Genomic DNA, 56,101 nt, shown 5'->3' with positions numbered 1-56,101 from the left:
GCAGTTTTGGCCAACGGATGTGCCGGAGGCCGACGACGACTCTGACGAGGGGGATCGGTCGGGTTCGAGCAAGATCCTGAGACTGTTCGAGAACCCGCTTTCCGGCTCACCGGCGCTGTCGGATTACTTCCGCAAACTGTTCGGCCGTTCGCGCTCGGCGGGGCAGGGCGCCGCGGGTGCGGAATTGCGGAGCCGGGCGGTCCGCCGGGCCGGCGCGGCCGGTCCCGAGGCCCGGCCGGTGCCCACCCGGATCCACTTCACCGACGACGGCAAGCCCGGTGCTGCCGTCGGCGTGGGCGGCGCCTGGCATCCGGAATGGGACGTGCACCGCCGGCGGTACCGGGACCAGTGGTGTCGGGTCATCGCCTTCCCGCTCACGGCGGCGGCTGACCTCGCGGAGGCTGGAATCATCCACGACGACGTGCTCCGACGGCGCTTGTCCCGGATCGGTCTGGGCCCCAAGTTATTGCGCGCCCGACCCGACGGCGACGAGCTCGACGTCGAAGCCCTCACAGACCTGTTCGTGGACTTGCGCTCCGGCTATTCACCGCCCGAACACGTATACCTGGATCGCCGCAAGCTCGAGCGCAACCTCGGCGTCCTGATCCTGCTCGATGCTTCGGGTTCTGCCACCGACACCGATTCGGAGGGTCTGGCCGTCCACGATCACCAACGCAGGGCGGCCGCCACGATGGCCGCTACGCTCGAAGAGCTCGGGGATCGCGTGGCTGTCTACGCCTTTCGGTCCCATGGCAGGCACGCCGTTCACCTGCCCGCGATCAAGACCTTCGGACAACGATTCGGCGCGGTGGGACGGGCCCGGCTCAATCAGCTTGAGCCATCCGGCTATACGCGACTGGGGGCGGGGATCCGGGGTGCGGGGGAGATCCTCAAGACCGAGGCCGGCACCCCGAACCGGCTGCTCATCGTGCTTTCTGATGGGTACCCGTACGACGACGGTTACGAAGGCCGCTACGCCGAAGCCGACGCCGCCAAGGCGCTGGCGGAGCTGCGCACCGACGGCATCGCCTGCCTGTGTCTCTCCATCGGTCCTACCGCCGACACATGCTCGTTGCAAAGGGTTTTCGGTTCGGTCGGCTATGCCACCGCCCCAACCCTGGCCGACCTGAGTCCGCGGATGGATGAGCTGTTCCTGGGTTCGCTGCGCGAACTCGCCGCACCGACACCGATTCGAGGCTGAAGCATGAGAGTGCTGTTGACGGGTGCGCTGGGCAATATCGGCCTCTCGACGCTCGAAGCCCTGCTGCGGGAAGGCCACGACGTGGTCGCGTTCGATCTTCCGTCGCGTCGAGCCCGAAAACTGGCATCCTCCTTCGCCCCCCGAGTGGACTTCTTCTGGGGCGACATCACGTCTGACGACTCTGTGCGGCAGGCGTTGCAGGACGTGGACGCAGTGATCCACCTGGCCGCCGTCATTCCGCCCGCCTCGGAACGGTCGCCCGCTTTGGCGCAGAAGGTTAACCTCGACGCGACCCGGAACCTGATCGCGCGCATGGAAGAGTCACCCGCTGCCAAACGTCTGGTCTTCGCGTCGTCCATCGGGGTGTGCGGCGAGATTCAAGACCGTGAGCCGCCGCTGCGGGTGGACATGCCGGTCTCACCGACCGACGAGTACGGCCGGCAGAAGGCGGCCTGCGAGCAGGCAATTCGGCAATCGGGTCTGCAGTGGAGCATCCTGCGACTCGCGGCGGCCTCGCCTATCCACCTGCAGAGCCAGGATCCGAGCATCATGTTCGAGTTCAGTCCCGACGCGCGATTCGAGTTCCTCCATCCCGCCGACGCGGGAACGGCATTCGCGCGTGCGGTGGGATGTGCGGAAGCGATCGGGAAGACCCTGTACATCGCCGGCGGGAAGAGTTGCCGGACCACTTATTACGAATTCACCAACACGCTGATGGGTGCGATCGGAATCGGCCCCGTCCCCGCTGACGCCTACGTGCAGACAACCCCGCCCCGGTTCTTCGGCGACTGGGTGGACACCGAAGAAAGCCAGCGTCTGCTGCAGTACCAGACGCGCGGTCTTGATGACCAATTGCGGGATATGCGGCGGGAATTCGGCCTGCTGGTGCCGCTGATCCGTCTGGTGCGCCCGCTGGCCACCTGGTTCGTGGTCCGGAGCTCGGCCTACCGCAAGGAGAACCGGGCAGCCGTCGGCCCCGTTCGAAAGGCTAGATGAAGTCGGACCCGCCGTCGACGTTCACTGTCGCGCCGGTCACATATCCGTTGCGGCGGGAAGCCAGATACGTTGTCACCGAGGCGATCTCCTCCGGCAGTCCGGCCCGGCCGAGATCGCAGGGGTGATGGAAGGTCTTCTCCACCCAGCGCATCACATCGTGCGGGTCGGACGAATCCAGGCCGTCGAGCGCCAGCGTATCCTTGAGCACCTCGGTGAAGCTGGCCGTCACGATCGTACCGGGGCATACGCAGTTCACCAGAATACCCTCGGGGCCAAGGCTTTTGGATAGGTTCTTGGTGACGCTGGACAGGGCCGACTTGGCCGCGGTGTAGGCCACCAGGTGCGGACTCTGCCGCTGGATGGAATGGGCGGACAGCGTCACGATGCGCGCCCAATCGGCCGCGCGCAGTTGGGGGAGGGCGGCCCGGATCGACCGCACCGCCGACATCGCGCCCAGCTCGAACGCCGCATGCCAACCCGCGTCGTCGAGATCGTCGAACGATCCGGCACTCGGTCCGACGGTGTGGACCAGCGCATTGAGCGAAGGCCACCGGTCGGCCACCGCGCCGAAACCGGCGATGATCGATTGCGCGTCGGACATGTCCACCTCGACGGCCAGCACCTCGGGGGCGCCGGCCGAGCGAATCTTTGCGGCGGCAGCGTCGAGTGCGATCCGGCCACGGGCCATGATGGCGACCGACGCGCCCTCGGCGCCCAGGCTCTCGGCAATGGCCAGTCCCATGCCCTTGCTGCCTCCGGTGACCACCGCTGTCGCACCGGCAAAACCAAGATCCATTGCAATACCTGCCTCGATCCGGGGGCGCAGCACCGTCGCCGCTCCCTGCACGATAGCGGTAAGAGCGTTCTCGACCGATACTCTCGACCCATGACGGATCGTCCGAAACTCTCGCTGTATCTGCGCACTTTCAGTGACGACCCGGAGCCGGACTGGCAAGCGACCCTTGATACCGCGCGTGCCATGGATGCGGCCGGTGTTGACCGGGTGGTGGTGTCCGACCACGTGGTATTCGGTGAGAACCTGGCCGCCTACAGCGACCCGGCATTGGGTGGAACCGCGGGAGGACGCCAGCCGACCGGCCCGGACGGGCACTGGCTGGAACCCGTGGTGCTCCTGACCGCGGTGGCTGCCACCACCGAACGCATCCGGCTCGGCACCGGGGTGTTATTGGCCGCCCTGCGGCGCCCGGCGGTGCTGGCCAAGCAACTGGCCACCTTAGATGCCTTGTCGGGCGGTCGGGTGGACCTGGGTGTGGGCATCGGCTGGCAACGCGAGGAGTACGAGGCGGCTGGTCTGGCGTTCGAGCGGCGCGGGCGTCTGCTCGACCACACCCTTGAGGTGTGCGAGACGTTGTGGACCCAACAGCGCGCGACCTACGAATCCCCGGAATTGTCCTTCGACGGCATTCACCAAATGCCAAAACCGGTGCAGGCCGGGGGTATCCCGATCTGGGTCAGCGGAACGGTCAATCCGGCGGTGGCACGACGACTGAGCAGATTCGGAAAACGTTGGATCCCATGGGGACCCGCCATCAGCGACCTCAAAGGCGCCGTGCCGGCCATGAAAAAGGCGATCACCGACGCCGGCGGCGACCCGAGCGGTCTGCAGGTGCAGGGGTCCGCGGCGTTGGTGAAAGCCTCCGACCGCTCCATCGACGTCGCCGCCTGCATCGATGCTGCGACACAGCTCGTCGCCGACGGAGCGACCGACATCCGGTTCAGCGGCGGGCTGCCGCGCGACCCCGAGCACGCGACCGGGGCGCTTGCCGAACTGGTCAGCGCCTTCCGGCGGGCCACCGACTGATCAGAAGGCGGCGACCAACTTGCTGTACTGCGTGCAGTAGGCGCGGACGGACACCGCGACGAAATCGTTGGCGTTAGCAGCGAAATCGGGGCTGTCCTGCTGAAACTGCGCCGTTATCTGCTGCACGGTCATGCCGGCATCGAGGTTCTGGCACACCGTTTTCCCGTTGTGTACGGCCACGTCGGGATTCGCGAATTCGATGCCCTTTTCGTTGAGCGCTGCGATGTAGCGGTTGTCCTGGTCCGGCGTCGAGGAGACGGTGGTGGTCGTGGTTGCCGAGGCACGGCTCGACGCGGCGGTGGTGCCGGCCGGTTGTGAGGCGTTGTTCGATTTGTTGTCGGTGGCCATCACCCAGCCGACCACCACGATCACGATGGCGAGCGCCAGGCACGTCAACAGCAGCGCGGCGGCGCGGCTCCAGGCGGTGAGCCAGGTTTGGTCGATGTCGGCCGGCGCGCCGGCGGCCTGCTGGCGGTCGTCGGCCTCGGCCGGCATGTTCGTGACGGCCGGCACGTCGTTACCGCGCGACCACGCCAGGTTCCCCGATTCCTCCGGGTCGGACATGTGGGTCATCGTAGTCTGCGGTCGCCGGTCAGGTCAGGCGACGGCCGCGCCAGCGGGCGAAGCGGCTGTTGGGCGCCTGGATCGCGGCCATCACCGAACTCATCGACGAGGCCACCGACTTCGCGCGTTCCTGGGGCTCCGTGCTGGGTGCCGCGGGGGCGTCACCTTCCCACCACGTGGGCTGCAACAGTGCCGACGTCACCGGGATGGCCTTGTCGACGCTGTTCCGTCCCCAGCGGCACGCGCGGTCGATCGCGGCGGCCGACGGTGCCAGGTTGATCGGCGACAGGGTCCGATCGAATCGGACCAGATGGTCGGCGTAGGGCAGGTTGCGCAGCATCTGCAGCTGAATTGCCTGCAGGATCGGGGCCAGCCAGAGATGTCGCGAATCCCATTGTGGGTGAAAGCAATCGAACGCCAGGTAGCAGGCATTTCGGGTACCGAGCTTGCCGTCGCGGACCCGTTTCCAGGCCAGTTCGACCGGGACATTGCTGGCCGCACCGCCATCCACGAGCGCCGCGATGTCCCGCTCCGCGCACAGGTCGTCGAGCAGTGGCAGCATGCGCGGGTCGCGGGTCTCGTGGTGCAGCACGCCGGGGATCGCCGACGAGAACGATGCCGCGTCCAGGACGTCGAAGTCGAGCGCGGGATCGTCGCCGGTGACGACGACCGGCTTGACCACGCGTAGGTCGATGAACGCCGAGACCTGCCACATGCGCGCCGCGACCAGCGGGCCAATCCCGATGGGGCGGAACGGAACTGACCGGCCCTGCAACGCAGCGAGTTCGGGACGGCGGAACCGGGAGGGCAGCGCTGCGTACGGTTGCCGGCGCACGCCGGCGATGACGACGTCGAACGGGATCGCCAGGTCCGACATCCGCAGCCGTTCACCGTCCTCGCGGCTGAGCAGCGCGTGGGCGAATTCGTCGAACCGTAACGTGAACAGGCCGGCCATGCCGTGGCGGCGGCGCAGCCGCTCCGGCCCCAGGATGGCCCGATAGGACACCGTTTTGGCCCAGTCGACGTACTCCTCGATCGGTATCGGCAGTTCCCGTGCCACCAGGCTGCCCAAGATCGAGCCGAACGAGGAGCCGATCAGATAGTCGGGTAGCTGGCCGGCCTCCAACAGGCGTTGCACACCGCCGATATAAACGAAACCGGCGCCGCCGCCCCCGCCCAGGATCGTCACCAGTTTCTTGTAGCCGACCTCGGCGTCGAGCTCGGCGGCGCTGAAATCGTTGGGGTGGCGTTCGATAAGGACGGATCGTTGATCGTCCTGCTCGTCGGTCAGGGTCCTCAGCACCTCGCGCGCGGCTGTCAGCGCCTTGACCGGATCCGTTTCCTCGCGCAGCGGCCCGTAGAGCGCGTCGACGACGCGGGACCGCCACGGCCCGACCTCCGCGCCCACCGAGATGTCCCCGCGGCCACGGCGGCCGCCGGGACCCGCCGCCCCGGGTTCGAAGTCGGCGAGCCGGGCGAAGTTGAGGATGTAGCGCAGTCTGCGCAGGTCCTCGGGGGCCAGCACGTCGGGATGGGCCAGCTGGTTGCGGACGAGCCGGTTCTCCATCTTCTGCAGCAGCACGGCCGGATCGGCGGCCGGTAGGTCGACGGTGTCCAGGGCCGCTTCGGTCGCCTCGGTCTCGAGGTCTTCGATTTCCTCGAGCAGATCCAGGCTGGGCCTGCGTCCGCCCCAGCGGCCGCGCAGCGCGTCGGCGAACGGGAGCGGCATGCCTAACGCCCGGGCACCGGCACGGTGGGCACCGCCGCGGTGCCCGGCCAGCAGCCCAACGGGCTGATTCCCTTGTTGATCGCAGCGGTGATGCAGTTCTGCACCACCACATTGGGGTCGTTGCTGATCGAGCGGGACAGGATCTCGTTCGCTTTGGCCTGCGCCTCGGCGGTGCGCTGGGACTCCACCGCGATCGAGGTCTGGGCGCGCTGCTGGTTGAGCTGGTTGATCTTGTCCTCGGTGCCCTGGTCGTACTGGATGGTCGGCACGTTGACGTCGAAGATGTCGACCTGCCCACCGACGTCCTGGCGCAGGATGTCGGCGGCCCGCTTGGCCAGCGCCGGCAACGGCGACACCTCCAAGTTGCGTGGGTCCAGCGGGTTGAACGCGGCGAACACCTCGTTGAGCGCCACCGACAGGTTGCGCTCGATCAGGTTGACCCGCACGTTGTCGAACGTCTTGTAGCTCTGGAAAAGCTCCGGGGCGGCGTGCTGCTTGAGCTGCCAACGGATGCTGACGTCGGCCCATGCGGTGGATTGATTGCCCAGCCGCACCATGATGCGTTCATCGTGGCTGCCGTTCTTGACGTACTTGTCGATCTGCACGGCGCCATCCATCTGGTGCGCCATCTGCCAGGGCCACTTGCCGTGGAAGCCGTTGTTCAGGCTGACGCCGGTGGGCCGGCCGAAGGTGGTGAGGATCGCGATCTGGCGGGTGCCCACTATCGTGAAACAGCCGAAGAGGAAAAACAGCACCGCGGCGGCAAGCGCGCCCAGTGCCACGCGCCTGCCGCGGGCACGGCCGTTGTCGCTGCCGGCGAACCGCCACGACACCGCCGCGACGCCGGCAACGATCAAACCCAGCACAAACAGCACGATCTGCCACGTCATCCCTGGACTCCTTTTACTCGTGTGTCGCGGGAATCCTATCGACCGGCCGCTCAGCGGAGGGACGGGATAAATCGCTTTCGCAACAAGCTCATTGAGATCGGAGTGCTCGGTACTAAGCTGCCGACCATGTCGATTGATCGTGCGGCGCTCATTGCCGGCAGCATCCGGCTTGCCTCCGGTATTTCCTTCCTGGTGGATCCCATCAAGGCAAACAAGTTGTGGGGTGATCCCGACGATCAGACCGCGACAGCGCAATTGCTTTTGCGCTCAATGGGTTACCGCGACGCGCTGATCGGCGGCCTGCTCGCCGTCTCGGGTCTGCGGGGCAAGAACACCCGCGGCTGGTTCCTGGCCTCGGGCGGCGCCGACGCGGCCGACCTGCTCGGCGGACTCAGCGTGCATGACCAGCTGAAGCCCGCCCAGCGCGCCATCGGGCTGGGCGGTGCCGCGGTGGGCATCGGTGTCGGATTGTGGGGCGCGGTGCGGCGCAGGCCGGCAGCGGTTGAAGGGCCGCAAGACTGACGGCTAGGCCCAGGGCCCGATGCCGCCGACCTTGTCGATGCGGATGCGGGTGAGGAAACCGGGCGGCGCGCCGGCCGGGGGGAATACGTTCGGGTCGGACAGGGTCTGCGCGAGTTCCTTGAGCAACTCGGGCGCCCCGCCCTCGACGATTCGAGCGGTGCCGTTGATGGCCAGGTAGGGGCGCATCGCTTTGCCCGGGTCTTCGGTGGACACGATGGTCACCGCCACCCGCGGATCGTTGCGGACGTTGCGCACCTTCTTGTGTTCGCCCAGGTGCGCGGTGACGAGTTCGTCACCTTCCGGCGTCGACTGCAGCGCGACCCAGACCAGGCTGACCTGGGGACTGCCGTCGGGATTGAGGGTGACCAGGGTGGCGTCGGCACCTGCTCCGATGAGCTGACGCGCCGCATCGTTGAGTTTCATGCGTTGTTATACCGCCGCGGCGGGTGATTAATTCCCGTCCCGGTCACACCACGATGCGTAGCCGCTCCCAGCCCCGGACCGTCGAGGTGGGCGCCAGTTTGAGGCTGTCGTAGTCGATTTCCCATTCCGGCCACCGGTTGAGCAGCTCGTCGAGTGCCACCCTGCCTTCCAGCCGGGCCAGGTTCGCGCCCAGGCAGTAGTGCACGCCTTTGCCGAAGGTGAGATGCGAGATGTTGTCGCGATGGATGTTGAAGGTGTCAGGATCCTTGTAGCGCAACGGATCCCGGTTAGCCGCCCCGAAGAGCAGCAGCACCGCGCTGCCGGCCGGCACCGTGGTCCCGTAGGCCTCGAAGTCGCGAATCGTGTAGCGCCCGACGTGCGGACCTGTCGGCTCGAAGCGCAGCGTTTCGTCGACCGCGCGCGTCACCAGCGACCGATCCTGCACGATCTCCCGGCGCTGATCGGGGTGCTCGGCCAGCACCTTGGCCAGCCAGCCGATCAGCCGTCCCGTCGTCTCGTTGCCCGCCCCGGCGACCACCTGCGTGTAGTGCAGCACCTCTTTGCGGGTGAGCTTGCGCGTCACTCCGTCGGCGTCCTCGAACTCGACGTTGAGCAGCGAGGTCATCAGGTCGTCGGAGGGGTTCTTGGCCCGCCAGTCGACGTACTCGGCGTAGATGCGGCCATCGGCGATGGCTTCTGGATCGGCGACTTTCATCGGTGTGCCGGGCCTGGTGCGCAGGTTGGCGTCATTGGCGTCGCGCACGCCGATCTGCTCTTCCTCCGGGATGCCCAGCAGCATGCCGATCACGCGCATCGGCATCATCGAGGCGAGTTCGGCGATGATGTCGAATCCGTCCGAGCCGACGAGCGGATCCAGACAACGCACGCAGTAGGCGCGGATCTGATCCTCGATGGCCGCCATCCGCCGCGGGGTGAAGACGCGCGACATGACGCCGCGCAGCATGGTGTGGGTCGGGGGGTCCTCGAACATCATCACGCCGGGCGGCATCGGGAACTTGGATTGGATCAGCTCGAGGATGTCACTTCGGCTGTTGGAGAACGTTTCCCAGTCCGAGAGCGCCTTCTCCACATCAGCGTGCCGGGAGATCGCCCAGAAGTTGTAGCGCTCGTTGTAATAGAGCGGAGCCTCGTCGCGGAGGCGGGCGTAAATGGGGTAGGGGTCCGCGGTGATGTTGACGTCGTAGGGGTCGTAGTAGACGTCCGTCTCGGGGGCGATGGTCATGCGGGGACGTTTCCTTACTTCAGGCAGCTGCCCGCGTCCACGGGAAGCGTGACTCCGGTGATGTAGCGCGCCTCGTCGGAGGCCAGGAACAATACGGCGTTGCTGATGTCTTCTACGTTCACCCAGGGGATCGGCAACGTGTGGAAGGTCTGACAGATGGGTGCCAGGTCGTCTGGTCCGGGATTCTCCAGGTCGGGGCGGAACAGCCGAAAAGTCATGTCGTTGATCAACAATGGTGTGTTCACGTGGGTCGGGTGCACGGTGTTGACCCGGATGTTCTTCGGCCCCAGCTCGACGGCGAACGACCGCATCAGCCCCACCACGCCGTGCTTGGCGGCGTTGTAGTGCCCCGTATGCGTGTAGGCCTTCAGGCCGGCCACCGAGCTGGTCAGCACGATGGAACCGCCACCACCCGAAAGCAGATGGGGGACAGCGGCTTTCACCGACTTCCACACCCCGCTCAGGTTGACGTCGAGCATCTCCTGCCACAGGTCTTCGTCCATCCGGTCCAGGCGTGGAGCGATGGTGCCGATGCCGGCGTTGGCCACCACGATGTCGAGCCGGCCGAGTTGCTCGACACCGCTGTCGACCGCGGCCTTGAGCGCGTCGTAGTCGCGGACGTCGACCTCGGCGGTGACCACGCGGCGATCCAGACCCTTGATGAGGTCGGCCGTCTCGGCCAGGTCTTCGGGCGAGGACGCCGGCGCGGGGGAGTTGTCGAAGCCCCGGCAGACATCGACGGCGATGATGTCGGCGCCCTCTTGCGCCAGTCGCACCGCGTGACTGCGGCCCTGCCCGCGCGCCGCGCCGGTGACGAATGCGACCTTGCCCGCTACCCGGCCTGCCATGGCCCTCCTCGTCGAGTAACCTTGTTACAGAAGGTACGGTAACTGGGTTACCCGGCGAGGGCAAGGGGTTCGTCACGTGGTCGGCACCGAAGCGGCGATCGGCGATCAGGATCGTCGAGTCGGTGACCCCATCCTTGATGTCGTGGTTGGCATCCTGGAGTCCGACGGCTACGACGCGGTGCAGTTGCGTGAGGTGGCCAAGCGCTCACGGATGTCGTTGGCCACCATCTACAAGCGCTTTCCGACCCGGGATGCGCTGATCCTGGCCGCGCTGGAGAGCTGGATGGACGCGCACCGGTACGCCGGTTTGGCGACGCAGACGCATGATCCCGACGAGTCCGTCTACGACGGGCTCATGCGGGTCTTCCGCACCATTTTCGAGCCGTGGGAACGTCACCCGGACATGCTTCGGGCGTACTTCCGGGCCCGCTCGGCTCCCGGGGGCCGGCGGCTGGTCGACCGTGGCCTTGACGTGGTCATCCCGGCCACCATGGCGGTGTTGCGCGACGCCGACGCCGAGCTGGTCGAGGATCTGCCGCCGATCGTGTCGAACCTCGCCTATGGCCTGGTGGCGCGGTTCGCCGCCGGCGAGATCGCCATCACCGAGATCCTGCCGACCCTGCAGCGCGCGCTGTTCCGGTTGACGGTCAACGTGGGGAAAGGATGACCACGGGGATCTGCCGCTCTGTCCAGCTTTGATACTTGGCGAAGTCGGCGTACAGATCGACCAAGCGCGGCCACAGCTCGGCCCGCTCTTCGGCTGTGGCGACGCGGGCCGAGACCTCGAGATTGCGTCGGCCTTTCACGTGGATCCGGGTGTCGGGGTTGGCGACCAGGTTGTGGTACCACTGCGGGTTCTTGGGCATACCGCCCTGCGACGCCACGATCACGAAGTCGTCGCCGTCGTCGAGATACAGCAGCGGCGTGGTGAATTCGCGGCCCGACTTGCGGCCCCGATGTTCGAGCAGCAGCGTCGGCACGGGCTTGCGGAGGCCGGCGCCGATGCGCCATTTGTTGCCGACGTGCCCATTGGTGAGTTTGAAGACCGCAACGTGCCCCTTGGACGCGTACTTCATGACTTTGGCGGTCACCGGGGACGTCAGCCCGGATGGCGCGTCGTCGGGCAGCGAGAATTTCGGCATCGTGTCGGCGCCTACACCATCAGGATGCTTTGGCGAACCTGCGCACCAAATCGTTCTCGCCGAACGTGCTGGCGTAGTCCTGTCCCCGGTCGTCGCGACCGAAGAACGTCCAGCGCTTGCGGCCCGATTGGGGGCCGCTGATCATTTTGACGATGTAGCGGGAATGCTCGGCGTCCACCGTACCGATGGCGTCACCTACCCGGATCTCCGACGGATGGATCTCGGGTGCGTCCCGCCAGTCCTGTATGGCCATGCCACCTATCCTCGCTCATATTGCGGATTTGCGTGCCGAACCGGCATTAATTCCACAGTACGCATAGTTCGGTGGCATCGAGCCCACGACCACCTCGCCGTTGGGGCCGGGCGACCGGTGGCGTAGCTTTGCCGGTGAGCCGTTCGGTTGTCGGCGGTGGGAAGGAACGATCCTGATGCGCCCCACCTGTTCGACCGCGCCGTGACATATCCTCTGGTGGCCCGCCGACGAGCCACCCCTATCCGACTCAGCCTGGCATCTGACCTGGGCCAGGAGATCGACGGTGCGTGGTGGCCGCGTACCGATCGGATCAGTGGTGAGCTGCCGGACCTGGTGCTGGCGCTCAGTAACCGGCTGGGCGAGATCACCGGGATCAACGTCAACTGGCCGTCGCTGCAACGCCCACCCGATCTGAACTGGCGAGGGTGGCAGCTCAAGCATCAGCACGTCATCAGCGCCAAGAGCTGCGACGCGTGCGCGAACGTGCTGATAATTCCGTATGCCACCAACAGCACCCTGGCGACGATGATGCTGCGGCGTGCGGCCAATCTGCCGATCGATCCCGCGTATTGCGAGACCACGTCCTTTCACACCGCCGGCTCTATTCTCTATGCCGCCAGGCAGCAATTCGCCGCGAGTCGCGCGGAGGAGTAAGCGATGGATTTCGGTGTTCTGGCGTTCATCACTGACGAGAGCATCGGGCCGGCGGAACTGGGACGTGCCCTCGAAGAGCGCGGGTTCGAGTCATTGTTCGTGGCCGAACACACCCATATCCCGGTCAACCACGACAGCCCCTACCCCGGCGGCGGTGAGCTGCCGCGGAAGTACTACCGGCCGCTGGATCCGTTTGTGGCGTTGACCGCGGCGGGGGTGGCCACCCAAAGGCTGGTGCTGGGCACCGGGATCGCGCTGATTCCCGAACGCGATCCCATCGTCACGGCCAAAGAGGTCGCGTCGCTGGATCTGGTGTCGCAGGGTCGTTTCCGCTTCGGAGTGGGTGTGGGTTGGCTGCGCGAGGAAGTCGCCAACCACGGTGTCGACCCCGCGGTGCGTGGCCGGGTGGCCGAAGAGAGGTTGCTCGCCATGATCGAGATCTGGACCAAGGAGCAAGCCGAATTCCACGGCAAGCACGTCGATTTCGATCCGATCTACTGCTGGCCCAAGCCGGTAACCAAGCCGTATCCGCCGCTGTACGTCGGTGGCGGCCCGGCCAGTTTCAAGCGGATCGCCCGCCTGGGAGCCGGCTGGATCGCGATCTGCCCGTCCCCGGAGTTGCTGTCGTGGCCACTCGACGAGTTACGCAAGACGGCCGGCCCCGATGTCCCGGTGACGGTGTGTCAGTGGGGTGAGGCGAGCCCCGATGTCCTGGCCGGCTATGCGCCGCTGGGCGTCGAGCGGGTTTTGGTGGAGTTGCCGAGCGAGCCACGCGATGAGACGCTGCGCAGGCTCGACGAGCTGGCGGCTCAGCTGGCGCCGCTGGCCTGACGCTCGGGTCTAGCCGAACCGCCCGAACACCCGCTGCAGTACCCCTTGCGACTTGCCTTCGGGTGGTTGCCGAGTGGCGTAGGGCCACGGCCGGTTGCGTTCGGGCACCGACGACGCCCGCGCTTGCTTGAGCTGCATCCGCAGATACGTTCGCAATTCATGCAATTCGGGGTCGGCCCACCTGTTGTCCGCCTCTACGGCATCGGTGGTGAGGTCATACAGTTCCCACTGGTCGTCGATCGGATCGGTGCGGTAGGCCTCGCCGCCGATGCCGTTCGCGGCCAGGTGCCGTACGCCGGGCTCCGTCCAGGTGGCCGGGTCGTCGAACGTGCGCACCAGCTTCCACAGGTGCCCGGCGCCGCCGTCGCTCTCGTCGACGCGCGCCACCAGTCCCTCAAAGTTTGAGGCTACGTGTGCCGGCAGCTTGATGCGAAGCGGCGCAGGAGGATTCACGTCACGTCCGAGCTGACGCGACAGCGCCGAGGCCCCGGTGTCACCCTCGAGCACGTTGTCGCGCGTCATCAGATACACAGCGCGGGTCTCGTCGGCGGGTGCCCCGTCCACCACGGGCATCAGGTCACGCCCGGGAAGCGGATGCACCTCGGAGAACGACTCGGCGAGGTCGGTGGCCGCGGCCTCCACGTCGATGCCGGCCGCGCTGAGCAGGGTCGGCACCAGATCGACATGCGAAGTCGGCGCGGTCACGGCGCGTGGCTGTGTCGCTTGCTGGCCGATGCGGGCGATGACGAACGGCACCCGGGTCGCCTCGTCGTACATGTTGAACCACTTCTGGTGCAAGCCGCCGTGCGCTCCGAGGAGCTCACCGTGGTCGGAGGTGCGCACCAGGACGGCGTTGTCCGATCCGCCTTCGGTGACGGCGCGCCGCACCCGGTCGATCGGAGCGTCGACTTCGGCGTGCAAGCGGTAGTACAGGTCTCGATAGCGCTGCGCGTTCCGCTTGTAGGTGCGGCTGATGGCCGGCGTCGGACCGTATCCCGAGTAGTAGGCCTCGCGGAAGGCGATCTGCGCGGCTGGCTTGGTCGACAGGTCCTCTTCGGCGGTGGGGGCCGGCGGCACCGGCGGCGGATCCAGCGGCGACGGCTGCACCGGGCTGCGCCGCGCCCAGGCCGGGAACAGCACGATGTCATGCGGGTTGACGAAGCTGGCCACCAGCAGGAACGGGCGCAGTGCGGCGGCGTCACCGGCGCGGCGCCGCGCGTAGCGGTCCTCGAGCCACGCCACCACCCGGTCGGCGATCAGCGGGTCGCGTCGGTAGCCGCTGTTGGCGTTGCCGGCGCCATGGGGTTCGGGTCCCACCCACCCGGAGAAGCCGTAGGGGGCGAGGCGATCGGCGTCCAGATAGCGCTGCACAGCCGCCGGGTCGACGACACCGTCGTCGTCGTTGGTGGCCAGCGCGCCGCCGGTCGCCGGATCCTCGAGGTCGGCGTGCGAGATGTGCCATTTGCCGTCGTAGTGGGTGTCGTACCCGGCCACCCGGAACCAGTTGCCCAGCGTGGGTACCTCGCCGGCGCGCAGCCAGCGCAACCGGGAGTCGTCGTAGCGTTTGCCGATGCCGTCGGTCTGGGTAACGCCGTGCAGGTCGGGGTACTGGCCGGTGAAGATTGTGGGTCGGCTCGGCACGCAGGCCAGCGAACCGGTGTAGTGCCGGGTGAAACTCACGCCGTGTTCGTCGAACCACCGGCGGCCGGGGAGGGCCCGCTGCCGCCAGGCGAGGACATCGGCCGATTCGTAGGGCGGCACCGCGCGCTCCTCGTCGGTCATGATGATGACGATGTCGGGGCGGTCAGACATGCGTGGTCTCCAATCGATGGGCGAGTCCGGCCAGCAGCGCGTCGGACTGCCTGGCCATGAAGCGCAGCAACACCCGTTCGGCCAGGTGGGCCGGCGGGCGGTTACCGATCTTGAGCGTGCTCGTCAGGGTCACCACGGTTGCTGCGCCCGCGGGTTGCAGCGTCCAGCGATTGGCCATCTTCCCCAACCGGGTCGGCAACCCCTCGATGTCATAGGCCAGCGTGGTGGGCGGCTCGAATTCGGTGATGGTCTCCACCAGCACGTTGCCGCCCATCTGCACGCGTCGGGTGGTGCCGACGGGATCGCCGTCGGGGCCGGGGCGCAACACGCACGAATGGTCGACGCTGTCCATCCAAGAACTGAGGCCGCCGAAGTCGGCCAGGATGTCCCAGATCGCCTGCTGTGGGGCCGTCACCGTCCGACTTCGGGTGATGTTTGCCACGCGGCCATCCAACCACCTTCGCCCACACCTCGTGGGCGATTCACGACATTCGTCGTACAGTTTGCATAGTCAACTGTTTCTATTGGTAAGCTGCGGCATGCCTTTACATCTTCAAGCTGACCTGCACGCCCGTTACCAGCGCTTTGTGGCTCGCGTGCGAGCCGAAAACGAGGTATGGCTGCTGGTCGATCCCGACCTGCGTGGCGCCTGGGTGGAGTCGAACGACTACTTGACGCACGATGGTGAACCGGTCATCGTGCACCTGATCTTCTCGGCCGCGGCCTATGCGGGGCGGCACGCCACCGGGCCGTGGGAGGACATGACGCCCGTGTCGATGGACCTCGCGACGTTCACCAGCGGACCGCTGCTCCAGATGCACGAGGCCGGGCACCTGCTGGGGCCGGACTTCAACGCGGATCTGGCGGGTGTCGAGGTGGAACCGCTGGATCTGGCCGGTGCCCTGGTCGGTTGACCTGCCGCTACGGTTAGTGACGACACGCTCGACACGACCGGAATGCAGAGGCGGCCGACCACGCAATGTATGACCACGCCAACTACGACGCGACGGATCCCGCCGACATCGGCTCACGCCTCGATCCGGTCTTGGCCCGGAGCTGGCTGCTGGTCAATGGCGCCCATGCCGACCGGTTCGAGGCCGCGTCCCAGTCTCGCGCCGACATCGTCGTCTTCGACATCGAGGACGCGGTGGCCCCGAAAGACAAAGTGACCGCCCGCGACAACGTGGTGCGCTGGCTCTCCGCGGACAACAACGACTGGGTGCGGGTCAACGGCTTCGGGACGCCGTGGTGGGCCGAGGACCTCGCGAAGCTGGCCGACACACCGGTGGGCGGGGTCATGCTGGCGATGGTCGAATCCGTCGATCACGTCACCGAGACCGCCAAGCGGCTACCCAACGTGCCGATCGTGGCGCTGGTCGAAACCGCCCGCGGGCTGGAGCGCATCACCGAGATCGCGGCGGCCAAGGGCACCTTCCGGCTGGCGTTCGGCATCGGCGACTTCCGCCGCGACACCGGGTTCGGTGAAGACCCGACCACCCTGGCGTATGCGCGGTCCCGGTTCACCATCGCCGCCAAGGCCGCGGGCCTGGCCAGTGCCATCGACGGGCCGACCATCGGTTCAAACCCGCTGAAGCTCATCGAGGCGACGGCGGTGTCCGTGGAGTTCGGCATGACCGGCAAGATCTGTCTGTCGCCGGATCAGTGCGCGGTGGTCAACGAGGGCCTGTCGCCGTCCCAGGAAGAGATCGGTTGGGCCAAAGAGTTTTTCGCCGAGTTCGAGCGGGACGGCGGCGAGATCCGCAACGGGTCGGACCTGCCGCGCATCGCCCGTGCCACCAAAATCCTGGATCTGGCACGCGCGTACGGCATCGAGGCCTCGGAGTTCGAAGACGAGCAGGTGCACTCGCCGGCCCCGTCGGACACCTACCACTACTGATAAACCCGGCGTAACGTCTGCTGGCAGGAATGTCGTCGAGGAGGCGGACGATGAAGCCCAGAGTTACTGTGCTGCAATGAGTTCCAAGCGTGAAGTTCGGCTGGCTCGAATCTACGACGAGCCGGATCCCGACGAGGGGCAGCGGGTGCTGGTGGACCGCATCTGGCCACGCGGGGTCCGCAAGGACGATCCGCGAGTGGGCATCTGGTGTAAGGACGTGGCACCGTCGAAGGAGCTGCGGGACTGGTACCACCACCAGCCTGAGCTGTTCGACGAGTTCGCGGCGCGTTACGAGGCGGAGCTTGCTGACAGTCCGGCCCTGGACGAACTGCGGGACATGGCCAAGCGCGGTGCGGTCACACTGGTCACCTCGACCCGTGAGGTCGACATCAGTCATGCGGCCGTGTTGGCGAAACTGCTCGGGCGTCGCTGACTCGCCCGCTCGTCGCGTTACGTCCCCGCAAGCCCGCGGGTCGAACCTGGCTGCGAAACCCCGAGCCGAAAAACGCATCCAGGTTCGGCTCGCGCTGCTTCAGGCCGCGGTCTTTGGACCAGGTAAGCAGTTCAGTAATCGTATTCGGCAAGCGGTGTTTCGGCGCTGCGTTGGGCGCCGTCCAGCGATATGGCGGCGGGAACCATTTCGCTGGTGACCAATCCGTGGTGGGCCGTCAGCTCGTCGACCACGGTGAAACTGCGGGCGACGGCCTGTGGTGTGTCGACGATGATGGTGGCCAGCGGTACCTTGCGGGTGAGCTGAAAAAGCTTGTCGCCGTGCGGTTCATGGTCACCGTGAAAACCCCAGATGCCGCGCAGCACGGTGGCGCCGCGAGCCGTCTGGGACTGCATCAGCCGGTGCACTATCGCGCGGTGGATCGGTTGGGTCTCCTCGTGACCGACTTCGGCGGTGTGCACCATCAGCTTCTGCCACAGCGTGCGGCCCTGGCTGTCGGCGGCCGGCAACTCCTGGGGGCGAGCGAACAACTCACCGTCGCGTTTGCACAGCCGCACCCGTTCGACGGTCAGCAACGGGTTCGGCAGCATCCGGGCCAGTTCGGCGGCCGCGGCCGACACCTGCGCAGGCAACCCGACGGCGATAATCATCTGGGGGACATTGACGTTGCGGCCGAAGAAGCGGGCCCGCTGGCGCTGACCGTATGCGGTGCCGTCGACCCCGAGAAGCACTGTGGCACCGGCGAATGAATGCCGATGCAGCAGTTCGCAGATCGTGTAGTGGGCGGGCTTGCCGGCGATGCGCACCTGGCGGCCGACGTAGATGGTGAGCTTGGCGGCGTCCCCGGTCCGGCTGTCGATCTCGCTGAGGGCGTCGGTACCGCTGTCGCGGGTGATCAATCGCGCTCGTTCCAGTGTCACCATGCCGCGACCGGTCATCGCCGCGACCTCGTCGACCAGGGGACGGATCTTGGATTCGACGTCGACCGCCGCGATGGTGACCGGCGGGTCTTCGGACAGGCTGAGCGACTGATCGGTGCGCAGATCGCCCTTGGGGCCGAAGCTGGCGATCCCGCGCAGCATGACGCTGGTGGCCACTCCGCGGGCACCGAACAGGTCCAGCATCCCGTCGGCCAGAAAACGCCTGGGTTCGCTGACGGCGCGTTGCCGCTCGCCAAAGTATGCGGTCAGCTTCAGGCTCTGTTCGCTCATATCAGCCCCGCGATCCGCTGACCCAGTACCGCCGCGGCCAGCCCGAGGACGACGCTGACGGCGATATTCGCGAACGCCACGAGCAGCTGCCGTTCCTCGCTGAGGCGTTGGGTTTCCAGCATCCAGGTCGAAAATGTGGTGTACGCGCCGACGAATGCGGTGCCGGCCAGCAAGGCCACGTCCTTCGGCAGCGCGAGGGTGGCGAGGAACCCGAGCAGGGCGGCACCGGTGATGTTGACCGTCAGCGTGCCGAACGGAAATCCGCGGCCGACCCGGCGGGCGACGGACCGGTCCACCAGAAACCGCGCCACCGATCCGACGCCGCCGATGACCATGACGCCCAGCCAGACCAGAACGGTCGTCATCGGATACGCACTCGGCGGACCAGGGCCGTGGCCAGGTACACCGCCAACAGGCCCAGCGCGATGCTGACGAGCGTGTAGCTGGTGGCCAGCACCCAATGGCCGTGCTCGATCATCCGGACCGTCTCGACCTGCATGGTGGAGAACGTGGTCAGCCCGCCGCACAACCCGGTGCCCAGCAGCGGACGGCGATAGCTGGACAGTGGCAAGCGTTCCAGCAGTCGGGTGGTGAAGTACCCGAGCAGGAAGGCGCCGACGATGTTGACGACGAACGTAGGCCAGGGCCAGCGTGCCGGATCGGGACCGGCGAGGGTGGCCAGCCCGGCTCTGGCCAACGAGCCCAGCGCGCCGCCGGCGAAAATCGCTGCAAGCTCTCGATAGTCCGGGCGCGCCACTGGTATTTCCCTCCCGTGTGCCAACCGTGCGCCTAGCAGCCTAAGACGGGGTCGGGGGATGTGGGCAGAATTGGTAACCATGGCCAACCCGCGCGCCGGTCAGCCGGCTCAGCCCGCAGACCTTGTCGACCTGCCCCACCTGGTGACGGCGTACTACACCGTTGAGCCAGACCCCGACGACGTGGCGCAGCAGGTCGTGTTCGGCACGTCGGGACATCGCGGTTCGGCGCTGAACGGGGCGTTCAACGAGGCGCACATCCTGGCGATCACCCAGGCGATCGTTGAATATCGAGCCGCCCAGGGCACTACCGGCCCGTTGTTCATCGGCCGTGACACGCACGGGCTTTCGGAGCCCGCATGGGTGTCGGCGCTGGAGGTACTGGCTGCCAACGACGTCGTTGCCTTCATCGACGCCGCCGATCGGTATACGCCGACGCCGGCGATCAGCCATGCGATCCTGACCTACAACCGCGGTCGCACCGAGGGCTTGGCCGACGGGATCGTGGTCACGCCGTCGCACAACCCGCCGCCCGACGGCGGCTTCAAGTACAACCCGCCGCACGGCGGTCCGGCCGACAGCGACGCCACAGGGGCAATTGCCAAGCGCGCCAACGAGATTCTGCATGATATGTCCGCGGTGCGCCGGGTTCCGTGGGCACGGGTACTGAGTTCCGTGCAGCGCCACGATTATCTAGGTGCCTACGTCGAGGACCTGCCTAACGTGGTGGACATCGCCGCGATACGCGAGGCGGGGGTGCGCATCGGCGCCGACCCGCTCGGCGGGGCCAGCGTGGATTACTGGGCGGAGATCGCCTCGCGGCACTTCCTGGATCTGACCGTCGTCAATCCGCTGGTGGACGCGACGTGGCGGTTCATGACGCTGGACCACGACGGCAAGATCCGGATGGACTGCAGCTCACCGGATGCCATGGCGTCGCTGATTGCTAACCGGGATCGCTACCAGATCGCCACCGGCAACGACGCCGACTCCGACCGGCACGGGATCGTCACGCCCGATGAGGGGCTGCTGAACCCGAACCACTATCTGGCGGTGGCGATCGACTACCTCTACACCCATCGGCCCGCGTGGCCGGACGGGATCGCCGTCGGCAAGACGGCGGTGAGTTCGTCGATCATCGACCGGGTGGTGGGCGGTATCGGCCGTCAGCTGATCGAGGTGCCGGTCGGATTCAAGTGGTTCGTCGAAGGGCTGATCGGCGGGACCATCGGGTTCGGCGGCGAGGAGTCCGCGGGCGCGTCGTTCCTGCGGCGGGACGGGTCGGTGTGGACCACCGACAAGGACGGCATCATCCTGGCACTGCTGGCATCGGAGATCTTGGCGGTGACCGGCCGCACGCCGTCGCAGCGGTACGCGGAACTGGCGGCCGAATACGGCGCCCCGGTGTATGCCCGGGTCGACGCGCCGGCCGACCGGGAGCAGAAGTCCCGGTTGGCTCGGCTCTCAGCCGAGCAGGTGACGGCCACCGAGCTGGCGGGGGAGCCGATCACGGCGAAGCTGACCAACGCGCCGGGTAACGGTGCCCCGCTGGGCGGGCTGAAGGTGACCACCGCCAACGCCTGGTTCGCGGCACGGCCGTCGGGCACCGAGGATGTGTACAAGATTTACGCCGAATCCTTCCTCGGGCCCGAGCATTTGACGGAGGTGCAGGAAACCGCTCGAGAGGTGGTCAATAAAGTCATTGGGTGACCGTTTCCCTGCGACTCCCGTGCGCCAGGGGTCCTGGGCCCGCCCGGTTGCCGCGCGAAGCCTGGATCCTCAGTTGGGCGAACGTCATTGTCGCGCTGGGCTACGGCGTCATTTCGCCGGTGATGCCTTCCCTTGCGCGAACTTTCGGAGTGAGCATTGACGCGGTGACGTTTCTGGTCACCGCGGTCTCACTGAGCCGGATGTGTTTCGCCCCGCCCAGCGGTGTATTGGTGCAGCGGCTGGGCGAGCGGCGGATCTACATCGCCGGCGTGCTGATCGTGGCGCTCTCCACCGCCGCGTGCCCGTTCGCCCACACCTACTGGCAATTGCTGGTGTTCCGGTTGATCAGCGGTATCGGCTCGACGATGTTCTTCATTTCGGCATTTGGATTGTTGATCCACATCAGCCCGCCCGACGCGCGGGGACGGGTCGCGGGTCTGTTCACCACTTCCTTCATGGTGGGCGCGGTCGGTGGGCCCGCGGTGGGCGGCCTGGTTGCGCGATGGGGAGTGGCTGCCCCCTTCGTGGTTTACGGCGGCGCGCTGCTCGGGGTCGCGGTGGCGCTCATCTACAGCTTGCGGAATTCGCAGCTGACGGCATCCGGACCACCGACGCGATCGACGGTGACCATGCGCCAGGCGTTGCGGGTCCGCGCCTACTGGGCGGCATTGTTGGCGAACCTGGCGACGGGTTGGACGGCATTCGGCCTCCGTGTCGCACTCGTCCCGCTGTTCGTCACCGACGTCATGGGCCGAAGCGTCGGCACCATCGGTCTCGTGCTGGGGATGTTCGCGGCGGGCAACGCGCTGGCCGTCATCCCCAGTGGCAACCTGTCCGATCGGATGGGGCGGCGCACGTTGCTGATCGTCGGCCTCGCTGCCTCCGGTCTGGCGACAATCTGGCTCGGCTTCGCCACGTCGCTGCCGTGGTTTCTGGCGGCGGCCTTTGTCGGCGGGGCAACGGCCGGCGTCTACATGTCGCCGATGCAGGCCGCGGTCGCCGACATCCTGGGCAGCGAAGCTCGTGCCGGCGCCCCGGTGGCGATGGTGCAGATGGTGCACGATCTGGGTGCGATCGTCGGTGCCACCACGGTCGGTTGGGTCGCCGGGCACATCAGTTACGCGTGGAGCTTTGTGATCAGCGGGATTGTGCTGCTGGTCGCCGCCGTCGGTTGGGTGCTGGGGCCGGAGACCCGACTGGTTGGTGCTTCCAGCTCTGGCTTGTCGCCTTCTTCGGCGGCCGACGCGGATGACTGACCAGCGGTTTTGAAGGACGGATGCAGGTGGTGTAGCTTCGATTGGCACGACTTGGGGCTATGGCGCAGCTGGTAGCGCACCACACTGGCAGTGTGGGGGTCAGGGGTTCGAGTCCCCTTAGCTCCACCAGGACGAACACGATTATTGACGCTATTACGGTAAGGGCAATACCACCGCGCGGTACCCAAACCGGCTATCGGTGAGGCCACGCCAGCAAACTAGATGCCTAACGCGCTGGTCAGCCCGTCAATCGCGGCTCGACTGCTCGCGTCGCTGGTGTGGCCGTAGATGTCACCGGTAATGGAGATCGAGGCATGGCCCAGCAGGTCAGCCATTTCGAGGTGATGAAACCGCGTCGGCCAATCTTGACTTGCTCGATCTCCCCCGTCGCCATCAGCTCATAGAAGGTGGTGCGGCCGATGCCGCCGAGCATGCGCATCGCTTCGTCGTACGGCACGAGTAGGCGGCCGGTGTCGCTGTCCATCAATTCTCCCAGGGTGTTCGCTGGTGCGCGCCGCGATTACGGCGGCTCTTGACAGAATGCCATATCGCATAGACAATGCGACCTAGCATTAGCGAACTTTTTGATGACAGGGGATGGCCTGCGCGATGGCGTGGGAAAAAGTCAAGCTCATCTACGAGATGCCCCGTGGCGGGCATGTCGAGGTCACCGATAACACAATCGTGCCGATAGGTGAGGATGCATTCACCCACAGGCAACTCACCTACACCCACGAGGGCTGCGAAATCGTGTTCGAGGTTCACAACCGTGCACCCGGAGCCGTGAGCATCAGGCTCTGGTCTGACGGAAAGCACCTTCGCACAAAAGATTTGGCTGCGATCAAGCTCGACCAGCTTCGAGACGAGGCATACCTAGCCGTTGGCCTAATAATGCCCGACCCTGACGGCGGATACGAGGTAACGCATCCTGTGGCGCGAAGAACTCTGCAGCGTGCTACCTCTCGCCGAAAGATCACACCAGAGTTCTTGGCACTGGTTGCCGAGATACACCAGAAAGCACCTGCGGGTGGGCGAACCCGCGCCATTACCGAAGCGTTCGACGTCACCGACAGTCAGGCATTCCGCTACATCGCAGCCGCCCGCAAAGAAGGGTTGATTAATGACTAAACGGGCATCCGGCGAGGGCTCGATCCGGCAGCGGCCCAACGGAACATGGGAGGCGCGGATCAGCTACGTCGACCCGGCAACAGGTGGGCGCAAGTCTCACTCCGTGTACGCCAAGACAGCCGAGGCCGTGCGGGACAAACTAGACCAGACGCGCGACCGTATCAAAGAGCAAGCACCAGTGCGTGATTCATCCAACCTGGTTGCCGACTGGCTCACCCACTGGGCGGGCACATCACTAGAGGCGTCGAACCGCAAAGAGTCGACTAAGGAGCTGTGCCGGGGCATCGTCCGCAAGCACCTCCTCCCGCCACCCTTGGGCACCACGCGACTAGACAGGTTGCGCAAGACCGATATCGACGGCCTGATTGTCGAATTGCGCAGGCGGGGCCTTTCGGACGCCACGGTGCGCCGTGTCTACACGGTACTGCGCGGGGCACTCGATGACGCGGTGCTCGACGGACTCATAGCCCGTAATCCTTGCCACCTGGTGCGCCGCCCCGGTGTCGAGCACAAAGAGGCCAAGCACCTCGACGCGGACACCGTTGCGTCTGTTCTCAAGGCCGCGCAGGGCCTACGCCATCACAACGTTCTGCTGCTGATCGCGGCAACCGGATTACGCCGTGGCGAAGCGTTAGGACTGCACTGGCGCCACGTCAACCTCAGTGAGGGCTGGCTGAAGGTTCGCAGCACTCTACGCCGTGTCGGGGATGAGCTGACTATCACCGAACCGAAGTCTGAGCGGTCCCGGCGTACGGTGCCTTTGTCACCGGCCATCGTGGCGATGCTCAAGTCTCAGCGCGCGGCCCAGGCCGCAGAGCGGTTACACGCCGGTGAGCATTGGACTGACACCGGCCTGGTGTTTACCACCGAGTTCGGGACGCCGGTCGAACCGCGCAACGTGCTGCGCACCATCAAAACGGCGGCAGCGAAAGCTGATATCGACAACGTCGGGGTGCACACCCTGCGTCACAGCGCCGCCGTGGCGTGGCTGGAAGCCGGTGTTCACATCAAGGCCGTCCATTGCTGCATACGTGGATCGACTCAGCCAGGTGTCGGCGTAAAGGAATAGCCGCGCCGACCGTGTCATGAGCGCAGACACCACCACAACGCGCCGCAGGAACGGGCGCGCCAACGTGAGTCTGTTGGTAGTCGGGCTAGCGGGATGACTTGGAGGGCTCGCCTTATGACCAGAGGTGAACATCTGGGCACCGTCACTTTTGCCGGGCTGCTAGACACACTAGGGTTCACCGAGGGCGGGCGAGTTCGTGTCGTTACTGTACGAGAACGATGACGGGCCACACACCGCTGTCATGACACCCGCCGACGCGGCCACGGTGATCGCCCAGATCCCAATGACGGCCAACATCTACTTCGGCGTCAACCCGACCCGAGGCCCGGCCAGGACCAACAATGGGCGCGGCACTGAAGCCGACGTGACGCGGCTGGCCGCGTTGTGGTGTGACCTCGACACTAAGCCGGGCGGCTGTCCCAGCCTGGATGTCGCCTACGCCATCATCGCCAACCTGTCCATCATCCTGGGCACCCGCCCCTCGGTCATCGTCAGATCCGGTCACGGTCTGCACGCCTACTGGCCCATCAGTGACGGGCACATCCGCGACGGTGACATCACCTCGGGCCGGGCGCTGATCCGCCGCTGGCGCCGCCTGGTCGCCGCGGTTGCCGACACGCTGAACGTCAAGGTCGACAACGTCTACGAGCTGGCCCGCATGATGCGTGTGCCCGGCACGTTCAACAACAAGAACACCGACGGGCAGGGCCCGATCCCGGTGATCACCTACGGCGGCGCGGGCGGCCCGCTCACCATGAGCGAGGTCGACGAGCGACTGACCGAGGTCGGCATCTACGAGCAGCCCGGTGACGGGGAAGCCAGCCGGGAGGAGGTTTCACCACCTTCGGGCTGGAAGTGGGCCGAGCGCACCTGCCGCTATGCCGCCAAGATGATCGAAGGCTGGGCAGCTGACGCGCCGAAACCGGGCGCGGCGCGCAACCCGTGGTATTACGGCCAGCACATCAGGCTGTTCTGCGCGCGCCGTCACGGTTGTATCACCGAAGCCGATTACAGGCGGGCGCGGCAGACCCTGGTTGATCGGCACGCCCATGTGGTGCGTACCACCGAACCGCGTCGTGAACCGAAGCGGTTCGAGATCGCTGACATGATCCGGTATGGCACCGCACTGGCCGCGTCCAAGACCGACGAGCAGATCCGCGCAGAGCTTGGCGGCCACACCCATGAACCCGGCGAGTCAGCGAACAGTCGTGACCCGGCTGGCCGCCGCCCGCACGTCACGTGGGCAAACCAGATCATTCCCGAGCCCGTGGTTTGGGCGTGGTGCGGCAATTTCGGCGACGACCCGCGAGATTCTGAGCAAGATTCCGCCGGTTCCCTGAACGACAAACCGGCGGAATCTTGGAATCTTGCTGGTGGGGGCGTTGCCGGGGAAGAATCTTGGGAATCTTGCTGGTCAGGGTCGTTCCCGTCGGGCCGGATCGCCGCCGGGACGATCGCGATCGGGGCCGGCACGGAGGGGCTGGGCAAATCCTCGTTCGCTGTCTACCTCTCCGCCCAAGTCTCTACCGGCAAACTACCCGGCGCCTGGGTCGGCGTGCCGCGGCGCGTGTTGTACGTCGCCGTGGAGGACTCCTGGAAGCACACAGTCGTGCCCCGGCTCATCGCCGCCGGCGCCGACCTGACTCGGATAGGTCGGTTCGATGTCATCACCGAGACCGATGAAACGATGCACCTGTTACTGCCCTTCGATAACACCCTGCTTGAGCAGACGATCGTGGAGCACAATGTCGCGCTAGTGGTTCTCGATCCGCTGATGTCGCTGATCAGTGACCGTATCGACACCCACCGAGAACGCGACGTCCGCCAAGCGTTGGACCCACTCGTCGCGATCGCCGACCGCACAGGCGCGGTCCTCTACGGGGTGGCCCATTTCAACAAGGGCGATGGAACCGACGTGTCTGCGCGTATCACCGGTTCGGGCGCGTTCAAGAACGTGCCCCGCGCCGTGTTCGGGTTCGCCCGTGACCCCGAAACGGGGGACTGTGTTATTACCCAGTCGAAAAACAGCTTGGGTCGCGCTGATCTTCCGTCGTTGCGTTACCGGATGGAGTCCGCGGAGGTGGACACGCCTACTGGGACGGCTGTCACTGGTAGGTTCGTGCCGCTGGGGCTGTCGGACCGGTCGGTGGCCGATATCCTCGCTGCTTCCGGGCGCGGCGGCGACGACCGTGGGGAAGATGGGCTCAACCCGGCTCAGCGGTTCATCATCGGCTATCTGCGTGAACATGCCAACGACAACGCGGATGGTGAGGTCTACAGCCGCGACGTGATCGACGCCGGAAACAAAGTTGGCTACAGCGAGAAGGATTTGATCAAGGCCCGCAGTCGGATCAAGGACAAAATCCCAACCCGACGCTCCAGAGCCGGCGAAGAAAATGGCTGGTTCTGGCGACTCTCCCAAACCGCTTCTGACCAGCAAGATTCCAAGATCCCCGGCGAAAAAGACGAAAAAGCGGCCCCTGACCAGCAAGGTTCCAAGATTCCAGAAGAAGACATTCTTAGGGCTGACAGGGGATCTTGCTGGTCAGAGGCCCGGCGAGAATCCGCTACGGATGGCGGTCCATTGGAGGAACCGTCCGAGGAGCCGCCCGCTAACAGCCAAACCTGTTGCGCCTGCGGCAACCAGTTGCTAACCCCCTGTCGGCTCCGGTCGAAAAGTGAGCAGGTAGTTCCGGGGTGGTTTCGAGGCGTCGTCGCAACACTTCTCTAGATTCTGGAGGTTGTGTTGACATCGTCGCGTCGGGTGAAAAAGGGGCCGGGGCGTCGTCCGCTGTCGGCCAAGCGTCAGCGGTTCATGGAGTTGCGGGCTCGCGGGTGGAGCGTGCGGGCCGCGGCCCGCGAAGTCGGCGTATCTCGGTCGGCGGCGACGAACTGGACGCGTGGTTACAAGACCTATCGCAACGGCGTCGAGGTCGGGTTCGTCCCGCCCCTTGATCGACTCGCAGTTCGTCAGATCAGCTCGCGTTTCCTGTCCCAGGAGGAACGCATCGAGATCGCCGATCTGCGCCATGGTGGGTTGAGTATGCGCGCGATCGCCGACCGGCTCGGCCGAGCACCGTCGACGATTTCGCGCGAACTACATAGGAACGCCCCGGCTGGGCGGGGCTACCAGCCCTTCGAGGCCCATCGGCGAGCTACCGCACGTCGAGTACGTCACCATCAACGCCGGGTAGACACCAACGACGATCTAAGCGCCATGGTCGCCGAATTACTCGGTCGACGCTGGAGCCCGCAGCAGATTAGCCGGCACCTGCGTCTGCGCTTTCCCGGTGATCCGTCGATGCGGTTGTGCCATGAGAGCATCTATCAAGCCGTCTATCAAGCGAATTCGCGATTCATGCGGCCTTCGCGTTTGGCGCCGCACCGACGTTCACCGTTGCGCACCGGCAGGGATCACCGCCGGGCGCATCAGTGCCCGCAGCGCCGGCGGCCACGGTTTCAGCAGCCGATGCTGACCATTCACGATCGGCCCTTTCCGCCCGTTGACAGGTCCGAGGCCGGGCATTGGGAGGGTGATCTCATCATCGGCGACAACCACCTTTCAGCGATCGGCACGCTGGTCGAGCGCCAGACGCGAATGCTGCGACTAGTCCATCTTCCCCGCGCTGACTCCGACTCGTTGCACGCCGCATTGGTGGCTCGCATGCAGGACCTGCCGCCGGCGTTGATGCGGTCGATCACCTGGGATCAAGGGACCGAGATGGCGCGCCACCTCGCCACCGCCGACAAGCTCCGCGCGCCTGTCTATTTCTGTGACTCCCGGTCACCCTGGCAGCGCGGCAGCAACGAGAACACTAACGGGCTACTGCGGGACTACTTCCCCAAGGGCGTCACCCTCGCCAACTATTCGCTGGGGCACTTGAGGGCCGTCGAGAAGGAACTCAATCACCGTCCCCGGATGGTGCTGAAAGACCGTTGCCCTGCCGACTTATTCGCCACCCTGCTAGCCTCCGAAAATCCGTCGGTGTTGCGACGTTGACTAGAACCCACCCCGGAGCAGGCTGCTCAGGATTCAACCGGAGCCGACACCCCCGCGGCAATCTACTCCGGCCGGTGCAAGCCCTGCCGCGATCGGGATGGTGTGCGATGACAACTGACGGCTTCGACACCCCCAGGCCCGCAGCAGACCGCCGACATAGCAACAGCCGCAATGGCTTCAGCGGCGGAACACGTGACGCACCGGCCCAGCCGAGACGCGTGAGCGCCTACCGTCGACGATCGAGCCGATGTACGGCGGCAGTTATTACCGCAGCTCAAGCTAATATAGCCATTTGCTCAAAGTCACGTTCCCAGCCAACAGCCAGCGCCGCGTTCATCCGCGCTGCGACGAGATTGGGGGAGGGGTCATTCCCCCAGGCCGCCTGCGGCCAGCGCAGTGGCAGGGGACCTGGCATCGATATCGACCCGTGAAGTCAGGTTTCCTGGCCAGCTATCGGGATGACCGAACTGGGGGGTCGGCTGTGGGGCCGGGTTTCGGCGATGTGCGTGGTGTGGGCGCGTCTGTCGTGAGATTCTGCGGGGGTGTCCGCTGCGCCGGCGGCTGCTCCTTCGGGGGTGGTGACGTTTTTGTTTACCGATGTGGAGGGTTCTACGCGTCGGTGGGAGGCTGACGCGGAGGGGATGCGGGCGGCGCTGGCTGCCCATGATCAGGTGTTGCGTCAGGCGATTGAGGCGCATGGCGGCGTCATGTTCAAGCACACCGGCGACGGTGTGTGTGCGGCGTTTGCGTCGCCGCGCTCGGCGGTGGATGCGGCTGTGGCCGCGCAGCGGGAGCTGGAGCTGCCGGTGCGGATGGGGATGGCGACCGGCGAAGCAGAGCTGCGTGAGGGTGATTACTTCGGTGCGGTGCTGAACCGTGCTGCTCGGGTGATGGCCGCCGGGCACGGTGGTCAGATCCTGTTGGCCGAGTCGACGGCGGGTCTACTCAGCGGAGTTGATCTGGTGGATCTGGGGCCGCGAAGGTTGCGGGATGTACCGATGCCTGTCGGGGTGTTTCAAGTACAGGCAGCCGAACTTCGCGCGGAGTTTCCGCCGTTGCGGGCGCTGGATACAACTCCGGGAAATCTGCGGCCTGCGACCGCCAGCTTGATCGGACGTGAGTCCGAGGTCGACGAGATTCAAGCGGCGGTCAAGGCGCATCGGTTGGTGACGCTGACCGGCGTGGGTGGGGTCGGCAAGACCCGCCTTGCGGTCGAGGTAGCTGGCCGGCTCGCCGATGAATTTCCTGACGGTGTTTGGTTTTTCGAGCTGGCTGCGGTCACCGACCCGGCGGCAGTGCCCGATGCGGTGGCGGCGGTGTTGGGCATCACCCAGCAGGCGGGTAAGACCGTGACCCAGTCGGTGGCCGCCGCGTTGCAGGGTCGGGTCCGGCTGTTGGTGATCGACAACTGCGAGCACGTTCTCAACGCCGCCACGGACCTGATCGAAGCGATACTCGCGCACTCGGCGACTGTACGAATCCTGGCCACCAGCCGCGAAGGACTCGGAGTCCCCGACGAACAGGTGTGGCCGGTGCGCTCGCTGGACGCCGCAACGGGAATCGACTCTGCGGCGGTGAGCCTGTTCGTCGAACGCGCCCAAGGCACTGCGCCAAGCTTCTCGATGGTCGACGGTCATGAAGCCGCCGCTGTCATAGAGATTTGTCAGCGCCTGGACGGGATTCCCTTGGCCATCGAGCTGGCCGCCTCGCGGATGGCGTCGATGACCGCCAGTGAAATGCGTGATCGTCTTGATCATCGGTTTCGGCTGCTGGTCGGCTCGCGGCGCGGCCTGGAACGCCACCACACGCTGCGCCATGCGGTGGCCTGGTCCTACGATCTTCTCGCCGACACCGAAAAGTCAGTGTTGAAATGCTGTTCGGTGTTCGCGGGCGGATTTGACCTGCAAAGCGCCTGCGCGGTAGCCGGATCAGATGACCGCGACGAGTACGCCATCCTCGAGGTACTCGACGCCCTGGTGCGCAAATCGCTGCTGATCGCCGACCGTTCGTTCGGGCGGACCCGGTTTTCGATGCTGGAGACGATCCGCCAGTTCGCCGAGGAGCAACTCGTCGCCCGCGGCGAAGCATCCGAGATTCGGGCCGCCCACTCGCGGTACTTCGCCGGACGCGAAGCCGACATCCTGGCGCTGTGGGACAGCCCCCGCCAGCGTGAGGCCTACGACTGGTTTGCGGTCGAATTGGCCAATCTGCGAGCAGCTTTCCGGTGGGCCGCAGATCACGGCGATCTAGGCGAAGCGGCTACGATCGCGACCTACGCCGCGTTTCTCGGTTATTTGGTCGAAAATTACGAACCTATAGCTTGGGCTGAAGATCTGATCGAGCCCGCCCGGACCCTCGAGCATCCCCGGCTTGCGTTCCTGTACACAATGGCGTCGTGGTGCCATTTGTGGGGACGGCTCGAAGACGCTGTTGACTACAGCGACGCCGCCCAGCGGCTGATAGACAGTGGCCGCGTTGAATTGCCGTTCGGCGCCGAAGGTTGGCTCGGCAGTGCGCACGTATATCGCGGCCAGTCCGAACGAACGGTCGAGTGGTGCCGCGGACAGCTCGCACGCGGACGCGACACGCATGGAATCACCAGGGCATCCCTCGCATTAACACTGAAAATCGCTGGCCGTGCTGACGAGGCGATCGAAGCTGTGGCGGGCGCGGTCCATGCCGCCGAGGCCACCGGCAACCCGCATTCGCTCTCGCTCGCGCTTATGGCCGATGGGTTCGCCTACCGCGACGCCGATCCCAACCGGGCACTTGAAGCCATGCGTCGGGGTCTGGTGATTGCTCACGACAGCGGCAACCGCGCCAACGAGTCACACATCGCGGCCGTCTTGTGCCGTCTTGAGGCCCAACACGGCGACCCGCTGGCCGCGCTCGACTCATTCACTCTGGCGATCCGCAATCACTACGAGTCGGGCAACATCACCACGATCCGTGTCCCCCTGGCCGTCCTCACAGGCTTTCTCTACCGACTCGGATGCCATGAACCGGCGGCCACCATCGCCGGCTTCGCCCTCAGCCCCCTGACCGCGGCGTGGGCGCCGAGATGAAATCAGCGATCGGCCACCTCCGCGACGTCCTAGGCGACCAGACCTACGAATCGCTGGCCCGCATGGGTGAGACGATGACCACCGCCGAGATAGTGGCCTACGCCTACAACCAAATCGACCAGGCCCGAGCAGAAGTCGAACGCCCTGGTTGAGTTGCGCGAGTCGCGTGTCGAACGCGAGAGGCGCAGCATCCTCTCAATCGCCTGCAGCAGTCTCTTCGGCCAAAACGCGGTAAACGGTCGCCCGGCTCACGCCGAGGGCGTTGGCAATCGTGCTCGCCGACTCACCGTTAGAGTGCATCCGCTGTGCCAGACCGGCTTTCTTCGCATCGAGCGCCTTGGGGCGTCCGATGTGCTGGCCGCGTATCCGGCGTGCCTCACGCGCCGCTGCTCGACGCTCACGGCCTAACTCAAGCTCAAGCTCGGCAAGGCTGGCCAGTACTCCGGCCACCATTCGGCCGGTCGCGTTGGATGTGTCAATTCCTTCGCGCAGCGACTTCAAGGCGATCTCGCGGTCACGCAGCTCGCGAATCGTTGTCATGACTTCGGCGGCATTGCGGCCCAATCGATCTATCCCGACCACGACGATTGCGTCACCGGCTCGTGCGTAGTCAAGCAATGCGGCTAGGCCGGGCCGCTGCTCGCGTGTCGACGTGCCGGACAGCTTGTCGCGATAGACCCGGTCAGGGTCGACCCCTGCTGCAGTGAGGGCGTCCAGTTGTTGGTCGAGGGACTGGTGGCCGGTGGAGACGCGGGCGTATCCGATTTGAACACCGGTGAGAGCGGTAGCGGTGGTCATGCATTAAGTTTGTCGCAAAAGTCTCAGAAGCACAAATATTGGGACAATGGTTCTGAGGCAACTTTTGCGACAGTACGACGTGGACTTTCTTCTGCAGCAGTAGGACCTGCGGGGCCTGTCTCAGATCTAAAGTATTGAGACGAGCACCACGAATTTGGGGCAGCGTTGTCCGGTTGTCCGCCACGGACCGGGTTCAGTGGGCGATGCGTTAGCGCACTCGCCAAACCCGCCCGTTGGCCTTCTTGAGACGGCGCTCCCGGTCGGGCTTTAGGGCGCCCTGCGCATAGTTACGGCGTTGGGCAGCGACCCATGTCCCGAGATGGAAAACCTCGACGGAGTACTACTGCGGGACCAGAGCATCGCCGGATTCCTCGACGTATTTCAGGAGGAGGTCGTATGGTCGGTCCCAAGAGTCGGCCTTCGGCGTCCATGTGGATCTGCCGATCGAGTTTTGAACCGCATAGACCGCATCAGGCGACGGATCCGGTCGGTGCGAGAGAGCTGGCCGCATCCGAACGGGCATGCCGCCGAAGCGTATAGGCGCCCGCGGCGAGCGCGATTGAGAGGATGTAGGTGATCACAGCGAACGTCAGCGACCCGGTAGGGTCTCCGGCAGGCGTCACCCCGTTGTGAGCCGCCAGATACGCCGGCAGAGCGGCGGCCCAGAAGATGCCCCCGAAAACTAGATACACAAACACGCACACTGCTGTGAAGTAGTCGCGTTCAACACCTTCGGGCACGATCGAGGGGTCCCGTTGCCGCGCCCTGTAGGCCCCAACGAATGCGAACGCGGTAATTAGTGCGGCGCCCACGATGAGCAACCAGGTGGCGATGAATCGGCCGGTTTGTTGCGACGTGCCGATGCCCAGCACGATCGACAGCGCGCTGCTGAGGACCATCAGTGGCCAGACTCCCAAGCTGGCAATGATCACATCGCGCACGATATGCCAGCCGCCGCGACTGGGCTTGCGGGCGAGCAACCGAGCTACGAATGCGACTGCAAACGGCACGATCAGCGAGAAGCCCTCCAAACTCGCATACGGAACCACGCCTAAAGATGGCTTCGCCGTTGCTATTTCGGTGTTCCACACCCACCATCGCCACTGCGGGCCGACAGTGTCAATGACCTCGAACAGGCACAGGAATCCGAACGCAACGCAGGTTGCTCCGACGAATGCGTTGTACTTCTTGAAGATTCCGGTCCGTTGCACGAGTGCATAGGCGACGTAACCGAACACCGGATACATGGCGACGATGTAGAGCGGCAGCCGGTCGTACAGGAACTGCACAGAGAACTGACCGTGGGCGAACACCAGGCCGATCTGTCTATCAAGTCGGAACCACTGGGGGAAATAGGTGATCGGTTCGACCAGCAACAGAGCCAGCACGAGCGCGCTCCACACCACCAGGTTGGACGAGTCGCCGCGCCGCCGGTACCACAGAACGGCGTGCATTAGGCATGCGATCGCGCCGGCGATCAACAGCACCTCGATCACGGGAAATGTCCAGTTCTGCAATGACAGCGGGCTGTGAACGGTGATGAATGGGTTGCCATCGCACCGGACGCCTTGCAGCGGCGCGGTCAGGCGGGCGAACTCGGCGGTGCAGGTATTCACACTGAAGTTCCTTGGGCTGATCTCGCGGACAGGCTTGCGCAAGCTTATGCCGCTGATAATAATCAGACAAGTCTGTTGGATATCTGCTAGCCTTGGGGTCAGGCCGTCAGGGAGGAGGGTTCATGGGCGAGGACAACGATTGCGCGGGGGCGAACGCCGGGCATGCTGTGGTGATCGGAGCCAGTATCGGCGGCTTATGCGCCGCGCGGGCCCTTCAGCACCGGTTTGCCAAAGTCACCATCCTGGAAGCGGACTCGTTACCCACCAGGCCGCAAGGTCGGCGCGGGACGCCGCAAGCCTGGCACAATCATTTCCTGCTCGCCGCCGGCCGAGAAGCAATCGAAACCCTGTTCCCCGGGTTCACGCATCGGCTGACCGACAACGGCGGTTGCGAGATCGACCCCGGCCTTCAGGCGGCCAACTGCCTGATCAACGGCTGGGCGCCTCGGTCGCAGACCGACATGCGGATGTACTTCGCGTCCCGTCCGATGATCGAGATGACCATCCGCGGGTTCGTGGCCAGCGATCCCGGCATCACCCTCATCGAGGGCGCGCGGGTGGACCACTTGCTGTCTCGAACCGATATCGGCGGGCCCATTATCGCCGGGGTGTTGTACCGGGATGCCGCCGGTCAGACACGGGAATTGGCGGCCGACTTCGTGATTGACGCCGGTGGACGAGGCAGCAGGGCAGCGAAGTGGATGAAAGAGTTCGGTCAGGAACCCGCGGAGCTGACGCTCGACGCGAAGGTCAGCTATTCGTCGCGTTGGTATCGCTGGCCGACCGGCGATCTTCCGTGGTACCGATTCCTGACGACGTTCCCCGACCCCGACCACCACGCGCCCGAGCCCCATCAGTACCTCTGCTCGGTTTTTCCGATCGAGGACAACAGTTTCATCGCGGTGATGGGATCCTGGGGTCTGAAAATGCCCACCGATGTGGAGTCCTACGAGACCGCGGCGACCAAGACCAGAACTCGCGAGTTCTCGCGCCTGCTGATTGCTTCCGAACCGCTGACCGGCGTTCACCACACGCGCTCCACACGCAACGTCTGGCGCCGATTCGACCGTCTCGATGCTCCGCCAAGGGGTTTCATCGCCCTCGGGGACGCGGTGTGTGCTTTCAATCCCATCTACGCGCAGGGCATGTCTTGCGCATCGACCGCGGCAGTGATGGTGCGACGCCTCTCCGATGCCATAGATCCGCGCTCGGCGGAGTTTCCGAAGGCTTTCTATGCGGAGCAAGCAAAGTTCCTGAAGGGCGCCTGGACGTTGGCGCTCAGCCGCGACGCCGGCTATGAACAAGCGAGCGGCAGCGAGGCGCTACCGGAAGGCTTTCGCAAGCGCCTGATGCGGAGGACCACCTGGCCGGTGTTTCACTTCATTTCGCAGGCGTGCTGGGAGGACGAAGCGGTCCACACCCACTTCGACAGGGTGTACAACCTGCAGGAAACGGTGTTCGACCTGCTGAGGAATCCGCGGGTGCTGGCCGGGCTGGCGCGCTATGCCGTCAAGGCATGGTTAGGCCTGAGCAAGATTCCGCCGGCCACCGCGCCTCAATTACCCCCTCCCGACACCGATTACACCGAGCTAAGGAACAGAGCCTTGGGAAAAAGGCGTAAGTCCCGAATCGCACAGAAAGATTCGAAATGTGCGTGATGCCACCGCGGCTGTGTAAAACAGGGCTCACGATGGCGGTCGGGTAATTTCGATGAATGTTGGCATTAGACGGGACCGGCGAGACGGAATGGTGTCGCCCATGAGTGGCCCAGGACGCCACAAGGTGACGCGACGGCGCAGCGGGCCCGCCAAACAACTCGGACGCCCCCCGGGCAGCTCGGCGGAAGAGACGGTCGCGCGGCTTGTGGAGGCCGCACAAGTCCACTTCGGGACGCATGGCTATTCGGGTGCTCGGATGACCGAAATCGCTGCAGCCGCAGGTATCACCCACTCATCCACCTACCAGTACTTCGCATCCAAACGCGAGCTGTACCAAGCCGCCTTTCATGCCGCGTTGGCGGAATTGCTGCCCGAATACATGGATGCGATCAACATCGACGGGCCGCTGCGAGAAAAGATCAAGGCGATCTTTCTGGCGTCTGCGCGCACGCACGAACGCAAGCCGACGATCACTCCGTTCCTCGCCTCAATTCCGATCGAGATCAGGCGCCATCCCGATTTGGTGCCGTCACTGCAGGAAGGCGCCGAGCTTCTCACAGCGTTGATCGAGATGTTCTCTCAGGCCCGCCGGCACGGTGAAATCCCCACAGAAGCAAACGATATGGATCTCATCATGGCTTTCCTCGGCTCCGCCATGGGTATCGGTCTGCTCAGCCACGGGCTGCCCCAAAGCAAGATGGGAGCCGCAGTAGACATCTTGCTGGCCGCCTTCGACGGCGAGCTGTTCAAGGACTAAAGGTGCACGCCGACGGTGTAGTGGAAGGGATGGTTACCGACGCTCGCCCAGGACGCGTGCGCTTAGCCGGCACTGCCGCGGACGACCACGCCGACGCGTTAATTGGTCTGCCGTTCGAGGACTCCGACGAAATGATCCGCTCGGCGATCGCTGATGCCAGTGTTCCGGCCCTATTGATGTCGATGGTGCATATGACGGGCGACCTGGGTCTGCTCGACGAACTCCCGCGGCCCTTCATGCTGATCGCGATGGACTTGCAGGGCGGCATGAGCGAGGCCGACAAACGGGTGGTCCGCGACCGGGCGTTCGAGGTGGTGCGCGATTACTGTGACCGCGGCTGCCCGCCCCCCTTTGTCCCGGACTCCGACCAGATGCGCGTGATGCTCGATGCCATGTCAGCCGGTCAGGTGACGGAAGAATACATCGACTACATCGCCGCCGACCTGCGATTTACCGATGCCGATCAGTGCGGACCGCCGCTCGCGTCAAAACCGGAGCAGCGCAGCGATTTCCCCGTTGTCGTGATCGGATGCGGCGAGGCTGGTGTGCTGGCCGCGATCAAGCTGAAGCAGGCCGGCTTCCCCTTCACGATCGTCGAAAAGCAAGCGGGGGTAGGCGGCACCTGGCAGGCCAACCGCTATCCAGGCTGCCGGGTCGACATCGCAAATCAGTATTACTCATACTCGTTCGAACCCACCGACCACTGGTCGCACTTCTACTCCGAGCAACCGGAGATCCTGCAGTACCTGAAAGATGTGGCGAATCGGCATGGCATCACCCCGCATGTGCGCTTCTCCACCACGGTTACTGCTGCTGAGTGGGACGACAGCTCCGCGACCTGGCGGGTGAGCGTCCGTACGGGCGACGGAGCAGAGGAAACACTATTCGCGCGTGCGCTCGTCTGCGCCGTCGGCCAGTTCAGCAACCCCGTGATTCCAAACATCAAAGGCGCCAATGACTTCAGCGGGCCTTCGTTCCACACCGCCGACTGGCACGACAATGTAGAGCTCAGCGACAAGCGCGTGGCCGTGATAGGTGCGGGCGCCAGCGGATTTCAACTAGTTCCGGCCATCGCGGAACGCACCAGACACGTCGACGTCTACCAACGCACTCCACAATGGATGGCGCCCAACGTCAACTACCACAAACCGATCGGCGACGGCGCCAAATGGGCGGTACGCCACCTGCCGTACTACGCGCGCTGGCTGCGGTTCGTGTCGTGGTGGCCGATCACCGACGCCGCACAGGAGCTGGTGATAATAGACCCCGGTTGGGACACCGGCGGAAAGTCCTGTAGCAAGGCGAATCATGCGGTTCGCGAGTTGTTCATCGCCTGGATGCGGTCCTTCACCGACGACGCGGAGCTGCTGGCGAAGGTTACCCCCGACTACCCGCCGATGGGCAAGCGGACGTTGCAGGACGACGGAACCTGGCTCAAGACGCTGCAGCGAGACGACGTCGAGCTCATCACCGACGGCATCGCCGAGATCACCCGCGACGGGGTCACGACAGTCGATGGGGCTCACCGCCGCGCTGACGTGCTGGTCTGGGCCACCGGTTTCGACGTAAACCATCAGCTCGGCCCGATCGACGTGCGCGGGCTGGACGGGCTGGCGCTCAACGACATTTGGGGCGATGCGGCGTACGCCTATCTGGGCATCACGGTGCCAGGGTTTCCGAACTTTTTCTGTATGTACGGTCCCGGCACAAATGCCGTCAACGGAGCCAGCATCATCTACAACTCCGAATGCCAAATGCGCTATGTCATGGGATGCATCGACATGGTGCTCGCCGGGGGCTTCGGGTCGGCCATGCCAAGAGCTGACGTTTGCGACGACTACAACCGCCGGAACCAGGACAGGTTAAAGACGATGGTGTACACCCACCCGAAAGTCGTGAGCTACTACAAAAACTCGGCGGGTGCCGTTCCGACGCTGTATGGCTTCCGAATCGTCGACTACTGGAAGTGGACCAACCGTCCTAATCCGGACGACTACGAACTGCGGCCCTAGAAGGTGCCGGGCAGAGGAGGAACGGGTGGCTGGCAAGCGCTTTCTGCACCGCCACGTCCAAATCGATCAGCCTGAAAACTAATCGGAGGTGTGCATGACCACCACCATCCCGGAGATTGATCTAGCGGACGGCACTTTTTACGCCAGCCCGGACGCTCGCGAAGTGTATCGGTGGCTGCGGCATAATCAGCCGGTCTTCCGAGATCGCAACGGCATGGCAGCCCTGTCGACTTACCGGGCGATACTCGATGCCGAGCACGATCCGCAACTATTTTCCAACGCTGGCGGCGTTCGTCCCGACTATCCACCGATGCCGTTCCTGATCGATATGGACGATCCGGAACACTTGCTCCGACGCAAGCTGGTCAAAACAGCCTTCAGCCGCCGGAGTGTGCACACGCTTAAGCAATCGATCGAAGACATTTGCGACGGACTCATCGATGCGGTGTGCGAGCGTGGCCACTGCGACTTCGTGGCCGACATTGCAGCCCCGCTACCGATGATCGTGATCGGCGACATGCTCGGGATCCTGCCAAGTGACCGCGACATGCTCCTGCGCTGGTCGGACAACTTCATGGCCATCGGCTCTCATCTGGACGAACCCGCACTCGACGCGACGATGGAGGATTTCCAGTCCTTTACGGACTTCTGCACGGAAGCGATTGCCCAACGTCGCCGCGAGCCTGGCGATGACCTCATCACCAACCTGGTCTACGCCGAAATCGACGGTCAGCACCTCAAGGACGACGAAATCGTCATGGAAACCTTGCTCATCCTGTTAGGCGGTGACGAAACAACCCGCCACACACTCAGCGGAGGCACCGTTGAACTTGTCCGCAACCCCCACCAGTGGCAGGCGCTGCAGAACGACCCGGGACTTCTCGCCACCGCGATCGAGGAAATGCTGCGCTGGACCTCACCGGCCAAGAACATGTGCCGAACCGTTACCGCCGACACCGAGGTGCACGGAACAAAACTGCAGCGCGGGGAAAAGGTCGTCCTGCTTTTCGAATCGGCCAACTTCGACGAAACCGTCTTCGGCGACCCCGACTGTTTTCGGATTGACCGTCGTCCCAATAACCACCTGACATTCGGATTCGGGCCGCACTTCTGTCTGGGCAATCAGCTAGCGCGGGCCGAAATTTCGGCAATGATCGACCGCGTTCTGCATAGGCTCCCCGATCTTCGGCTTGCCGATGGCGCCGACCTTGCGCTGCGCCCATCTAATACGGTCGTCGGACTTGAAACGATGCCAGTGGTGTACACCCCAACCTCGCCCATCGCCATGCCTCTCGGGTAGATGCGAGGACTATCGAAACCGAGTCGTCCGCAGAGCACGTTTTGCATGGTGTCTTTGTTAATAATCCGACAAGACTGCTGCAGTGATGATTCACCGCCTTATTACCGAGCGATTCGGTGGAGAGCTTCGCATCGGCATCGGGATCAACACCGGGGTGGTGATTGCCGGAACCATTGGCGGCGGGGGCAAGTTGGAGTTCACCCTCATCGGTGACACCGTCAACGTGGCAGCCCGCGTCGAGCAACTCACTAAAACCACAGGCGACGCAATCCTCCTCACGCAGGAGTGCGTCGACGCGCTGGCGTCTCCACCGCCCGGACTGATCGACCGGGGATTCCATGTCCTGAAGGGGAAGTCAGCCGCAGTGCAGGTATTCGGCCTCGACCAAGAGTCGGACGTGCGGGCTGGCCTCCCTTGCTAGCAAAGTGAATCAAAACTCTGTCGTGACCACCGCAACTCGCGACATCGACGGTCGACTGCTCCGGGCGACCCAATGTCAATTTCTTCGTTCCACTGCCCAAAGTCACTGCTTGGAATTGACTTTGGTCAACACCAGCGCCGCTTCGTTGTACGGAAACAGGCGGTAGAACACACCAGATGGCCCTGTAACGAGCTTTGCGGCCTCAGCCTTACTCAGAAGGCGGGGATTGGCTAGCGCGATACTCTTGCCGCGCTTGTGCAGCACCGCCCGTCCACCGGCAAATACATTTTTTAACCAGTCCGATTTCAGCCCGTACCCGATGAGAACGACGTAGCCGTCGCGGGTGGGAAAAGTCAACAGCGGCGTTCGGTAAGGCTTGCCAGATTTGCGTCCGACATGTTCGAGCGTCCCTTGCCCTGGAAGCCACGGCGTGATCGACCGAGCCGCTGGATTGGTGACTCGACTATTGAAGTTTGCGACGGCCCTTGGCACCCGCATGGAACCCCCTCGTTCACAACCAAGCTCGAAATGAACCAGTACCCGACTGAGCACAACTATGAACAATCCGTGTTCGAGTTGCCAACGGTGCGTCGATCTGAAACGTCGATGACCCTTCTACCCTGACCTGGGCATCGGCAACCCGCCGCAAGGATCATTACGGCACTCGCTGACATTTGAGCCGGCCTGCCAACAGCCGGTTTCCACCGCCCCGCAAGCCGCCCACGCGAGTTTTAGAACCCGGTGTGCCTAGCCATAAGACAGCAGATCAGGCGGCGGTGGACTGCATCCGACGTTTTTGCTTAAGCATGGCTTTTGCGACGAGCATCGACAACGCGGGCGAGAACCGCTCCAGGTACCAGAATGCCTTCCACCACGTCGGCAACACAATGATTGCGTCTCCCCGCAACACGGCACGGCGGGCGCGCTCGGCGAACCGTTCGGGTTTTGAAGTTTCTAGAAAGCGTTCTATTGGTCCTGGTGCCATCCCCCGATGTCTCTCCGTTAGCACCATCGGAGTCGAGACCATGCCAGGACAAAGCACCGAAACCTGCACGCCGTGGCGCTCGGCCTCGATGCGCAACGACTTGGAGATCCCGACAACGGCGTGCTTGGTGGCGGTGTAGCTGGCCGGCGCTGCGCCGGTGGCGAGACCGGCGATCGAGGCTGTGTTCACGATGTGGCCGGAGTGCTGCCCGATCATGATCGGATAGACCGCCTGGATGCCGTGCACCACACCGCGCAAGTTCACATCGAACACGTCGTTCCAGTCATCGAGCGTGTACGAGTCGACCTCACGGTCGACCAAAATGCCTGCGTTGTTAAACAGGTAGTCGATCCGCCCGGACTGCCCTACCGCCTCGGCGACGGCACGCTCGAACGATGGGTAGCTGCGCACATCCAGCTCAATCGCGTGCGCCTTTGTGCCACCCCTGTTGAGGCGTTGCGCCAGGTCCTGCGCCGAGTCGACCTGACGATCGGCGATCCAGACCTCGGCGCCCCCATCGACCAACTTGGTCGCCAACGCGGCGCCAATGCCGGACGCCCCGCCGGTAACGAACGCAACCTTCCCCGACACGCTCGATGCCCTTGACGAACGATAATCGCTCGCCCTTGCAGGGTAATTGCAAGCCTGTCCGTCAGGTAGTCGCACCGTCGGCGGCCTCTCGTCCGAAGTTCACGATTCAGCGCACCTGTCCGGCTCGATGTGCTCGTCCGATGATGCGTGCCGTTCGTGGACCGGCAACGACGTCATGCGTGGATAGAGGATCGCTGGACCGAGCCATCGCGCAACAAAGCGGCGTAGTGCGATTCCGTCGCGCTGCCGCTGCCCGGGATCGGTCAGGAGAGAATGCACTGTGCGCAAGGTCATTTCGGCAAGCTCATTGAGCGCGGTGGTGTCGAAGCCGTGAAGCTTCCAATCGACATCGAGGCGGTGGAAGGCCGACAAGCAGAAAATGATCGCTGTGTCGGAGGTGAGCGAGATGGCAGCTTCGCCCTCAGGGGTCTGGGTAAGCAAGCTCTCCAACTGTGGATCGCCGGTGAGGTTCTCGACTGCGAAGGAAATTATTTCGACGATCGCAGTGACCGGGTCATTGAGGCCGCTGACGTGGTCCACAACTTGGTCGATGAAACCGTTGACCGCACGCATCGCGCTGGCGATGAGCAGCGCGTCGGCGTTGGGAAAGTACCGGTATACCGTCTGACGAGTGACTCCGAGCCTTCGGGCGACGTCGGCAAGCCGTAGCGCCGATCCTCGTTCAGCGATCACGTCGTCTACCGCATCCAGAATGCGGGCGATTGCCTCCTCGTCCGAGGCGGGTGTGACACCCGCCCAGCCGCGACTACGCATCCGCTGCCACAAGCATTTCGCTGTCGAACTCAATCTCAAGTGTCTTCGGCCCGGTCATACCGAGCAGGGATTTCCACGGCGCAGGAGCGATGCGGTGGGGTGCAGTGAGACGTCGGGTGAGGATTGTGAGTGCTTCCGCCAATTCCCGGCGTGCGAGGTTCGCCCCTAGGCAGTAGTGCGCGCCACCACCGAAAGTCAGAATCGCAGGCACGTCCTTACGCGCGATGTCGAACCGATCTGCATTCTCATAAATCGCTGGATCACGGTTGGCTGCAAAGGTATTCACGACAACGAAGGTCCCTGCCGGGAACGTGTACCCACCAAATTCGGCATCCTCGGTAGCGGCTCGCACCGCGACACAGACCGCCGGCGAGTGCCGCATGGTCTCCTCGACCGCCTGCATCGCAAGCTCTGGCTGGTTGCCCAGCTTCGCCCATTGATCCGGATGCTCGCACAGCACCTGCACCGAAGCGGCCAGTTGGTGTCGGGTGGTGTCCGTCCCCGCCATCAGGAAGCCAGCCACCAACATGCGCAGTTCATCGAGATTGAGCCGGTCGCCCTCGTTTTCGGCGCGGATAAGCTCAGACAGCAAATCATCAGTCAGGTGGCTGCGGCGTGCGGCGACCATGTCATCGACGTAGGCGTCCAGTTCGCTCCACGAGCGCATGATCGCGGCTTCATCGAAGTTGGCGTCGGGCTGAATGTTGAAAGCCTTGAAGATTTCGTCGGTCCACTGTGCGAAAAGATGCCAGTCTTCCCGAGGCGCACCGATCAGCGCACACATGATCGGGGTGGGATAGGGCCGCGCGATATCGTTCACGACGTCGCAACGACCGACCTCTACTACTTGATCGATCAGCGCGTTCACCACCTCATGAATCGTGTCCTGTAGAGGTGACGTCGCGCGCGGAGTGAACGCCCTGGACACCAGTTTGCGTAAGCGAGTATGTGGCGGGCCATCGAGACCCAGAAGGCTGCTCATCAGCTTGTCGTACAGCGGGCCTGAGGTGACGCCCTGTGCTGCCAGGGACAAGCCGGGTGGCAGCCTGAATCTGCTGTCGCGCAGCATATCCCGCGCCAGACCGTAGGACAGTATTTCCGGACCGAGAGGGCCAATGGCGATGGGCGCACGCGATTGCGCAGTTCGCACGTCTTCGAGGATGTCCTGCGGTGTGGCGGTGAAGTCGTAGCTGAACGTGGGGAGGCCAGCTTCGAAGACGCTGGGCGCGGCAGTGTTCACGTTCATCGCGATGTCTCAACTTCCACTAGGCCCTCGTTGCGGGCGTCCCCGACATACTTTCTAAAAGCGTATGACCATTACCCCCCAACGGTCAATGACTGCCGATATTTATCGGGTTAGGGCAATATGCCGCCTACGCTGATCATACAATGTGTCCGGATACGTCCGTATTGATGGGCCGCAGTTCTAGCGAAGGGATCTCGCCGCAAGACCCCGCCGAGGCGAACACAGCACTGGATACGGACTGCCCTGATCGAGTCTGAGTGGACCTTGAATTGACGGGTGTGTGGGCGTAACGACTAGTTCCGGCCCGACCAGTAGTCGCGTCATTCGGCGCTTCCCCATCGGCCCGTCCTCTCCCGTCCGATGGCCGGGGGCCACGATAACCGCGAGTACCGACAGGCCGGCGCGCTCGGTCGTGGGCTTTCCGAGTTGCAGGCGCACCGGGCGCCGAGGGGCGCTGCGGTGTGCTGGCCGTGTTGGGGGGTCGGTAGCAACCATGTTTCGTACCCAAACCGGTACCCAAACCAGGCACGAATTCGCCTATATCCGGCAATGTTCGCTGATCGCATGAAGAGCTATCTAGCTGTAATAACGTGCATTCCGCGGATATCAGCGAACATGTCCGATCACACTCGCAGTGTGGGGGTCAGGGGTTCGAGTCCCCTTAGCTCCACTTCATTTTCGCAGGTCAGAGACCTAAGCAGGCCTCAAGAATCCCGTGTCAACCATTTGTAACCCTCGTCAAGGCATCGCTTGGCTCGGGCTCATCCCTCGTTGACTTCCCGCGGGAGCCAATCGGGCACCCCGCGTCTGATCGCCGTCGATTCGCAATACAGATATACGGCATATGTATCATTGCCCAGTGTCCGGCCCAGTCGAAGACTCTGTGATCGAAGCCTGGATCACGGGAAACATCGGTCCCGTCCGCACCATCGAGCGCCAGCAACGTTGGCGGCCAGCGTGGTTCGTGACCGCGGCACATGACGATCAAGAAATACGCCTCTATGTCCGGGGCGATCGCGAAGGCTTCGGGTTTGCGACAGTCTCAGCCGAGGCGGCCGTGCTGCGCGTGATGAAAGCGCACGGCATCGCGGTTCCGCACATCTACGGGGAGATCCCCGAAGCGTCAGCGGTCGTGATGGACTGGCTGCCCGGCGCTGCCAGTCCATGCAGCGACATCGAACCCCAGCAGATCGACGCGGTGATGGACGATTACATCGATGCGCTGGTCAGCGCCCACCGCATCGATCCGACTGCCTTTGCCGCCGCAGGCCTGCCCATACCAACCGACCCCGAAGCCGTCGCACTCGACTACCTCGAGACATTCGTGACGCGCTATCGAGACTTCAAGCAGCGCCCGGAGCCGTTGCTTGAGTTCGCCATCGGCTGGCTGAGGCGCCACGTGCCGTCGCATCGCACCACCCCGCGTTTCGTGCTGGGCGACACCGCCCAATTCATGTACGCCGACGGCCGGATCACCGGGTTGATCGACGTCGAGCTCGCCCATATAGGTGACGTCTTCCATGACCTCGCGGGCCTTCGATTGCGCAACGTGACCGAACCGATGGGTGACCTGGGTCGCCTGTTGCGCCGCTATGAGCAATGCTCAGGCGTACCCCTGGACCGTGCGGCGATCGAATTCCACACCGCCAAGTTCGCGCTGTGCACCCCGCTGGGAGTGGCGATAGTCCTGCACTTGGACCTGCCCTTGACCGACATCGTTCAGTACATCGAGTGGTTTCATCTTCTGTCACTGCACACGATCGAATCCATCGCGCAGCAGGCCGGCGTCCCCCTGTCGACGGTGTCGCTTCCTGACCCCATGCCGACTTCCTATCCCGGGGCAATCGCCGGGCTGCCCGGCATGATCGAGTCGCTGGATGTGCTGCCGGGCATCGCCGAACACCAGCGCCGGTGCGCCTCGACCGTCGCCCAATTGGCCCACCGGGTCGCCACATACGGCCACGCCATCGACGCCGCGGATCTCGATGACCTCGAGGAATTACTCGGGGAACGGCCCGCCGACCGGGCGGCCGGCGATCAGGCCTTGGAGCGTGCCGTGCTGGCGGCAGCGCCTGAGCAGGATCCCGCACTGATCGTGCTTCTCCATCGCCGGGTGATGCGTCAGCTCTTGCTCATCGAACCGATGCTGACCGGAGGACGAATCGGACACGTCACACCCTTGAGCGAATTGCTCGAGTGATTTCTGCGCACAGTCGGGGGGAGCTCCTCGCCCGCTCGTCATAGAACGACAGGTCGCGCACCCGGCATCTCGGCCTGCGCCGGCGTGATGAAACTTGGATTTGACCACTGATTCCCCGGCCTTTGGTCGGGGTTTTGTATTCCTGTTGGAAGTGGATGCTGTCCGCGATATCAGGGTCTCTTGACCGAGGCGGCAGGAGTTCAATGGTCCACAGCCGTGGTCATCCGACTCGACTGCCCGAATAGTGGTGCCGAAACTAGAGAGAGGCTCGCGGTGTACCTGCAATTCCGCGAGGAGTTTGACCTTCCCGCGCACCGAATTTTCCCGTACTTCGCTACCCCGGCGGACTGGGCCACTCTTTATGGCGCGGCCGGTGATACCAAGACCAAAGGCGATGGTTGGTACGCCGTTCCGTTGAAACGTTTCCCGTTTCCGCTCGTGGCCCGAAACGTGGCGGCACAGCCCGATCGGCTGGTGCGCTGGGTCTTCGGCGGGTTCTGGCGCGGTGTGGGCGAGGTGCAGCTGATCGAGTCCGGCCGCGGCACCGTTGTAGAGGGGTTCGAGTACATCACCGCGCACGGATTCTGGTCGCTGGCAACGGCTTTCGAAGAGTGTTTCATGACCGCAGAGTTCGAGCGGATCTGGGCACTCGGCTGGAACCGGATCCGCCGCAACGAAGAGCAGTATCGCAGCTGACCAGCTACCTCAGTGCCGCGCTGCCGTAATGTCACAGAGAACAGGTATCACCCGCCGCCAGCCATGGCTGGACTTCGATGCTGGACTCAAGGATGCAGATTCCACTGCCCGCAATCCGCGGCAAGGACGTCGTTGACGTCGACTTCCTCTCCGCCAACTTTCGGCCCTGGATTCGACGCCGTACTCACCACCCGTTGGTAGAGCACCGCGCCCGGGTAGATCTGTCCCTCGGACCAGGCCTTGGTCTGCCAGGCCCACCGACGGCCAGGGGTGCGTGAGTTCCCGATGACGCCGTCGTCGGCCGCCCACTTGCACACATCGATGCCGCCGTAGACGCCGGTGCGCTGGACCCCTAGTACCGAGTTGATTCCGCGAAACCACTTCAGCGCCACGTTTTTCCAGGTGTCGTGGTTGATGTCCTCGTCGATGGTGAAGAAGATCGGGGCACTCTGACCGCCGCCCGCGGCGGTGTGCAACTTCCAGGCGGTGCGAGCATCGGCGACGCCGCCGTCGAACCCGCGTTTGAAGTCCGATGGTGCACTGCCACCCGGCTTGCCGTATTGGTAGTTGCTGACGATCATCAGCCCAGCGGCGGTCAGTTGCTCGGCGTAGGGCCGAGTGATCGGCTTGGCGCCGAACGACGAACCGGGCCGCGACAGCGAGACGTAGTTGATGACACCGTGGTAACCGGCGGCCCGAATGTGCTCCGCCGGGATTTGACGCGCCGCGAAGTCGATCAGCTTGGGTGCGGCGGCAGCCGACGCAGGGACGGCGGCGCCGCAAGTGGCTGCGTACAACCCCGGCAGCGCAGAAATAGCCGCCGCATACCGGAATACGTCACGCCGGGTGATCGGGCGTGATCGCCGGCAGCACGATTCACACGACAACTCCTGCATCGCGCGATGTTAACTATGTGATTTCAGTTAACAGAAGTGGTGTGTCGTGGCTGATATCAAATCGGTCTGTGTGGTTGACCGGGCCGAGTCCCAAGCAACGGCGGCCGGTCTGCTAACAACGAATGGGTTCCCCGAACAGACCCGTACCGCACTCGAATGCGGACCCTGGCGGCGGGTTCGGCCCATCGAAGACATTGCTGGCGCCATTGTCGATGCTGCCGTCGAGGTTTCTGCTGGCCACATTGCCCATCCCCATGCGCACGTACTGCCAGGTGTGGCACACATTCATGTCCCACACGTAGACGGCGCCAGGCCCGGCCGGCGGATACATGGAGTCCCCTGGGCACCATTGATGAGGCACCGATGGGGCGGCCAGCGCGGTGCCCGTTCCCAAGCCCAGGCCTGCCGCCGTGATACCGACAGACGTCAGCGCTACGGCCAGCATCCGTGTGGTGTGCATTCTCATACCCCTCGTCTGTGCGCCGCTGCTCGCCGCGGCGTCGTTTCCGCGATTACACCGGTGCGGTAGCGCTACCGATCCCAAGTTCAGGTCTGTTTCGGCTCCGCGATGACGGTGTTCTCGATCTCACCGATCCCAGAAACTGACACTCGAACCCGATCGCCGGGGACAAGGTAGCGGCCGAATGGTGCCCCGATGCCCGCCGGAGTGCCGGTGGCGATGAGGTCCCCGGGCTCGAGCGTGCAGACCTGCGACACTGCGGCCACGATCTGTGCGGGAGACAGGGTTTGCTCTGCGAGACGTCCATCCTGGCGCAGCTCGTCATTGACCCAGGTGCGAATTACCGCCTCCTCTAGGTCGAAGTCGTCGACCGTGACGATCCATGGGCCGGTCGGGCCGTGGGTATCGAAACTCTTCCCCAGCCAGGTCTGGGGGGTGTTCCACTGCCAGTCCCGCACGGTGACGTCGTTGGTGACTGTCCAGCCCGCTATCGCGGCGGCCGCTTCTCCCTCGTCGGCGCGACGTATGCGCCGGCCGATGACCAGTGCGGCCTCCCCTTCATAGTCGACCTTCTCCGAATCACGTGGAATCCAGATGGGCCCGCGGGGCCCGGCGACGGAGTTGGTCTGTTTGTTGAACACCGCGGGGAATCGCGGTGCGGGGAAGGCTTTTTGGAGGTGCTCGTAGGAGCACCGCAATTCCATCATTTCCGGCGTCGCGGGAGCATTGAGTGCTTCATCGACGTGGTCTTTCGAATTGAAACCGATTGCGAGGAATTTGGGTGGCCGGGGGATCGGCGCGAGGAGCTCGACATCAGCCAGCGGCGTACCCTCGCGATCTTCGTACTGCTGCTGCAGCACCCGCCACCGCTCGGGGCCCGCCTCGAGAATCGGGACGATCGCGGTGGCTCCGTCGATGTGCACGACCCGGTCGTCTATGACCACCCCGATCGCCTCGCGTCCGGATGATGTGTACCTGCAAATCCGCATGGGGCGTCCGTTCTTCGAGGGCAGACTGTGCTGCGACCATAATTTATGTAGCGAACACTACAAAAAACAGTTATGGAATGTCAATTCCAAAGTTGGGGCTAGACTTCTGACATGACAAGCAACGCTGTCACCCCGAACAAGCGCGGGGCGCGCTCGCGCCAGATCGTGCTCGACGCCGCAGAGCGGGTGATCGCGGCCCAGGGCTATGCGACGGCCAGCCTCGCCAGCATCGTGGAGGAGGCGGGCATCCCGATGAGCTCGATCTACCACTACTTCGGATCGAAGGAGGGCGTGTTGCTCGCGGTGGCCGAGCGAGGCGCCGAGCGCTTGTACGCCAGTCTGCCCGAGGTGGCTGAGCGCGTTGGCACCCCGGAGGAGCATCTGAAAATGGTGCTGGACGTCGCAATTATGGCGCTCGAAAAGAATTCTGACTTCTTGCGTTTCGTACTCGTCATGGAAGTCCAGCCGCCGCCTGACACGGCTCGCGAGGTGCAAACGGTGGTGCGGCGGATGCGAGACGAGGTGCTGAGCCGGCTGCGCAACCAGGTGGCGATCGCCTTCGACATCTCGCCCCGCAGTACGGTCGCCAAGCGCCTTGCCCAGTTCGCACTGGCGGTCGTCGATGGCGCCTTCATCGCAACTCAGGGCGACCGACGAGTTACCCTTTCGCAACTCCTTCGCCACTTGCCCACGGCATTGGTCGCGATGCTCAATGCTATGGATAGAAATTGTAGTTGACACTACAAGAACATTTTTGTAACGTTGATTCCATAACAGGGGGCGCTGCGTAGCTACTCGAGCCGTGGAGGGATCAGTCGATGTCAAATCTCGATAGCGATGCGCGAACCAAAGCGCCTGCCTATCTGGCTCATTGGGTCGTCAAGACAGCTCGGGCCGGTGAGATGAAGGAGTGGTACTCGCATGTCTTCGGTGCGCGCGTCGTCCACGAAGACGCCCACATCGCCTTCCTGACCTGGGATGAAGAGAGCCATCGACTCGCTCTGGTCAAGATGCCACGCGTTCTGCGGCTGCTATTTCCCCTCGCCAGATGGCGGCGGAAGCTGTACGGCCTCGACCACCTCGCGTTCACCTTCGGCTCCCTGGCCGAACTGTTGAACAAATGGGAACAGTTGAAGGTGGTGGGGATCACGCCCGTCTGGGCGATCAACCACGGTCCCACGACATCGCTGTACTACGAGGATCCCGACGGGATCCGGTTGGAGTTCCAGGTAGAAAACTTCTCGAGCGCCCAGGACACCACCGACTACTTCAGCACAGAGCAGTTCGCCGACAACCCCTTTGGCATCATTTTTGACCCCGGCTATCTGCTTGAGCGCCTGCGCGCCGGCGTCCCGGAAGCCGAATTGCTGAAGGCAGGCGCGGGTACCCGCCCAGGGAGTCGGCAAGTCGCAGGTCGAAAAACGATCAACCTACGGACCCTGTGACGTCGAGCCGCTTGGCTCCGCCACTTGCGTGGGCGCCCCTGGCGGCCAACTGACGCGCAGTACCCGCACCGATGTCTTACGCGCCGCTGGTATGACGACCGCGCCCGCTGCGTGGACATCCGCCGGCCATGGCGGGTCAGTTGGTTGTAGCCCAACCGAAGTGGGCAGCATCACGACGATGGGATTGCCACAGAGGGTTCGGTTACGATGAGCAGCCCGTTGGAGTGCGGGTGCGCGATGTGGCCGTGGCGAGCGCGACCGCTTCGCGCATTCCCCTCAGTGCCAGCTGGTCGGCGAGCTCGTTGTCGGCCACTCCGGCGTGCCCCTTCACCCAGAACCACTCGACGCGATGGCGCGCACAGGCCGCTTGGAGTCGTTGCCAAAGGTCGACGTTCTTCACCGGCAGCTTCGCGGCCGTCATCCAGCCGTTGCGCTCCCAGCCGAGAACCCACTTGGTGATGCCGTTGCGGACGTACGTGCTGTCGGTGAATAAGTGCACTTCCACCGCGCGGGTCAGAGCCTCCAGCGCCATGATCGGCGCCATCAGCTCCATTCGGTTGTTGCTGGTCTGGCCGGACTCACCGCCGCACATCTCGCGGACATGCTGACGTTGGCGCAGCACGGCCCCCCAGCCACCGGGCCCGGGGTTGGGTCTGCACCCTCCGTCGGTATGGATCACGACGACATCCGCGGGTGGGAAAGCGGTGGGCATGGGCAGAGGATAAGCAATGTGCCGCGGCACCGGCTGCGCGACTCGCGAGTCGAGACCGTGCGAACCGGACGTTTTGAGGCGCGAGATCCGTCGAACTATCCGGCTCCGAACAGGAACCTGTCGGCGATCGCGTGTTCGTTGCGAATCGACATTTCCTGGACCGTGTTGAGCCAGAGCCTCTCGAAGCCCGCCGAATGCATGCCCGCGTGGATCGCGCCGATGTTCTGCAGATCCTGTGTCGGCAGCTCACCCCAGCCGTCGTGATCCTGCCAGCGCTCGAAGACCTGCCACGACGTCTCGGGTACCTGCCCGGCGGGGAAATGCTCCAGTGAAAACATCTCGAACGTGCACCGATTCGGATCCTCGGCGTCGGGCAGCATCCGGTATCCAAGCAGGCACGATTTCTCGACCAGGATCACCATCGTGGGAAACACATGCCAGTCACCGTTGCCGCCGAAGTACTGCTCCATCGACATCTTGGGGAAGTCGACACCCTCGGCAATAGCTAGCTCCTCGCACATCTGGTGATAGCGCAGGAACGGTGGAACTTCGCTGGGTTCGAGGGTGGCCAACTTCTGAGCGGCCCGATAGTCACGTTCGGTGACCAACGACCCGACCTCCAGGTACTGATACTGCATCGAGTTGGCGAATATCTCGGGCCGGGCGGCCAATTCCTGCCGGCCCTTGTCCCGGTCGGCGTGCTCGGGCCGCTGGGTGTACACGAAGCGCGAGTGGTTGGTGTACGTGATGGTTGGGGTGTAGGGAGCGTAGACGTACTCCTGTGGTGTGGCCGGCGTCGCCGACGGCCGTGGCCCTTCGGCCGATCGCATGGTCTGCGGGTGTGTGCCCGGTGTGTGGTATCCCTCGATGAACGCATCGATCACCGTCTTCCAGTTCGCCGGCAGATACGTGCGCTTGCGCCAGCGAAAGCGCATATCCTGCAGCCGAAAAGGCGCCAGTGCTGTGGGTAGCGGATCAAGCCATTCCAGCAGGTCCGGCGGATCGGACGCCATGCTGATAAATACCCAACCCCCCCAGGTGCCTACGGAAACAGATCGAAGTCCCCAATCGGCGCGCGGACGCGGCGCAAACTCCTCGCGGCACGGCACGAACGACGACCGCCCGTCCAGCCCGTACCGCCAGCCGTGGAACTCGCACCGAAACTCGTTGTCCGGCAGGGGGCCAACGCCGCGGACCAGCTTCATCCCCCGGTGAGCGCAGGCATTGTGAAAAGCCTTGATGGTGCCGTCCTTCTGGCGCACCACCACGATGGATTGCCGACCCACGGTGTATTCGTAAAAGTTACCCGCAGAAGGGATCTCTTCTTCCCGGCAGGCGGGCTGCCACACCTGGGTGAACAGTCGATCCAACTCCAATTGCAGGAATTCCGGATCGATGTAGCGGCTCTTGGGCACGAAGGTCTCTCCGCAGGCGAAGCGTGCGGGAACCTGCTCGGCAACTGACTCGGACATGGCCACCCTCCACCTCCGTTCAGCCGGCGGGCGGTTTGTCGAAGATATTGGGATACAAGACGGCTTCTTTGAACGACGTCTCGATTTCGGCGAAGGCGGTCGGGATGTCCCAAACGCCAGTGGCCGAGACGATTTCGCGTTCGACGACGGGATTCGACATCAGGCTGATCCGGCCATTGCCGGCGAAGATGACGCGCCTGTTCAGCCAGTCGGAGGCCGTGCTGGCCAGGTACACCACCGGCGGCACACAGTTCTTCGGGGACAGTCGCACATTGCTGTCCGAGTAGTCCATACTTCCGCCACCTTTGATGCCTTGAGTCATGCGGGTTCCGGCGATTGGTGCGATGGCATTGGAGCGGACCCCGTAATTGCGTAGTGCGTTGGCGCAGGAGAAGGTGAGCCCGACGATGCCCATCTTGGCTGCCGCATAGTTGGGTTGACTCGGCGCGCCCTGCAAGCCCGACATCGAGGAGAAGTTGATCAGGCGGTACTGGCCGCCCCGATTCTCGCGCCACCATGCTGCGGCGTGGCGGGTGATGTTGAAGGTGCCCTTGAGATGCACCGAAATCACGGCGTCCCAGTCAGCCTCGCTCATCTTGAACACCATGCCGTCGCGCAGGATGCCTGCGGCGTTGACTACGACATCCAAGCCGCCGAGGGTTTCGGCGGCTCGGTCGATGAGGTCTCTGCAGGCGGCGAAGTCGGTGATGTCGGTGGCGTCGGTGAAAGCCTTTCCACCGCCGGCCGTGATGGCGGCCACGACGCTTTCCGCAGGGCCGGAGTCGTGGCCGGTGCCATCGACGCTCACCCCGGCGTCGGACACCAGGACCGTCGCGCCCTCGGCCGCGAGTCCCTCGGCTATCGCTGCGCCGATACCGCGTCCGGCACCTGTCACCAGCGCGGTACGTCCGTCAAGCACACCCATTTGTCATCCAGCTCCTCGAAGGCGGGGGATCCGCTCCCAGCATACAGAACAGAAGTACACAAAGTGTATTGATGTGTATTGCGCCTGCTAGTCGAATCCCCACTGTTGGAAGCGGCGCTCCAGCTCGGCCATGGCCTCCCGTGCGCCGCGTTCGCCGCGCTCTTTCATGAAGTTGAACTCGTCGTCCCGCCAGGACAAGTTGCTGAATACCGTGTGCCCCATCGGAATCCAGTCGCCGAACTGCGCCATACCGACCGCGTGCCAGAACGCGATCAGGGCGTGCTTGCCTACCATCAGCCCGTCGGCCGAGTGGTGGGCGATGGCGCGGGCGTAGCGCATGGCCTCGTCGCGCAAAGAATCAACGGGTACCACTGACGCGGCGACCCCCGCATCGCGCAGCTCGGATGCGGGCACTTTGCGGCCCGTGATCATCGCCTCGTAGCCGCGGTTGGGACCGAGTTTGAGCAGCGCCAACGGCATGGCAGTCGAGAAGCCGGCAAAACCGATCCGTGCCTGCGGGCGAGCCAGGTACATGTCCTCGGCGACCACCAGGATATCCGCGGCCAGCGCCAGGTTCATGCCCGCGCCCAACGTTGCGCCCTGGCAGGCTGCTATCACCGTCTTGGGGAACTCCAGCCAATTCGTCAGATGCCGGTGCAAACGTCGTGCATTGCCGAGTCGAGCGGTCTGCGGCAGCCGTTTCCCTTTCTGCAGACCGGCTTTCTCCACCGGCAGCCGGCGCACATCATCGCCGCTGCAAAAGTCCTTACCCTCAGCGACCAGGACCACCACTTTGATGTCGTCATCCTCTTCGGCGAGGTTCAGGCGGTCTCTGAACAACCCATGCATGTCGGGGGAGAGGATCGCATTGCGCCGGTCCGGCCGGTTGATCACGATCTGCGCGATGTGTGGTTCGACGACCTCATAGCGCACCCAGTCGGGATCGACCTCGAACTCGGCTCCGGCGGGGGCCTCGGTGCTCATGGTGCACTCCTTCGGCAAGACAGTACACAAAGACACTAGTCGACTAACTGTCACACTGGTACGGTCGGCAAATGCCAACGTTGAGCGTCCGTAAGCGGCTCGAGGCTCCGGCTGGCACCGTCTGGGCGATCCTGGCTGACTTCGGCAGGGTCGATTGGATCCCCGGAGTGGGTGAGGTTGAGGTCGACGGTGACGGCCCGGGCATGTGTCGGCGTATCGGCGGGAGCGGCGGGACGCCGGTCGTGGAGACGCTGCTCTGGATAGAACCCGAGTCGCAGACGTTGTCCTATGAGATCACCGATAATCCGCTACCCGTGCAAAGATTCGTTGCAGTCGCGACAGTGTCGGAACCGGCCGGCGGTGTGCCGAATGGATCGACCGTCGCCTGGGAAATCGACTACGAGCCGGACGGGGACGACAGTGCCGCGCGGGAGGCGATCGAGGCCGTCTACGGCATGATGGCCGACTGGATAGACGACTATGCCAAGAGCTATCCCACACGGCGATAGAACACTTAGACACAATCTGTTAAGTAGCCTAATATGTAAGTTGTGATTGATCCCCTGGATCTCGTGCTGATCAGCGTCGACGATCACACCGTCGAGCCCCCAGACATGTTCGTCGGCCGGGTGCCGAGCAAGTTCGCCGAAGATGCGCCGCGCATCGTCGAGGATGCCAACGGCGTCTGCTTCTGGGTGTACGACGGCCTGCAGTTGCCCAACATCGGGCTCAATGCGGTCGCCGGCCGGCCGAACGACGAGTGGGGATTCGAGCCGTCGAGCTTTGCCGACATGCGCACCGGATGCTATGACGTGGACGCCCGCGTCGACGACATGAACGCATCGGGCGTGCTTGCTTCGCTGTGCTTTCCCTCCTTCCCAACCATTTCGGGAGCGCTGTTCACCTACCGGGGCGACCGGGAGGTGTCGGAGGCGATGGTGCGCGCCTACAACGATTGGCACGTCGAGGACTGGTGCGGCCGCCATCCCGACCGGTTCATTCCGATGGGCATTCTGCCGCTCTGGGACCCGAAACTGGCTGCTGCCGAAGTGCATCGGTTGGCCGGGCTGGGCTGCCGTGCTGTCACCGCACCACAGCACATCGGCAACTACGGTCAACCGCCCTGGCAGGACCCGCAGTGGGATCCGTTGTGGGAGGCAATCTGTGCCGAGAACACGGTGGTCAACATCCACATCGGCACCGGCGGTGGCCTACCGGTGCCGTCGGACCAGACGACCTACCTCGCCTACAATTCGATGTTGCCGCTGGACACCCAGCGGTTCACTGCCGATCTCTTGTTCTCGCCGATCCTGCGCAAATTTCCCACCATCAAGTTTTCCCTGTCCGAAGGCGGTATCGGCTGGATTCCGTTCCTGCTCGAACGATTCGAGGACATCTACTCACGCCAGCGCGCGTGGACCGGCGACGACCTCGGTGAGGGCCTGAGTCCAACCGATGTCTACCGCCGCAACTTCATGTCCTGCTTCATCCGCGACCGCGTCGGCATCGAGATGCGAGAGCGCATCGGTGTGGAGACCATCTGTTGGGAAATGGATTACCCGCACTCCGACAGCAGCTGGCCCGATGCGCCCGAGCAGCTGGCGGCCCAACTCGACGGGTGTACCCCGGACGAGGTGGAAGCCATCACGTGGAGGAACGCCGCGCGGGTGTTCGGCTACACCGGCGTCGACC

56 protein-coding genes, 1 tRNA gene and 2 pseudogenes (1 of these 59 cut by a window edge) are annotated in these 56,101 nt (G+C 64.3%); 30 read left to right on the top strand and 29 right to left on the bottom strand.

The features are described 5' to 3' along the window. Positions 1-1,201, top strand: partial view of a nitric oxide reductase activation protein NorD gene (locus A9X01_RS27800; protein WP_172832623.1) — the 3' portion only. Its footprint begins 488 nt before the window's first position; the window shows 1,201 of its 1,689 coding nt (coding positions 489-1,689); the start codon falls outside the window, past its left edge; its stop codon occupies positions 1,199-1,201. A 3-nt stretch (positions 1,202-1,204) separates the two neighbouring features. Beyond that, positions 1,205-2,197 carry an NAD-dependent epimerase/dehydratase family protein gene (locus A9X01_RS27795; RefSeq protein WP_065123782.1) on the top strand — a complete coding sequence of 331 codons (993 nt, stop codon included), beginning with the start codon at positions 1,205-1,207 and terminating at the stop codon, positions 2,195-2,197. Here A9X01_RS27795 and A9X01_RS27790 read toward each other — a convergent pair. Then, positions 2,190-2,993, bottom strand: a complete 804-nt coding sequence (locus tag A9X01_RS27790; protein ID WP_065123781.1) for an SDR family NAD(P)-dependent oxidoreductase — start codon at positions 2,991-2,993, stop codon at positions 2,190-2,192. The genes A9X01_RS27795 and A9X01_RS27790 overlap by 8 nt on opposite strands. Positions 2,994-3,083: 90 nt before the next feature. Here A9X01_RS27790 and A9X01_RS27785 point away from each other — a divergent pair, with 90 nt between their 5' ends. Then, entirely contained in the window at positions 3,084-4,019 is a 936-nt protein-coding gene (locus A9X01_RS27785; RefSeq protein ID WP_065123780.1) for a TIGR03619 family F420-dependent LLM class oxidoreductase, read from the top strand. Here A9X01_RS27785 and A9X01_RS27780 read toward each other — a convergent pair whose 3' ends face one another. The 3 genes from A9X01_RS27780 to A9X01_RS27770 are packed head-to-tail and all read right to left on the bottom strand — an operon-like array spanning position 4,020 to position 7,202. After that, positions 4,020-4,583, bottom strand: coding sequence for a DUF732 domain-containing protein (locus A9X01_RS27780; protein WP_172832622.1), 564 nt, complete (start codon positions 4,581-4,583; stop codon positions 4,020-4,022). Between the two features lie 28 nt (positions 4,584-4,611). After that, positions 4,612-6,312 (bottom strand): patatin-like phospholipase family protein, encoded by a 1,701-nt coding sequence (locus tag A9X01_RS27775; RefSeq protein WP_065123778.1) that lies wholly within the window; start codon positions 6,310-6,312, stop codon positions 4,612-4,614. Positions 6,313-6,314: 2 nt separating this feature from the next. Then, complete coding sequence (locus A9X01_RS27770; RefSeq protein ID WP_065123777.1) at positions 6,315-7,202, bottom strand: Rv3090 family protease; 888 nt, start codon at positions 7,200-7,202, stop codon at positions 6,315-6,317. Positions 7,203-7,328: 126 nt separating this feature from the next. On the opposite strand from A9X01_RS27770, the gene A9X01_RS27765 reads away from it, so the two are divergent. Beyond that, the gene (locus tag A9X01_RS27765; protein WP_065123821.1) at positions 7,329-7,724 is read left to right on the top strand and encodes a DUF4267 domain-containing protein; all 396 of its coding nucleotides are present in this window, start codon (positions 7,329-7,331) and stop codon (positions 7,722-7,724) included. A gap of 3 nt (positions 7,725-7,727) precedes the next feature. Here A9X01_RS27765 and A9X01_RS27760 read toward each other — a convergent pair whose 3' ends face one another. Genes A9X01_RS27760 through A9X01_RS27750 form a run of 3 tightly spaced genes read right to left on the bottom strand, consistent with a single transcriptional unit; the run spans position 7,728 to position 10,238 of the window. Beyond that, positions 7,728-8,147: a PPOX class F420-dependent oxidoreductase gene (locus A9X01_RS27760; RefSeq protein ID WP_065123776.1), complete on the bottom strand. Its 420-nt coding sequence runs from the start codon at positions 8,145-8,147 to the stop codon at positions 7,728-7,730. A gap of 43 nt (positions 8,148-8,190) precedes the next feature. Beyond that, positions 8,191-9,390 (bottom strand): cytochrome P450, encoded by a 1,200-nt coding sequence (locus A9X01_RS27755; protein ID WP_065123775.1) that lies wholly within the window; start codon positions 9,388-9,390, stop codon positions 8,191-8,193. A 14-nt stretch (positions 9,391-9,404) separates the two neighbouring features. Beyond that, positions 9,405-10,238, bottom strand: a complete 834-nt coding sequence (locus A9X01_RS27750; protein ID WP_065123774.1) for a mycofactocin-coupled SDR family oxidoreductase — start codon at positions 10,236-10,238, stop codon at positions 9,405-9,407. Positions 10,239-10,314: 76 nt separating this feature from the next. Between A9X01_RS27750 and A9X01_RS27745 the strand changes: the two genes are divergently transcribed. Continuing rightward, positions 10,315-10,905: a TetR/AcrR family transcriptional regulator gene (locus tag A9X01_RS27745; protein ID WP_065123773.1), complete on the top strand. Its 591-nt coding sequence runs from the start codon at positions 10,315-10,317 to the stop codon at positions 10,903-10,905. Here the strand turns inward: A9X01_RS27745 and A9X01_RS27740 are convergent. Together A9X01_RS27740 and A9X01_RS27735 are read right to left on the bottom strand one after the other, a co-directional pair. Then, positions 10,886-11,380, bottom strand: a complete 495-nt coding sequence (locus A9X01_RS27740; RefSeq protein WP_065123772.1) for a nitroreductase family deazaflavin-dependent oxidoreductase — start codon at positions 11,378-11,380, stop codon at positions 10,886-10,888. The two genes, A9X01_RS27745 and A9X01_RS27740, sit on opposite strands and share 20 nt — an antisense overlap. Before the next feature lie 19 nt (positions 11,381-11,399). After that, positions 11,400-11,633 carry a hypothetical protein gene (locus A9X01_RS27735; protein WP_036353988.1) on the bottom strand — a complete coding sequence of 78 codons (234 nt, stop codon included), beginning with the start codon at positions 11,631-11,633 and terminating at the stop codon, positions 11,400-11,402. 201 nt (positions 11,634-11,834) lie between these two features. On the opposite strand from A9X01_RS27735, the gene A9X01_RS27730 reads away from it, so the two are divergent. After that, positions 11,835-12,287 (top strand): DUF5994 family protein, encoded by a 453-nt coding sequence (locus tag A9X01_RS27730; RefSeq protein WP_172832621.1) that lies wholly within the window; start codon positions 11,835-11,837, stop codon positions 12,285-12,287. Between the two features lie 3 nt (positions 12,288-12,290). After that, complete coding sequence (locus A9X01_RS27725; protein WP_065123771.1) at positions 12,291-13,118, top strand: LLM class F420-dependent oxidoreductase; 828 nt, start codon at positions 12,291-12,293, stop codon at positions 13,116-13,118. Between the two features lie 9 nt (positions 13,119-13,127). Here the strand turns inward: A9X01_RS27725 and A9X01_RS27720 are convergent, their stop codons facing one another. Together A9X01_RS27720 and A9X01_RS27715 are read right to left on the bottom strand one after the other, a co-directional pair. Beyond that, complete coding sequence (locus A9X01_RS27720; RefSeq protein WP_065123770.1) at positions 13,128-14,930, bottom strand: sulfatase family protein; 1,803 nt, start codon at positions 14,928-14,930, stop codon at positions 13,128-13,130. Next, complete coding sequence (locus tag A9X01_RS27715) at positions 14,923-15,372, bottom strand: SRPBCC family protein (RefSeq protein ID WP_065123769.1); 450 nt, start codon at positions 15,370-15,372, stop codon at positions 14,923-14,925. Before A9X01_RS27715 ends, A9X01_RS27720 begins: the two co-directional genes overlap by 8 nt. Positions 15,373-15,469: 97 nt before the next feature. On the opposite strand from A9X01_RS27715, the gene A9X01_RS27710 reads away from it, so the two are divergent. From A9X01_RS27710 to A9X01_RS27700, 3 genes are all read left to right on the top strand, one after another. Next, positions 15,470-15,844 (top strand): DUF2750 domain-containing protein, encoded by a 375-nt coding sequence (locus tag A9X01_RS27710; protein WP_065123768.1) that lies wholly within the window; start codon positions 15,470-15,472, stop codon positions 15,842-15,844. Between the two features lie 65 nt (positions 15,845-15,909). Beyond that, on the top strand, positions 15,910-16,827 hold the full coding sequence (locus A9X01_RS27705) for an HpcH/HpaI aldolase/citrate lyase family protein (RefSeq protein ID WP_065123767.1): 918 nt from the start codon (positions 15,910-15,912) through the stop codon (positions 16,825-16,827). Between the two features lie 76 nt (positions 16,828-16,903). After that, entirely contained in the window at positions 16,904-17,260 is a 357-nt protein-coding gene (locus A9X01_RS27700) for a DUF488 domain-containing protein (RefSeq protein WP_065123766.1), read from the top strand. Positions 17,261-17,391: 131 nt separating this feature from the next. Here the strand turns inward: A9X01_RS27700 and A9X01_RS27695 are convergent, their stop codons facing one another. The 3 genes from A9X01_RS27695 to crcB (A9X01_RS27685) are packed head-to-tail and all read right to left on the bottom strand — an operon-like array spanning position 17,392 to position 19,246. After that, positions 17,392-18,489 carry a DUF190 domain-containing protein gene (locus A9X01_RS27695; RefSeq protein ID WP_065123765.1) on the bottom strand — a complete coding sequence of 366 codons (1,098 nt, stop codon included), beginning with the start codon at positions 18,487-18,489 and terminating at the stop codon, positions 17,392-17,394. Continuing rightward, positions 18,486-18,854 carry a fluoride efflux transporter CrcB gene (gene crcB / locus A9X01_RS27690; protein ID WP_065123764.1) on the bottom strand — a complete coding sequence of 123 codons (369 nt, stop codon included), beginning with the start codon at positions 18,852-18,854 and terminating at the stop codon, positions 18,486-18,488. Before crcB (A9X01_RS27690) ends, A9X01_RS27695 begins: the two co-directional genes overlap by 4 nt. Continuing rightward, on the bottom strand, positions 18,851-19,246 hold the full coding sequence (crcB, locus tag A9X01_RS27685; RefSeq protein ID WP_065123763.1) for a fluoride efflux transporter CrcB: 396 nt from the start codon (positions 19,244-19,246) through the stop codon (positions 18,851-18,853). Before crcB (A9X01_RS27685) ends, crcB (A9X01_RS27690) begins: the two co-directional genes overlap by 4 nt. 79 nt (positions 19,247-19,325) lie before the next feature. On the opposite strand from crcB (A9X01_RS27685), the gene pgm reads away from it, so the two are divergent. From pgm to A9X01_RS27670, 3 genes are all read left to right on the top strand, one after another. Next, positions 19,326-20,954 carry a phosphoglucomutase (alpha-D-glucose-1,6-bisphosphate-dependent) gene (gene pgm, locus A9X01_RS27680; protein WP_065123762.1) on the top strand — a complete coding sequence of 543 codons (1,629 nt, stop codon included), beginning with the start codon at positions 19,326-19,328 and terminating at the stop codon, positions 20,952-20,954. Between the two features lie 65 nt (positions 20,955-21,019). Then, positions 21,020-22,210: an MFS transporter gene (locus A9X01_RS27675; RefSeq protein ID WP_366663730.1), complete on the top strand. Its 1,191-nt coding sequence runs from the start codon at positions 21,020-21,022 to the stop codon at positions 22,208-22,210. 53 nt (positions 22,211-22,263) lie between these two features. After that, positions 22,264-22,339: transfer RNA gene (locus A9X01_RS27670), tRNA-Ala, on the top strand. A gap of 109 nt (positions 22,340-22,448) precedes the next feature. Here the strand turns inward: A9X01_RS27670 and A9X01_RS30960 are convergent. Beyond that, positions 22,449-22,694: a helix-turn-helix domain-containing protein gene (locus tag A9X01_RS30960; RefSeq protein WP_065123761.1), complete on the bottom strand. Its 246-nt coding sequence runs from the start codon at positions 22,692-22,694 to the stop codon at positions 22,449-22,451. Between the two features lie 125 nt (positions 22,695-22,819). On the opposite strand from A9X01_RS30960, the gene A9X01_RS27660 reads away from it, so the two are divergent. From A9X01_RS27660 to A9X01_RS32110, 6 genes are all read left to right on the top strand, one after another. After that, positions 22,820-23,338, top strand: a complete 519-nt coding sequence (locus A9X01_RS27660; protein WP_216638951.1) for a hypothetical protein — start codon at positions 22,820-22,822, stop codon at positions 23,336-23,338. Positions 23,339-23,441: 103 nt separating this feature from the next. Beyond that, on the top strand, positions 23,442-24,407 hold the full coding sequence (locus A9X01_RS27655) for a tyrosine-type recombinase/integrase (protein WP_065123759.1): 966 nt from the start codon (positions 23,442-23,444) through the stop codon (positions 24,405-24,407). 241 nt (positions 24,408-24,648) lie between these two features. After that, positions 24,649-27,138, top strand: a complete 2,490-nt coding sequence (locus A9X01_RS27650) for an AAA family ATPase (RefSeq protein WP_155772322.1) — start codon at positions 24,649-24,651, stop codon at positions 27,136-27,138. 33 nt (positions 27,139-27,171) lie between these two features. Then, positions 27,172-28,407: an IS30 family transposase gene (locus tag A9X01_RS27645; protein WP_216638950.1), complete on the top strand. Its 1,236-nt coding sequence runs from the start codon at positions 27,172-27,174 to the stop codon at positions 28,405-28,407. Positions 28,408-28,985: 578 nt separating this feature from the next. Continuing rightward, positions 28,986-31,472 carry an ATP-binding protein gene (locus A9X01_RS27640; RefSeq protein WP_366663729.1) on the top strand — a complete coding sequence of 829 codons (2,487 nt, stop codon included), beginning with the start codon at positions 28,986-28,988 and terminating at the stop codon, positions 31,470-31,472. Then, positions 31,469-31,624: a hypothetical protein gene (locus tag A9X01_RS32110; RefSeq protein ID WP_366663728.1), complete on the top strand. Its 156-nt coding sequence runs from the start codon at positions 31,469-31,471 to the stop codon at positions 31,622-31,624. The genes A9X01_RS27640 and A9X01_RS32110 overlap by 4 nt, the downstream gene beginning before the upstream one ends. Before the next feature lie 43 nt (positions 31,625-31,667). Here A9X01_RS32110 and A9X01_RS27635 read toward each other — a convergent pair whose 3' ends face one another. From A9X01_RS27635 to A9X01_RS27630, 3 genes and pseudogenes are all read right to left on the bottom strand, one after another. After that, a complete protein-coding gene (locus tag A9X01_RS27635; protein WP_065123756.1) occupies positions 31,668-32,270 on the bottom strand; it encodes a recombinase family protein in 603 nt (200 codons plus the stop codon). 208 nt (positions 32,271-32,478) lie between these two features. Beyond that, positions 32,479-32,589: pseudogene (locus tag A9X01_RS32105) on the bottom strand (Helicase associated domain protein); the annotation flags it as partial. Between the two features lie 151 nt (positions 32,590-32,740). Then, a complete protein-coding gene (locus A9X01_RS27630) occupies positions 32,741-33,928 on the bottom strand; it encodes a hypothetical protein (protein ID WP_155772321.1) in 1,188 nt (395 codons plus the stop codon). Between the two features lie 80 nt (positions 33,929-34,008). Here A9X01_RS27630 and A9X01_RS27625 point away from each other — a divergent pair, with 80 nt between their 5' ends. The 5 genes and pseudogenes from A9X01_RS27625 to A9X01_RS27605 all read left to right on the top strand — a co-directional run. Beyond that, on the top strand, positions 34,009-35,544 hold the full coding sequence (locus A9X01_RS27625; RefSeq protein ID WP_065123754.1) for an NAD(P)/FAD-dependent oxidoreductase: 1,536 nt from the start codon (positions 34,009-34,011) through the stop codon (positions 35,542-35,544). A 52-nt stretch (positions 35,545-35,596) separates the two neighbouring features. After that, positions 35,597-36,301 (top strand): TetR/AcrR family transcriptional regulator, encoded by a 705-nt coding sequence (locus tag A9X01_RS27620; protein WP_081282669.1) that lies wholly within the window; start codon positions 35,597-35,599, stop codon positions 36,299-36,301. A gap of 131 nt (positions 36,302-36,432) precedes the next feature. Next, on the top strand, positions 36,433-38,313 hold the full coding sequence (locus A9X01_RS27615; RefSeq protein ID WP_253849449.1) for a flavin-containing monooxygenase: 1,881 nt from the start codon (positions 36,433-36,435) through the stop codon (positions 38,311-38,313). A 94-nt stretch (positions 38,314-38,407) separates the two neighbouring features. Next, positions 38,408-39,613: a cytochrome P450 gene (locus A9X01_RS27610; protein WP_065123752.1), complete on the top strand. Its 1,206-nt coding sequence runs from the start codon at positions 38,408-38,410 to the stop codon at positions 39,611-39,613. A gap of 76 nt (positions 39,614-39,689) precedes the next feature. After that, positions 39,690-40,034: pseudogene (locus A9X01_RS27605) on the top strand (adenylate/guanylate cyclase domain-containing protein); the annotation flags it as partial. A gap of 102 nt (positions 40,035-40,136) precedes the next feature. On the opposite strand, the gene A9X01_RS27600 reads toward A9X01_RS27605, so the two are convergent. From A9X01_RS27600 to A9X01_RS27585, 4 genes are all read right to left on the bottom strand, one after another. Further along, positions 40,137-40,532 carry a nitroreductase family deazaflavin-dependent oxidoreductase gene (locus A9X01_RS27600; protein WP_065123750.1) on the bottom strand — a complete coding sequence of 132 codons (396 nt, stop codon included), beginning with the start codon at positions 40,530-40,532 and terminating at the stop codon, positions 40,137-40,139. A 268-nt stretch (positions 40,533-40,800) separates the two neighbouring features. After that, positions 40,801-41,610, bottom strand: coding sequence for an SDR family NAD(P)-dependent oxidoreductase (locus A9X01_RS27595; RefSeq protein WP_065123749.1), 810 nt, complete (start codon positions 41,608-41,610; stop codon positions 40,801-40,803). 99 nt (positions 41,611-41,709) lie between these two features. Beyond that, on the bottom strand, positions 41,710-42,384 hold the full coding sequence (locus tag A9X01_RS27590) for a TetR/AcrR family transcriptional regulator (RefSeq protein WP_065123748.1): 675 nt from the start codon (positions 42,382-42,384) through the stop codon (positions 41,710-41,712). Further along, entirely contained in the window at positions 42,377-43,630 is a 1,254-nt protein-coding gene (locus A9X01_RS27585) for a cytochrome P450 (protein WP_065123747.1), read from the bottom strand. The genes A9X01_RS27590 and A9X01_RS27585 overlap by 8 nt, the downstream gene beginning before the upstream one ends. Before the next feature lie 859 nt (positions 43,631-44,489). Between A9X01_RS27585 and A9X01_RS27580 the strand changes: the two genes are divergently transcribed. After that, entirely contained in the window at positions 44,490-45,830 is a 1,341-nt protein-coding gene (locus A9X01_RS27580; RefSeq protein ID WP_253849445.1) for a phosphotransferase, read from the top strand. 180 nt (positions 45,831-46,010) lie between these two features. Beyond that, the gene (locus tag A9X01_RS27575) at positions 46,011-46,526 is read left to right on the top strand and encodes a hypothetical protein (RefSeq protein ID WP_155772320.1); all 516 of its coding nucleotides are present in this window, start codon (positions 46,011-46,013) and stop codon (positions 46,524-46,526) included. Between the two features lie 86 nt (positions 46,527-46,612). On the opposite strand, the gene A9X01_RS27570 is transcribed toward A9X01_RS27575, so the two are convergent. From A9X01_RS27570 to A9X01_RS27560, 3 genes are all read right to left on the bottom strand, one after another. Next, positions 46,613-47,422: a DUF1906 domain-containing protein gene (locus tag A9X01_RS27570; protein WP_065123744.1), complete on the bottom strand. Its 810-nt coding sequence runs from the start codon at positions 47,420-47,422 to the stop codon at positions 46,613-46,615. A 112-nt stretch (positions 47,423-47,534) separates the two neighbouring features. Then, a complete protein-coding gene (locus A9X01_RS27565; RefSeq protein ID WP_253849443.1) occupies positions 47,535-47,882 on the bottom strand; it encodes a hypothetical protein in 348 nt (115 codons plus the stop codon). Positions 47,883-47,968: 86 nt separating this feature from the next. Beyond that, complete coding sequence (locus A9X01_RS27560; protein ID WP_065123743.1) at positions 47,969-48,871, bottom strand: fumarylacetoacetate hydrolase family protein; 903 nt, start codon at positions 48,869-48,871, stop codon at positions 47,969-47,971. 111 nt (positions 48,872-48,982) lie between these two features. Here A9X01_RS27560 and A9X01_RS27555 point away from each other — a divergent pair, with 111 nt between their 5' ends. Then, a complete protein-coding gene (locus A9X01_RS27555) occupies positions 48,983-49,609 on the top strand; it encodes a TetR/AcrR family transcriptional regulator (protein ID WP_065123742.1) in 627 nt (208 codons plus the stop codon). A gap of 80 nt (positions 49,610-49,689) precedes the next feature. Beyond that, complete coding sequence (locus A9X01_RS27550; RefSeq protein WP_065123741.1) at positions 49,690-50,316, top strand: VOC family protein; 627 nt, start codon at positions 49,690-49,692, stop codon at positions 50,314-50,316. Positions 50,317-50,518: 202 nt separating this feature from the next. Here A9X01_RS27550 and rnhA read toward each other — a convergent pair whose 3' ends face one another. From rnhA to A9X01_RS27530, 4 genes are all read right to left on the bottom strand, one after another. Then, the gene (gene rnhA / locus A9X01_RS27545) at positions 50,519-51,028 is read right to left on the bottom strand and encodes a ribonuclease HI (RefSeq protein ID WP_065123740.1); all 510 of its coding nucleotides are present in this window, start codon (positions 51,026-51,028) and stop codon (positions 50,519-50,521) included. A 95-nt stretch (positions 51,029-51,123) separates the two neighbouring features. After that, positions 51,124-52,500, bottom strand: coding sequence for an aromatic ring-hydroxylating oxygenase subunit alpha (locus A9X01_RS27540; RefSeq protein ID WP_065123816.1), 1,377 nt, complete (start codon positions 52,498-52,500; stop codon positions 51,124-51,126). A gap of 19 nt (positions 52,501-52,519) precedes the next feature. Then, positions 52,520-53,425 carry an SDR family NAD(P)-dependent oxidoreductase gene (locus A9X01_RS27535; protein ID WP_065123739.1) on the bottom strand — a complete coding sequence of 302 codons (906 nt, stop codon included), beginning with the start codon at positions 53,423-53,425 and terminating at the stop codon, positions 52,520-52,522. Positions 53,426-53,512: 87 nt separating this feature from the next. Beyond that, positions 53,513-54,409 carry an enoyl-CoA hydratase/isomerase family protein gene (locus tag A9X01_RS27530; RefSeq protein ID WP_065123815.1) on the bottom strand — a complete coding sequence of 299 codons (897 nt, stop codon included), beginning with the start codon at positions 54,407-54,409 and terminating at the stop codon, positions 53,513-53,515. Between the two features lie 71 nt (positions 54,410-54,480). Between A9X01_RS27530 and A9X01_RS27525 the strand changes: the two genes are divergently transcribed. Further along, the gene (locus tag A9X01_RS27525) at positions 54,481-54,918 is read left to right on the top strand and encodes an SRPBCC family protein (RefSeq protein WP_065123738.1); all 438 of its coding nucleotides are present in this window, start codon (positions 54,481-54,483) and stop codon (positions 54,916-54,918) included. Between the two features lie 42 nt (positions 54,919-54,960). Further along, on the top strand, positions 54,961-56,101 hold a 1,141-nt coding region (locus A9X01_RS27520), incomplete at its 3' end, for an amidohydrolase family protein (protein ID WP_065123814.1).

This window comes from Mycobacterium asiaticum (assembly GCF_001668675.1).
Classification (GTDB): Bacteria; Actinomycetota; Actinomycetes; order Mycobacteriales; family Mycobacteriaceae; genus Mycobacterium; species Mycobacterium asiaticum_D.
Note: the sequence above shows the minus strand (reverse complement) of the source record. Positions and strands in the feature narration are given on the sequence as shown.

Coding starts and splice junctions, on each gene's coding strand:
- A9X01_RS27795 (WP_065123782.1), top strand. CDS start 1,205: ATGAGAGTGCTGTTGACGGGTGCGCTGGGCAATATCGGCCTCTCGACG.
- A9X01_RS27790 (WP_065123781.1), bottom strand. CDS start 2,993: ATGGATCTTGGTTTTGCCGGTGCGACAGCGGTGGTCACCGGAGGCAGC.
- A9X01_RS27785 (WP_065123780.1), top strand. CDS start 3,084: ATGACGGATCGTCCGAAACTCTCGCTGTATCTGCGCACTTTCAGTGAC.
- A9X01_RS27780 (WP_172832622.1), bottom strand. CDS start 4,583: ATGTCCGACCCGGAGGAATCGGGGAACCTGGCGTGGTCGCGCGGTAAC.
- A9X01_RS27775 (WP_065123778.1), bottom strand. CDS start 6,312: ATGCCGCTCCCGTTCGCCGACGCGCTGCGCGGCCGCTGGGGCGGACGC.
- A9X01_RS27770 (WP_065123777.1), bottom strand. CDS start 7,202: ATGACGTGGCAGATCGTGCTGTTTGTGCTGGGTTTGATCGTTGCCGGC.
- A9X01_RS27765 (WP_065123821.1), top strand. CDS start 7,329: ATGTCGATTGATCGTGCGGCGCTCATTGCCGGCAGCATCCGGCTTGCC.
- A9X01_RS27760 (WP_065123776.1), bottom strand. CDS start 8,147: ATGAAACTCAACGATGCGGCGCGTCAGCTCATCGGAGCAGGTGCCGAC.
- A9X01_RS27755 (WP_065123775.1), bottom strand. CDS start 9,390: ATGACCATCGCCCCCGAGACGGACGTCTACTACGACCCCTACGACGTC.
- A9X01_RS27750 (WP_065123774.1), bottom strand. CDS start 10,238: ATGGCAGGCCGGGTAGCGGGCAAGGTCGCATTCGTCACCGGCGCGGCG.
- A9X01_RS27740 (WP_065123772.1), bottom strand. CDS start 11,380: ATGCCGAAATTCTCGCTGCCCGACGACGCGCCATCCGGGCTGACGTCC.
- A9X01_RS27735 (WP_036353988.1), bottom strand. CDS start 11,633: ATGGCCATACAGGACTGGCGGGACGCACCCGAGATCCATCCGTCGGAG.
- A9X01_RS27725 (WP_065123771.1), top strand. CDS start 12,291: ATGGATTTCGGTGTTCTGGCGTTCATCACTGACGAGAGCATCGGGCCG.
- A9X01_RS27720 (WP_065123770.1), bottom strand. CDS start 14,930: ATGTCTGACCGCCCCGACATCGTCATCATCATGACCGACGAGGAGCGC.
- A9X01_RS27710 (WP_065123768.1), top strand. CDS start 15,470: ATGCCTTTACATCTTCAAGCTGACCTGCACGCCCGTTACCAGCGCTTT.
- A9X01_RS27705 (WP_065123767.1), top strand. CDS start 15,910: ATGTATGACCACGCCAACTACGACGCGACGGATCCCGCCGACATCGGC.
- A9X01_RS27700 (WP_065123766.1), top strand. CDS start 16,904: ATGAGTTCCAAGCGTGAAGTTCGGCTGGCTCGAATCTACGACGAGCCG.
- A9X01_RS27695 (WP_065123765.1), bottom strand. CDS start 18,489: ATGAGCGAACAGAGCCTGAAGCTGACCGCATACTTTGGCGAGCGGCAA.
- crcB (WP_065123764.1), bottom strand. CDS start 18,854: ATGACGACCGTTCTGGTCTGGCTGGGCGTCATGGTCATCGGCGGCGTC.
- pgm (WP_065123762.1), top strand. CDS start 19,326: ATGGCCAACCCGCGCGCCGGTCAGCCGGCTCAGCCCGCAGACCTTGTC.
- A9X01_RS30960 (WP_065123761.1), bottom strand. CDS start 22,694: ATGGACAGCGACACCGGCCGCCTACTCGTGCCGTACGACGAAGCGATG.
- A9X01_RS27660 (WP_216638951.1), top strand. CDS start 22,820: ATGGCGTGGGAAAAAGTCAAGCTCATCTACGAGATGCCCCGTGGCGGG.
- A9X01_RS27650 (WP_155772322.1), top strand. CDS start 24,649: ATGACACCCGCCGACGCGGCCACGGTGATCGCCCAGATCCCAATGACG.
- A9X01_RS32110 (WP_366663728.1), top strand. CDS start 31,469: ATGAAATCAGCGATCGGCCACCTCCGCGACGTCCTAGGCGACCAGACC.
- A9X01_RS27635 (WP_065123756.1), bottom strand. CDS start 32,270: ATGACCACCGCTACCGCTCTCACCGGTGTTCAAATCGGATACGCCCGC.
- A9X01_RS27625 (WP_065123754.1), top strand. CDS start 34,009: ATGGGCGAGGACAACGATTGCGCGGGGGCGAACGCCGGGCATGCTGTG.
- A9X01_RS27620 (WP_081282669.1), top strand. CDS start 35,597: ATGAATGTTGGCATTAGACGGGACCGGCGAGACGGAATGGTGTCGCCC.
- A9X01_RS27615 (WP_253849449.1), top strand. CDS start 36,433: ATGATCCGCTCGGCGATCGCTGATGCCAGTGTTCCGGCCCTATTGATG.
- A9X01_RS27610 (WP_065123752.1), top strand. CDS start 38,408: ATGACCACCACCATCCCGGAGATTGATCTAGCGGACGGCACTTTTTAC.
- A9X01_RS27600 (WP_065123750.1), bottom strand. CDS start 40,532: ATGCGGGTGCCAAGGGCCGTCGCAAACTTCAATAGTCGAGTCACCAAT.
- A9X01_RS27590 (WP_065123748.1), bottom strand. CDS start 42,384: ATGCGTAGTCGCGGCTGGGCGGGTGTCACACCCGCCTCGGACGAGGAG.
- A9X01_RS27585 (WP_065123747.1), bottom strand. CDS start 43,630: ATGAACGTGAACACTGCCGCGCCCAGCGTCTTCGAAGCTGGCCTCCCC.
- A9X01_RS27570 (WP_065123744.1), bottom strand. CDS start 47,422: ATGCAGGAGTTGTCGTGTGAATCGTGCTGCCGGCGATCACGCCCGATC.
- A9X01_RS27565 (WP_253849443.1), bottom strand. CDS start 47,882: ATGCACACCACACGGATGCTGGCCGTAGCGCTGACGTCTGTCGGTATC.
- A9X01_RS27560 (WP_065123743.1), bottom strand. CDS start 48,871: ATGCGGATTTGCAGGTACACATCATCCGGACGCGAGGCGATCGGGGTG.
- A9X01_RS27555 (WP_065123742.1), top strand. CDS start 48,983: ATGACAAGCAACGCTGTCACCCCGAACAAGCGCGGGGCGCGCTCGCGC.
- A9X01_RS27550 (WP_065123741.1), top strand. CDS start 49,690: ATGTCAAATCTCGATAGCGATGCGCGAACCAAAGCGCCTGCCTATCTG.
- rnhA (WP_065123740.1), bottom strand. CDS start 51,028: ATGCCCACCGCTTTCCCACCCGCGGATGTCGTCGTGATCCATACCGAC.
- A9X01_RS27540 (WP_065123816.1), bottom strand. CDS start 52,500: ATGTCCGAGTCAGTTGCCGAGCAGGTTCCCGCACGCTTCGCCTGCGGA.
- A9X01_RS27535 (WP_065123739.1), bottom strand. CDS start 53,425: ATGGGTGTGCTTGACGGACGTACCGCGCTGGTGACAGGTGCCGGACGC.
- A9X01_RS27530 (WP_065123815.1), bottom strand. CDS start 54,409: ATGAGCACCGAGGCCCCCGCCGGAGCCGAGTTCGAGGTCGATCCCGAC.
- A9X01_RS27525 (WP_065123738.1), top strand. CDS start 54,481: ATGCCAACGTTGAGCGTCCGTAAGCGGCTCGAGGCTCCGGCTGGCACC.